General features: G+C 35.8%; 48 protein-coding genes, 1 pseudogene and 1 CRISPR repeat array (1 of these 50 only partly in view). Of the genes and pseudogenes, 17 read left to right on the top strand and 32 right to left on the bottom strand.

Annotation, left to right across the window (positions count from 1 at the left end; translation table 11 throughout):
• The 4 genes from ACP6PL_RS01200 to ACP6PL_RS01185 all read right to left on the bottom strand — a co-directional run.
• Positions 1–1,503: the 5' portion of a GUN4 domain-containing protein gene (locus ACP6PL_RS01200; RefSeq protein WP_426541683.1), read on the bottom strand. It extends 1,113 nt beyond the left edge of the window; only the first 1,503 of its 2,616 coding nucleotides appear in the window; its start codon is at positions 1,501–1,503; the stop codon falls past the left edge of the window.
• A 329-nt stretch (positions 1,504–1,832) separates the two neighbouring features.
• The gene (locus ACP6PL_RS01195; protein WP_426541681.1) at positions 1,833–3,584 is read right to left on the bottom strand and encodes a protein kinase domain-containing protein; all 1,752 of its coding nucleotides are present in this window, start codon (positions 3,582–3,584) and stop codon (positions 1,833–1,835) included.
• Between the two features lie 218 nt (positions 3,585–3,802).
• Positions 3,803–5,206: an ABC transporter substrate-binding protein gene (locus ACP6PL_RS01190; protein ID WP_426541679.1), complete on the bottom strand. Its 1,404-nt coding sequence runs from the start codon at positions 5,204–5,206 to the stop codon at positions 3,803–3,805.
• Positions 5,207–5,292: 86 nt separating this feature from the next.
• Complete coding sequence (locus ACP6PL_RS01185) at positions 5,293–6,693, bottom strand: protein kinase domain-containing protein (RefSeq protein ID WP_426541677.1); 1,401 nt, start codon at positions 6,691–6,693, stop codon at positions 5,293–5,295.
• Positions 6,694–7,146: 453 nt separating this feature from the next.
• Between ACP6PL_RS01185 and ACP6PL_RS01180 the strand changes: the two genes are divergently transcribed.
• The 4 genes from ACP6PL_RS01180 (at position 7,147) to ACP6PL_RS01165 (ending at position 12,881) form a co-directional block, all read left to right on the top strand.
• Positions 7,147–9,111, top strand: coding sequence for a long-chain fatty acid--CoA ligase (locus ACP6PL_RS01180; RefSeq protein WP_426541675.1), 1,965 nt, complete (start codon positions 7,147–7,149; stop codon positions 9,109–9,111).
• 121 nt (positions 9,112–9,232) lie between these two features.
• Positions 9,233–9,682, top strand: coding sequence for a YlqD family protein (locus ACP6PL_RS01175; protein ID WP_426541673.1), 450 nt, complete (start codon positions 9,233–9,235; stop codon positions 9,680–9,682).
• Between the two features lie 640 nt (positions 9,683–10,322).
• Complete coding sequence (locus ACP6PL_RS01170) at positions 10,323–11,630, top strand: dihydrolipoamide acetyltransferase family protein (protein ID WP_426541671.1); 1,308 nt, start codon at positions 10,323–10,325, stop codon at positions 11,628–11,630.
• Positions 11,631–11,885: 255 nt separating this feature from the next.
• Complete coding sequence (locus tag ACP6PL_RS01165) at positions 11,886–12,881, top strand: zinc-dependent alcohol dehydrogenase family protein (RefSeq protein ID WP_426541669.1); 996 nt, start codon at positions 11,886–11,888, stop codon at positions 12,879–12,881.
• A gap of 406 nt (positions 12,882–13,287) precedes the next feature.
• On the opposite strand, the gene ACP6PL_RS01160 is transcribed toward ACP6PL_RS01165, so the two are convergent.
• The 5 genes from ACP6PL_RS01160 to ACP6PL_RS01140 all read right to left on the bottom strand — a co-directional run bounded on the left by ACP6PL_RS01160 (position 13,288) and on the right by ACP6PL_RS01140 (position 21,109).
• A complete protein-coding gene (locus tag ACP6PL_RS01160) occupies positions 13,288–13,983 on the bottom strand; it encodes a hypothetical protein (protein WP_426541667.1) in 696 nt (231 codons plus the stop codon).
• 915 nt (positions 13,984–14,898) lie between these two features.
• Positions 14,899–17,796 (bottom strand): AAA-like domain-containing protein, encoded by a 2,898-nt coding sequence (locus tag ACP6PL_RS01155; RefSeq protein ID WP_426541665.1) that lies wholly within the window; start codon positions 17,794–17,796, stop codon positions 14,899–14,901.
• 456 nt (positions 17,797–18,252) lie between these two features.
• Positions 18,253–19,812 carry a Na+/H+ antiporter gene (locus ACP6PL_RS01150; protein ID WP_426541663.1) on the bottom strand — a complete coding sequence of 520 codons (1,560 nt, stop codon included), beginning with the start codon at positions 19,810–19,812 and terminating at the stop codon, positions 18,253–18,255.
• A gap of 474 nt (positions 19,813–20,286) precedes the next feature.
• A complete protein-coding gene (locus tag ACP6PL_RS01145; protein WP_293110594.1) occupies positions 20,287–20,412 on the bottom strand; it encodes a photosystem II protein Y in 126 nt (41 codons plus the stop codon).
• Positions 20,413–20,581: 169 nt separating this feature from the next.
• On the bottom strand, positions 20,582–21,109 hold the full coding sequence (locus tag ACP6PL_RS01140; RefSeq protein ID WP_426541661.1) for a gamma carbonic anhydrase family protein: 528 nt from the start codon (positions 21,107–21,109) through the stop codon (positions 20,582–20,584).
• Between the two features lie 325 nt (positions 21,110–21,434).
• On the opposite strand from ACP6PL_RS01140, the gene ACP6PL_RS01135 reads away from it, so the two are divergent.
• From ACP6PL_RS01135 to ACP6PL_RS01100, 8 genes are all read left to right on the top strand, one after another.
• On the top strand, positions 21,435–21,956 hold the full coding sequence (locus ACP6PL_RS01135) for a TIGR02652 family protein (RefSeq protein ID WP_426541659.1): 522 nt from the start codon (positions 21,435–21,437) through the stop codon (positions 21,954–21,956).
• A 202-nt stretch (positions 21,957–22,158) separates the two neighbouring features.
• Positions 22,159–22,593 (top strand): VOC family protein, encoded by a 435-nt coding sequence (locus ACP6PL_RS01130; RefSeq protein ID WP_426541657.1) that lies wholly within the window; start codon positions 22,159–22,161, stop codon positions 22,591–22,593.
• Positions 22,594–22,654: 61 nt separating this feature from the next.
• Positions 22,655–22,978, top strand: a complete 324-nt coding sequence (locus ACP6PL_RS01125; protein WP_426541655.1) for a PepSY domain-containing protein — start codon at positions 22,655–22,657, stop codon at positions 22,976–22,978.
• Positions 22,979–23,905: 927 nt separating this feature from the next.
• On the top strand, positions 23,906–24,748 hold the full coding sequence (gene map / locus ACP6PL_RS01120) for a type I methionyl aminopeptidase (RefSeq protein ID WP_426541653.1): 843 nt from the start codon (positions 23,906–23,908) through the stop codon (positions 24,746–24,748).
• Positions 24,749–24,890: 142 nt separating this feature from the next.
• Positions 24,891–25,190 (top strand): hypothetical protein, encoded by a 300-nt coding sequence (locus tag ACP6PL_RS01115; RefSeq protein WP_426541651.1) that lies wholly within the window; start codon positions 24,891–24,893, stop codon positions 25,188–25,190.
• Positions 25,191–25,471: 281 nt separating this feature from the next.
• Positions 25,472–25,717: an acetyltransferase gene (locus tag ACP6PL_RS01110; protein WP_426541649.1), complete on the top strand. Its 246-nt coding sequence runs from the start codon at positions 25,472–25,474 to the stop codon at positions 25,715–25,717.
• A gap of 465 nt (positions 25,718–26,182) precedes the next feature.
• Positions 26,183–26,875: a response regulator transcription factor gene (locus ACP6PL_RS01105; RefSeq protein WP_426541647.1), complete on the top strand. Its 693-nt coding sequence runs from the start codon at positions 26,183–26,185 to the stop codon at positions 26,873–26,875.
• A 234-nt stretch (positions 26,876–27,109) separates the two neighbouring features.
• Positions 27,110–27,517, top strand: a complete 408-nt coding sequence (locus ACP6PL_RS01100) for an SLOG cluster 4 domain-containing protein (RefSeq protein ID WP_426541645.1) — start codon at positions 27,110–27,112, stop codon at positions 27,515–27,517.
• A gap of 100 nt (positions 27,518–27,617) precedes the next feature.
• Positions 27,618–29,116: direct repeats of the CRISPR family, unit length 37 nt; unit sequence GTTTCAATCCCTAATAGGGATTATTAGTTGTTTAAAC.
• Between the two features lie 266 nt (positions 29,117–29,382).
• On the opposite strand, the gene cas2 is transcribed toward ACP6PL_RS01100, so the two are convergent.
• From cas2 to cas7d, 6 genes are all read right to left on the bottom strand, one after another.
• Positions 29,383–29,655 carry a CRISPR-associated endonuclease Cas2 gene (gene cas2, locus ACP6PL_RS01095; RefSeq protein ID WP_426541643.1) on the bottom strand — a complete coding sequence of 91 codons (273 nt, stop codon included), beginning with the start codon at positions 29,653–29,655 and terminating at the stop codon, positions 29,383–29,385.
• A 75-nt stretch (positions 29,656–29,730) separates the two neighbouring features.
• A complete protein-coding gene (gene cas1d, locus ACP6PL_RS01090) occupies positions 29,731–30,735 on the bottom strand; it encodes a type I-D CRISPR-associated endonuclease Cas1d (RefSeq protein WP_426541641.1) in 1,005 nt (334 codons plus the stop codon).
• A gap of 284 nt (positions 30,736–31,019) precedes the next feature.
• On the bottom strand, positions 31,020–31,613 hold the full coding sequence (gene cas4, locus ACP6PL_RS01085) for a CRISPR-associated protein Cas4 (protein ID WP_426541639.1): 594 nt from the start codon (positions 31,611–31,613) through the stop codon (positions 31,020–31,022).
• 308 nt (positions 31,614–31,921) lie between these two features.
• Positions 31,922–32,758 carry a CRISPR-associated endoribonuclease Cas6 gene (gene cas6, locus ACP6PL_RS01080; protein ID WP_426541637.1) on the bottom strand — a complete coding sequence of 279 codons (837 nt, stop codon included), beginning with the start codon at positions 32,756–32,758 and terminating at the stop codon, positions 31,922–31,924.
• A 219-nt stretch (positions 32,759–32,977) separates the two neighbouring features.
• Complete coding sequence (cas5d, locus tag ACP6PL_RS01075; protein WP_426541635.1) at positions 32,978–33,685, bottom strand: type I-D CRISPR-associated protein Cas5/Csc1; 708 nt, start codon at positions 33,683–33,685, stop codon at positions 32,978–32,980.
• Between the two features lie 185 nt (positions 33,686–33,870).
• Positions 33,871–34,902 carry a type I-D CRISPR-associated protein Cas7/Csc2 gene (gene cas7d / locus ACP6PL_RS01070; protein ID WP_426541633.1) on the bottom strand — a complete coding sequence of 344 codons (1,032 nt, stop codon included), beginning with the start codon at positions 34,900–34,902 and terminating at the stop codon, positions 33,871–33,873.
• A 117-nt stretch (positions 34,903–35,019) separates the two neighbouring features.
• Between cas7d and ACP6PL_RS01065 the strand changes: the two genes are divergently transcribed.
• Positions 35,020–35,172: a hypothetical protein gene (locus tag ACP6PL_RS01065; protein WP_426541631.1), complete on the top strand. Its 153-nt coding sequence runs from the start codon at positions 35,020–35,022 to the stop codon at positions 35,170–35,172.
• Positions 35,173–35,258: 86 nt separating this feature from the next.
• The gene (locus ACP6PL_RS01060; RefSeq protein WP_426541622.1) at positions 35,259–35,417 is read left to right on the top strand and encodes a hypothetical protein; all 159 of its coding nucleotides are present in this window, start codon (positions 35,259–35,261) and stop codon (positions 35,415–35,417) included.
• A 55-nt stretch (positions 35,418–35,472) separates the two neighbouring features.
• Here the strand turns inward: ACP6PL_RS01060 and ACP6PL_RS01055 are convergent, their stop codons facing one another.
• The 7 genes from ACP6PL_RS01055 to cas3 form a co-directional block, all read right to left on the bottom strand.
• Entirely contained in the window at positions 35,473–35,760 is a 288-nt protein-coding gene (locus ACP6PL_RS01055; protein WP_426541620.1) for a hypothetical protein, read from the bottom strand.
• A gap of 182 nt (positions 35,761–35,942) precedes the next feature.
• Positions 35,943–39,386, bottom strand: coding sequence for a type I-D CRISPR-associated protein Cas10d/Csc3 (gene cas10d / locus ACP6PL_RS01050; RefSeq protein WP_426541619.1), 3,444 nt, complete (start codon positions 39,384–39,386; stop codon positions 35,943–35,945).
• On the bottom strand, positions 39,379–39,813 hold the full coding sequence (gene hepT, locus ACP6PL_RS01045; RefSeq protein WP_426541617.1) for a type VII toxin-antitoxin system HepT family RNase toxin: 435 nt from the start codon (positions 39,811–39,813) through the stop codon (positions 39,379–39,381). The genes cas10d and hepT overlap by 8 nt, the downstream gene beginning before the upstream one ends.
• 5 nt (positions 39,814–39,818) lie before the next feature.
• Positions 39,819–40,265 (bottom strand): type VII toxin-antitoxin system MntA family adenylyltransferase antitoxin, encoded by a 447-nt coding sequence (gene mntA, locus ACP6PL_RS01040; protein ID WP_426541615.1) that lies wholly within the window; start codon positions 40,263–40,265, stop codon positions 39,819–39,821.
• A gap of 189 nt (positions 40,266–40,454) precedes the next feature.
• The gene (locus tag ACP6PL_RS01035) at positions 40,455–41,006 is read right to left on the bottom strand and encodes a Uma2 family endonuclease (RefSeq protein ID WP_426541613.1); all 552 of its coding nucleotides are present in this window, start codon (positions 41,004–41,006) and stop codon (positions 40,455–40,457) included.
• Positions 41,007–41,257: 251 nt separating this feature from the next.
• Positions 41,258–41,611 (bottom strand): hypothetical protein, encoded by a 354-nt coding sequence (locus tag ACP6PL_RS01030; RefSeq protein WP_426541611.1) that lies wholly within the window; start codon positions 41,609–41,611, stop codon positions 41,258–41,260.
• A 412-nt stretch (positions 41,612–42,023) separates the two neighbouring features.
• Entirely contained in the window at positions 42,024–44,210 is a 2,187-nt protein-coding gene (cas3, locus tag ACP6PL_RS01025) for a type I-D CRISPR-associated helicase Cas3' (RefSeq protein ID WP_426541609.1), read from the bottom strand.
• A gap of 222 nt (positions 44,211–44,432) precedes the next feature.
• Here cas3 and ACP6PL_RS01020 point away from each other — a divergent pair, with 222 nt between their 5' ends.
• Positions 44,433–45,287 (top strand): WCX domain-containing protein, encoded by an 855-nt coding sequence (locus tag ACP6PL_RS01020; protein WP_426541607.1) that lies wholly within the window; start codon positions 44,433–44,435, stop codon positions 45,285–45,287.
• Positions 45,288–45,543: 256 nt separating this feature from the next.
• Here the strand turns inward: ACP6PL_RS01020 and ACP6PL_RS01015 are convergent, their stop codons facing one another.
• From ACP6PL_RS01015 to ACP6PL_RS01000, 4 genes are all read right to left on the bottom strand, one after another.
• Positions 45,544–47,016 (bottom strand): SdrD B-like domain-containing protein, encoded by a 1,473-nt coding sequence (locus tag ACP6PL_RS01015; protein ID WP_426541605.1) that lies wholly within the window; start codon positions 47,014–47,016, stop codon positions 45,544–45,546.
• 40 nt (positions 47,017–47,056) lie between these two features.
• Entirely contained in the window at positions 47,057–47,206 is a 150-nt protein-coding gene (locus ACP6PL_RS01010; protein WP_426541603.1) for a hypothetical protein, read from the bottom strand.
• 205 nt (positions 47,207–47,411) lie between these two features.
• Complete coding sequence (locus ACP6PL_RS01005) at positions 47,412–49,340, bottom strand: protein kinase domain-containing protein (RefSeq protein WP_426541601.1); 1,929 nt, start codon at positions 49,338–49,340, stop codon at positions 47,412–47,414.
• A gap of 504 nt (positions 49,341–49,844) precedes the next feature.
• Complete coding sequence (locus ACP6PL_RS01000) at positions 49,845–50,300, bottom strand: GatB/YqeY domain-containing protein (RefSeq protein ID WP_426541599.1); 456 nt, start codon at positions 50,298–50,300, stop codon at positions 49,845–49,847.
• A 331-nt stretch (positions 50,301–50,631) separates the two neighbouring features.
• On the opposite strand from ACP6PL_RS01000, the gene ACP6PL_RS00995 reads away from it, so the two are divergent.
• Positions 50,632–51,624, top strand: coding sequence for a ribose-phosphate pyrophosphokinase (locus tag ACP6PL_RS00995; protein ID WP_426541749.1), 993 nt, complete (start codon positions 50,632–50,634; stop codon positions 51,622–51,624).
• Between the two features lie 971 nt (positions 51,625–52,595).
• Positions 52,596–54,377 (top strand): DUF262 domain-containing protein, encoded by a 1,782-nt coding sequence (locus ACP6PL_RS00990; RefSeq protein WP_426541597.1) that lies wholly within the window; start codon positions 52,596–52,598, stop codon positions 54,375–54,377.
• Positions 54,378–54,555: 178 nt separating this feature from the next.
• On the opposite strand, the gene ACP6PL_RS00985 is transcribed toward ACP6PL_RS00990, so the two are convergent.
• The 6 genes and pseudogenes from ACP6PL_RS00985 to ACP6PL_RS00960 form a co-directional block, all read right to left on the bottom strand.
• Entirely contained in the window at positions 54,556–55,182 is a 627-nt protein-coding gene (locus ACP6PL_RS00985; RefSeq protein ID WP_426541595.1) for a hypothetical protein, read from the bottom strand.
• A 170-nt stretch (positions 55,183–55,352) separates the two neighbouring features.
• Positions 55,353–55,718 (bottom strand): type II toxin-antitoxin system PemK/MazF family toxin, encoded by a 366-nt coding sequence (locus ACP6PL_RS00980; protein WP_426541593.1) that lies wholly within the window; start codon positions 55,716–55,718, stop codon positions 55,353–55,355.
• Entirely contained in the window at positions 55,697–55,942 is a 246-nt protein-coding gene (locus tag ACP6PL_RS00975) for a hypothetical protein (RefSeq protein ID WP_426541591.1), read from the bottom strand. The genes ACP6PL_RS00980 and ACP6PL_RS00975 overlap by 22 nt, the downstream gene beginning before the upstream one ends.
• Positions 55,943–56,307: 365 nt before the next feature.
• Positions 56,308–57,291 carry a caspase family protein gene (locus ACP6PL_RS00970; protein ID WP_426541747.1) on the bottom strand — a complete coding sequence of 328 codons (984 nt, stop codon included), beginning with the start codon at positions 57,289–57,291 and terminating at the stop codon, positions 56,308–56,310.
• Between the two features lie 102 nt (positions 57,292–57,393).
• Positions 57,394–57,573, bottom strand: a pseudogene (locus ACP6PL_RS00965) (HEAT repeat domain-containing protein); the annotation flags it as partial.
• A 15-nt stretch (positions 57,574–57,588) separates the two neighbouring features.
• On the bottom strand, positions 57,589–57,657 hold the full coding sequence (locus ACP6PL_RS00960) for a hypothetical protein (protein ID WP_426541745.1): 69 nt from the start codon (positions 57,655–57,657) through the stop codon (positions 57,589–57,591).
• Between the last annotated feature and the right edge of the window lie 14 nt (positions 57,658–57,671).

Here is a 57,671-nt window from a genome sequence, read left to right as displayed (position 1 = left end):
GTCAGCGCTACCACTAACAATAGTTTTCCCGTTGGGATTAATAGCCACCGACAAAACTGGTTCACTATTGTCAGAGAGAGTCATCTTGAGACTACCAGTTGGGACATCCCAGACTTTGATGGTTTTGTCATAGCTACCACTAACAATAGTCTGTCCATCTGGACTTACCGCAACAGAACGAATCCAGTCGTTATGACCAGTAAGAGTGTGAATTTCGGAAATATTTTTGGCGTAGGAGATAGTATTGCGGTTTGGTGCAGGTAAAAATTTTTCCTGGTTCTTGAGAAGTCTTTCTCTAATTTTTATTTTGGGATCGTTGGGGGTAGGTGGTAGTGGTGGTAGAGGTGGTAATGGTGGTAGGGGTGGTGGTAAAAGTTTTTCCTGGTCTTGATCGTTGAGGGTAGGTGGAGGTGATGGTGAAGATATTTCCTGCTCTTGAACGTTGACAGTAGGTGATGGTGAAGATGTTTCTTTTTGCCTAAGAATATTAGGAATAATAATAATACCAGCAAGAATAGCACCGCCAGCAATACCTAAGCCTATTTTGACCCAACTTGGAGAGGGAGTTGGTGAAGGTTGTGGGGTAAATGACGGTGAAGCAGAAGGAGGAATAGTTGGTTGTTGATTATTAACCTGATTTTTATGTATTAAAACTGTTTGTTGTTGTGATTGATTATTCACATAATTATTATCATTTAATTCCACCATTATTTCATCAATAGTTTGATAACGATGTCTCCAATAATCCGCAACCATTTTATCTAGAACTATACCCAATTTTTCACTCACATTAACTTGGTTTTTCCAGATAAGTTCACCAGTGGATGGGTCTTTAGCTAATCGACTTGCCTGCATTCCACTTAATGCTTCAATAGTCATCATTCCCACAGCATAAATATCGCTACACAATCTCGGTTGACCTGCTGCTTGTTCACCGGGCATATATCCAGGAGTTCCTACTGCTATTGTGTGGGTTGTATGACCTCCAGTTGTTATGGTTAACCCTTTAATTTCTTTGACTGCACCAAAGTCAATTAAAACTATTTTTTTATCAGATTTTCTCCGCATAATATTCTGAGGTTTTAAGTCACGATGAATTACATTTTGTTGATGTACATACTTTAAAACTTCTAAGATTTCAGTTAATAGTTGAATTGCTTGTTCTTCAGTGATTTTTTGCCCTAGATAAATCTCTTTTGTTAAATCGTTACCTTGAATAAATTCCTGAACTAGATAAAATTGCTCGCCCTCTTCAAAGTAGGCAAATAATCTGGGGATTTGATTGTGTTCTCCCAGACGTTGTAATGTTATGGCTTCTTTTTCAAATAAAGTTTTAGCAATTTGAAAAACTTGTGGTCTAGGGTCTGATGGAGCGAGTTGTTTAACAACACATTTAGGATGATTGGGAAGGTCTAGATCAGTAGCTAAATAAGTGGTGCCGAAACCACCTTTGCCTAGCTCTGATAAAATTTTATAGCGATGTCTAAGTGTTTTGCTAGTCATTGTTTTTTATTAAGTTATATCATATGCCCCCTCCGGGGGAGCTACGCTAACGGATAATCACTTATAATAAAGTTTTTGTTTGTAGTAGGGCTTCAGCCCTATCTACAGTTCGGGCTAAAGCCCTACTACGAACTGTAATTATAATAACTATTTAACCGAAAATAATATTATATCAATTTTATATTATTACGACTCAGCAGCCAGAAGTCAGGAGTAAGGGATTAATAAATAAGCTAGAATAGTCGTATGCAATACTAAAATTATTGCTATATATTCCCCTTGATTTGTATTTTAATTAAAATAATCAAACAGAGTAACTCTTAATTTTCTTATGTAGATGACTTAAACCCTTCTATGTTACATTCATCAAGTCTGTGTGAAAGAAAGCAAAAATATGAATGAGAATTCGACAAATACCAACGCCTTCTGATTAAATAGTTAAGCCTAATTATTCTACTAGCCCAAATCAAAAATAACAAAATACCAAAAAAGATAATAAATACTAAAATAACAAAAATTCCACGACCAATCAAAGCACCATACTTGTACTGCGCCTTTAAAATCAAAAACAAATTATTAATTAAACCACCGTAGATGTAATACAATTGTAAAACTAAATAACTATAAATGCTAAATAGACCGACTATACTAGAACAAAATGCCAGTCCACATAATACAGACCAAAATCGAATTTTTGAAGTTATTAATACTGGGAGATGTCCTCTAGAGGCTTTGTTTTTAAAGATTAAATTACAATATAATAACCATCCACCCAGAAGTCCCTTATTTCGCTTTAGTTTCCATCCAATTTTCTCGGAAAATTTTTGATAAGTTTCTTTTGTAAATTCTAAGGGATTATTTCCCGTATCCAAGTAAATTTGCTTTTGTATACTAAATCCAAATTTACCGTTACTGTATTGTTGCCAAAGTTGGTCAATAGTTTGCAAGTCAGTACAAGAAATTTGTTTCATATTCTGGGAATTTAATCCCCAACCAAATACTCCCAAAAATTTTACTAGCAATCTTATTTTCGCAGCTTTTTGCATAACTATATTTGTTTCCCAATTTGCCTGTTTCCACTTTTTTGCTGCTAATAAATCATGCAATTTAGTACAATCAATATTCTTAAATATTAAAGCTGTTGCTTGTTGTGATGTGGAAGACTGTGATTGATTATTTACATTATTATTAAACTGCTCAGATAATTCACTTGAAATCCTGCTAAAAAAGTTGTTAAATCTTAATCCCCAGATAGGTTGATTACCAATCTTTCCTAATTCAGTTATTAGCTCATCAATATTTTGATAACGATGCCTCCAATAATCAGCAACCATTTTATCTAAAATTCTACCCAATTTTTCACTCACATGAACTTGGTTTTTCCAGATAATTTCACCTGTAGATTTATTTTCTTGTAATTTACCAGCTTTGATTCTAGTTAATGCTTCAATAGCCATCATTCCCACAGCATAAATATCACTACAAAATTTTGGTTTACCTGCTGCTTGTTCAAGAGGCATATATCCAGGAGTTCCCACAGCTATAGTAATAGTTGTATGACCTTCGCTTGTTACGGTTAATCCTTTAATTTCTTTGACAGCCCCAAAATCGATTAAAACTATTTTGTCATCAGATTCTCTACGCATAATATTCTGAGGTTTTAAGTCACGATGAATTACGTTTTGCTGATGCACATATTTTAAAACTTCTAAAATTTCAACTAATAGTTTGACTACCTCATTTTCGCTAAACCTTTTGCCAGAATAAATCTCTTTTGTTAAGTCATAACCTTTAACAAACTCTTGCACCAAATAAAATTGTTTATCCTCTTCAAAGTAAGCTAGTAATTTGGGGATTTGATTATGTTCTCCCAGATGTTGTAATGTTCTTGCTTCCTTATCAAATAAAGTTTTAGCAATTTGAAACACTTTTGGTCGTGGGTCAGAAGGAGCCAGGTGTTTAACAACACATGGAGGATTATTAGGAAGATCTAGATCGGTAGCTAAATAAGTAGTGCCAAAACCACCTTTTCCTAACTCTGATAAAATTTTATAGCGATGTCTAAGTATCCTGTTAGTCATTGTTTTTTTGAGAAAGTTATATTAATTTATAACTCTACCTCATTAATCTAACATCTCTTATCTAAGTTCCTTAGAAGCTGTTTGTAAATTCATAAAAACCTCTCTCCAAACCTCTCTCCTGCGAGGAGAGAGGCTTTGAAACCCCCATTCCCTGGTAGGGAAGGGGGGTTAGGTTTTTAGGATTTATCGGTTCTATACAATACTTTTCAAACAACTTCTTAACGCTTAAGAGGTACAAAGTCATACCGAGACCCAATCTTCACAACTTCCACTAATTGAATATCACCATCATAGTCACCAGAATCTAAAAATTTTACTGCTCTCAATGCTCCAGGTGTAGAAAAGTTTGATGATAACTCCTCCCGAACACCTTCACGAGTTGGTTTAGCTTGATCGTCAATTGCTTTCCCAAGAGCTTGAACTGCATCATACGCAGTAATTGTTCGCCAATTCACACTTGAAGTTCCCCAAAGTTTTCGAGAGCGTTCGGGAAAATCTGAACCTGCTTCATTTACTTCAATATCCCATGCTATAGCTACAATCATTCCTAAAGCACTATCTCTACCTTTCTCAAGAGTCTTTGCAGAGTAAACTTCATCCCCACCTAATACTGGTAAATCCCCTTGATTAACCTGAAGTATTTCCAGAGCTCGATCTAAATAACCTGAACTGGGAGCTAGCATCAACACATTTGCTGAATCTTTTGCCCTATTCAGAACTTTAGTTGCTTTCTCACGCCAACCTTCAGGATTTTTTGACCATGTAGATAGATCGCAATCTGGGTTTTCTCTCAGAATAATATTCCTTCTCCCTATCTCAGAGATAAATTCTTGACTTAGGGATTTGCTGTACTTGCTATCTGAGTTATAAAATACCACTGCTTTTACTGAGTTAAACTCAGTCTGAGCATATTTTGCTAAAGCTTTTGCAGCTGCTTGATCGTTAGGTACAGTGCGAAAAAAATAAGGACTGTAATTTGTTAGCTCAACAGAGGTACTAAAAGATATCGATACAAGCTGGTAATCTTTGTAAATATTGGCTGTTGCTAGGGAAGTGTCACTTGTGTAATGACCAACTACTCCTAGAATTTCCTGTCTCTTGCCTAACTCTGTGGCAACTTCTTCCGCAATTTTCGTACCATTATTAGGGTTATCATCATCATCATCAACAATTGCTACTTTCAGCATTCCTTCACCACCCGATCTAGAAAAATTCCAATCATACTGAGCATGAGCAACTCCACGCAAAACTTCCAGAGAAGCATTCAAATTACTACTAATTGGCATAGATACAGCAATAACGTGGTAAGGTTTTTTACTTTTTTCAACTTCTAGGTTATTCAGAAAAATTCGTGCTTCTGGATCATTGGGTGTTGATTCCAAGTAATTAGTTAAAGTTCTAAATGCGCGATCGTAATTCCTATTGGCAATTGAATTAATTCCTCTTTCTCTTTCAGGTCTAACTTCCTCTGGATTTGCTAAGGATCGCTCTCCAAATGTAATACGCTCCGAAATACGGTCACCATTCAATTTAGGAGAATTTTCAGCACAAGAAATGACAATAAAGACTATGAAACTAAGGAATATTAGCTTTAGCAGTTTAACTCGTAATATACTGTTCATAAATATAAAAAATAAAAATTCAGCGAAACTCAACTAATATTAGTTCTTGAGAGGATTAAACTTATGCACATTCAAATTTCTTTAGATCATAATTCACACTGGGAAGCTCGAATTAGAATTAAGTCAAAATTTTCATCGTCGGTACTGAGGTGTCCCTTTGGAGCATCCATTGTAAACTTAAGGTCTTTATCCAAGAGGTAGCCATTGTCATCCTTATCTGTTCCTGTTTTCCATCCTACGGCGATCGCGAACCGTCGCCAAGCTTGAACATTGTCTCGAAAAACTTTCAGGTTGTCCCCATTTTCTTGAATTACCTGAAGCTGGGCAGTGTAGCCAAATCTGCCATTCGATCTTTGTGTCCAAATTTGATTAATTCGCTGCAAATCTGGGCAAGAAAATTGCTCTGCTTCTAAGGCAGATATGTAAGAGTAATCCCCATCCTGATCGCCAATTTGGTTAATTAATTGCCAATTCTGTCGATCTGCCTTACGCCATTGCCCTGCTTCTGCCAAAGCATCCAAACGATTGTACATTGCCTCCACATCTTTCCCATGCCCTGCTTCTATGACTCCTTTTGAGAAGATAGAAGCAACACCAACCAAAGCAAGACCAACCAAAGCAGCAATACCAGCAGCAATTCCCAAACGTTTATAAGAAAGTGGGCGTTTACCAATATTCCTTAATTCACCGATAACTTCATCAACAGTTTGATAACGATTTCTCCAATCATACAACACCATTTTATCCAGAACTGAACCCAAATTATTAGTTACATTAACTTGGTTTTTCCAAATAATTTCACCAGTGGATGGATTTTCACGAAACTGATTTACCCGCATTCCAGTTAATGCTTCAATACCTATCATTCCCACAGCATAAATATCACTACAAAATTTAGGTTTACCTGCTGCTTGTTCGCTGGGCATATATCCAGGAGTTCCCACTGCTATTGTTGTAATTGTATGACCTTCACTTGTCACTGTTAATCCTTTAATTTCTTTCACTGCCCCAAAATCTATTAAGACAATTTTTCCATCAGATTGTCTCCGCATAATATTCTGAAGCTTTAAGTCACGATGAATTACATTTTGCTGATGCACATATTTTAAAACTTCTAAGATTTCAGTCAATAGTTTAACGGTCTCATTTTCTGTAAATATTCTTTGAGAATAAATCTCTTTTGCTAAGTCATTTCCTTCAATAAATTCTTGTACTAAATAAAATTGCCCTCCCTCTTCAAAATAGTCAAAAAATCCAGGTATTTGATTATGTTTTCCCAAATTTTTTACGGCTTTTGCTTCTTTTTCAAATAAACTTTTAGCCACTTGAAAAACTTTCGGTCGTGGGTCTAATGGAGCTAGTTGTTTAACAACACATTGAGGATGATTAGAAAGCTCTATATCCCTAGCTAAATAAGTCGTTCCAAAACCACCCTTTCCTAACTCAGAGATAATTTGATAACGATCCTTAAGTATTCTGTTAGTCATTGTTTCTTTGAGAAAGTTAATTTTAATCTTTTACATCAGCTTCTATAGGCTAATTTCCTTTCGTTTAATAATATTAAAGATCGAGAATTTTGATAATACTGAAAGCCTTGACGTAAGCCCTATATAGGGGGCAGGTTCATCTCATCTGGTGGTTGAACCGTTAACTTAACGGGGAACCCGCCCCTACTATTGCAACATTTTAGGTGTGTCACAGCACTACTTATTTATCAAATGAATTAATATTTCCTAACTTCTGACTCCTAACTTCTGACTCCTAACTTCTAACTTTTGACTTCTGACTTCTGACTTCTGACTTCTAAAAGCCTCATACTTTGCCAAGATGGGAGAAAATCAATACCAGGGGTAAGTTAAAAAACTGTCCCTAAAATTAGTAAACTTGCCCAAAATTTTCGGATACTAGACTTATAACCAAATACTTTTAGGAAGTAGACAATGACCACATCTATAAAATCTCCCAACTCCTCCAACTCCTGGCAAATGAGCGATCGCGAACGTGCCAATCTCCAAACAGTCACTCTCTACGACTCTGTTCAATCTCTCTCGGAAATATGGCCATTGGCTGCCAAACACTTCGGCCAAATTACCGCCCTCCACGACCCCCACGTTACACCAGAAGTAAAATTTACCTACGAAGAACTTAACCAACAGATTCAAAAGTTTGCTGCTGGTTTACAAGCTTTGGGGGTTGTCTCCACAGAAAATGGCACATCTCTACCTCCTAGAGTGGCCTTATTTGCTGATAATAGCCCCCGGTGGATGATTGCTGACCAAGGTATTATTGCTGCGGGTGCTGCGGATGTAGTTAGAAGTGGAACTGCAGATATAGAAGAACTGGTTTACATTCTTCAAGATAGTGGTAGTGTTAGTTTGGTCGTAGAAAATTTGGCCTTGTTACAGAAATTGAGCGATCGCCTACAAGACTTACCCATACATCTAATTGTTCTCCTATCTGAGGAAGATCCAAACTCTGACAATCTACCTGTGGTCAAATTTTCCCAAGTAATTGCCACAGGAGAAGAAGCTCCCCTCAAACCAACAAACCAAAATCTGGAAACTCTAGCTACCTTACTCTACACTTCTGGCACCACTGGCAAGCCCAAGGGAGTAATGCTCACCCACGGTAACTTGCTATATCAAATCAATAATATTGGTGCAATTTTACAACCACAACCAGGAGAATGCACCTTGAATATCTTACCAACTTGGCATACTTTTGGTCGAACTGGAGAATATTTTTTCCTCTCTCAAGGTTGTACTGCAATTTATACTACTAAACGTCATCTGAAAAAAGATTTCCAAGAATACAAACCCCACTACGTCATAAGTGTGCCCAGGGTTTGGGAACTAATTTATGACGGAGTACAAAAACAACTACGGGAACAACCAGCAACTAAACAAAAATTAGCAAATTTTTTCTTCGGTATAAGTGAGCAATACACCACAGCTAGGCGCATTAGTCAAGGATTAGTTTTACAACTTGACAAACCTTCTGAGTCTGAAAAATTCCTAGCAACTTTAAAGAGTTGGGTATTATTGCCTCTTCATATTTTGGGAGAAAAAATTGTTTATCAAAAAATCCGTCAAGCTACAGGAGGTCGGTTAAAATTTGCCGTGAGTGGGGGGGGTTCCCTAGCAATGCACTTAGAAAATTTCTTTGAAGCAGTGGGTATAGGTTTATTGGTTGGATATGGTTTAACAGAAACTTCCCCAGTTTTGACCGCCCGACACCATTGGGAAAATTTGCGGGGGTCCGCTGGAAGACCTATTCCGGGAGCTGAGATTAAAATAGTTGACCCAGAAAGTGGCAAAACTTTATCTCCTGGAGAGAAAGGAATAGTTTTAGCGCGGGGTCCACAAATTATGGCGGGTTATTATCAAAATCCTGAAGCGACTAATAAAGCTATTGACTCAGAGGGTTGGTTTAATACTGGTGATATTGGTTGGATGACTCCTAGAAATGATTTAGTCTTAACGGGGCGGGCAAAAGATACAATTGTTTTGACTAATGGAGAAAATATTGAACCTCAGCCTATTGAAGATGCTTGTGCCCGTAGTCAATATATAGACCAAATTATGTTGGTGGGGCAAGACCAGAAATTTTTGGGTGCTTTAATTGTGCCTAATATTGAGGCTGTGGAAGAGTGGGCTGCTCAATCTGATCCTTCTAAACCTGATATTAATTGGGAAAGCCAGAAGGTTCAAGAGTTATTCCGTCAAGAGTTGAATCGAGAAGTAAAAAACCGCCCTGGATATCGGCCAGATGACCGTATAGGACCTTTTAGCTTGATTCTGGAGCCGTTGACTATCGAGAATGGCATGATGACTCAAACAATGAAGATTAAGCGTCCCATTGTTACGGAACATTACCACGATATGATTAACAGAATGTTTGATTGATTAATCACTGTTGTGGATTTTGGATTTTTTATCTCAACTAGATGCTCTGAAATCTTAAAGTCTACAATCAATTTTCTCGCGCGTATTTGTAAACACAAAAGAAACTAACAAGAACAATTTTATGGAGTATTCTCAAACACAATTACTTCTAAAGCGAGCGATTAATGTTAAAGTAGTCGTTACCCCACGCTGGAAAGAAGAAGCTCAACAACAATTACAAAGCCAAATTAATAATTTAGATAGTGAATTGCAACGACTGGAAATGCAAGGTCAACGAATGATTTCTGAAGTTCAGAAGCAAAGTGTACAACCTCCTGGTCCTCAAGTACAACAGCAGATTGATAATATTCAACTTCAGGTAAATCAAAAGAAAAATGAGCTTTTAGATCAGAAAAATCAAGCTCTACAACAACTACAACAAGTACAAACATTAGAATTGGAACAACAAGTTAGTCAAGGTCAAATTGAAAGTGTATTTACTGCGGATATTGGAGATAATTTGATCAAAAAAATGCAAGTAGAAATTTTACTCCGGGATGGGGTAATTGAGGAAGTAAGAGGTGAAGTTTAAAGAAAAAGGAGAAGTCTAGAAAAGTATTTTTTATTAGGGAGATATGGAGGATCGGGAAAAAGGAAAAATGGTATCCAGTAAATAATTAAATATTGGGAATTGATACTATATTAGTTCTGAAATTAATGAGATAAACCTACTTTTTTTTCTTTTCCCTTTGATCTATATTCCTCTTGCCTAAAATTGATTTATTACGTTCTAATTTCTTCTTTCATGGTAATCAACTAATAGCTAATCCCATTAATAAAGTTGCTCGCAATTCATGATTTATTTGGGCTTGTAAATCAATGCAAAAAAATCTATCTTTATTCAAGAATAAAGATAGCAGTTAGCAGGTAAATTTATTATCATCATCTGACTAACAAGGATATAGAGAAGTTCTGAATTGGGTTGAACAAGGCATTAGGTATTCGATACTAGGTTTAAGATTCACCCTTGGATTCAGAATTTAGACAAAAATTCTGTAAGGCTGGCGGATATTGGGGAGTGCTTTTCAGACCTCCACTAAACATAAGATTTTCTGCTCTTGTAAGAGCGCGGCAGGTATGAATTTACCACTAATTAATTCCGACTCCTGACTTCTGACTTACGCGTTCCTATCTAAACAATTTGTCCACAAAAAAAACGACGGAAAACTAACATGATTAACGATGTATTTATGCCTGCCCTTAGTTCTACTATGACCGAGGGTAAAATTGTTTCTTGGCAAAAATCCCCCGGTGATTGGGTCGAAAAAGGCGAAACAGTAGTAGTGGTAGAATCAGACAAAGCAGACATGGATGTGGAGTCCTTTTCCTCTGGATATTTGGCCACAATAGTTGTGGCAGCCGGAGATGTTGCTCTAGTAGGTTCTACCATTGCTTTGTTGGCCGAAACTGAAGCAGAAATTGAACAAGCTAAACAGCAAGGCGGGACTCCAGAGAAGAAAGAAACTGCTGCTGCTGCTGCTACTGCTTCTAGCTCTGCAACAGCAGTTGCTACAGCTCCTGCTTCTATCGCAACAGAAGTCCAAGACAATTCTAGTCGTCGTAATGGACGGGTTATTGCTTCTCCTCGTGCCAAAAAATTGGCCAAAAACTTGAAGGTGGATTTGAGTACCCTTAAAGGTAGTGGTCCTCATGGTCGTATTGTGGCAGAGGATGTAGAAATGGCGGCAGGTCGTACTCCTACTGCGGTAGCTGCACCAGTGAATATTGCTACCCCTATTGTTTCTACTCAACCATCTATTCCAGCACCTCCACCAATACCATCTGCACCTCCTACTCCAGTAACTCCTGGGCAAGTTGTGCCAATGAATACTCTGCAAAATGCAGTGGTGCGGAATATGATGACAAGTTTATCTGTACCTACTTTCCATGTTAGTTATAAGATCGCTACAGATAATTTGGATGGGTTGTACAAACAGATTAAGTCTAAGGGTGTGACAATGACTGCTATTTTGGCAAAAGCAGTGGCAATGACTTTACAACAACATCCTTTAGTGAATGCTGCTTATGTAGATCAAGGTATTCAGTATCCTTCTGGGATTAATATTGCTGTGGCGGTAGCAATGCCAGATGGTGGTTTGATTACACCAGTATTGCAAAATGCTGACAAGATGGATATTTATTCTTTGTCTCGCACTTGGAAAGGTTTAGTAGATAAAGCGCGGGCAAAACAATTGCAACCAGATGAATACAGCACTGGTACTTTTACTCTGTCTAATTTGGGAATGTTTGGGGTAGATACGTTTGATGCTATTTTACCACCTGGTCAGGGTTCGATTTTAGCTATTGGTGCATCTCAACCTCAAGTAGTGGCAACTGCTGATGGGATGATTGGAGTTAAGCGCCAAATGCAGGTGAATATTACTTGTGATCATCGAATTATTTATGGTGCTGATGCTGCTGCTTTCTTGCAAGATTTGGCGAAGTTGATTGAAACTAACCCGCAGTCTTTGACTATGTAGGTGAGCATCAGCGATGGGGGGATGCGGAGTGTGGGAGGTGTGGGGAGTGTGGAGAGTGTGGGTTGGAAGATCGACACAAGGAATAAAGAGAAGAAATAGCTAATTAATACATAAGAGATTGCTTCCTTCTACTACATTCCAGTCGCAATGACTTTAAAGCTAGTATTGATCCGGACATAAAATATAAAGCTTTCCTCCTTCCTCCTTTCTCCTTCCTTCTTCCTTCTTCCTTCTAAAATCAGGAGAAAACAAATTATGAAAGCAGTTTTAATGACATCAGCAGGGGCTCCAGAAGTTTTACAAGTACAGCAGGTTGCTGACCCTGTAATTGAAAATGACAGAGAAATATTGGTTAGTTTAAAAGCTGCTGGGGTAAATCCTATTGATACTAAATTACGTACTCGTGGTACATTTTACCCAGAGCAAATGCCAGCTATTTTAGGATGTGATGCAGCAGGGATCGTGACAGAAATTGGTAAAAATGTCAAAAAGTTTCAAGTGGGAGATGAAGTTTATTTTTGTAATAGTGGGATTGGATTAACTCCTGGAAATTATGCAGAATTAGCTGTTGTGGATGAAAGATTTGTAGCAAAAAAACCGAGTTCTTTAACCTTTGTTGAAGCTGCTGCTGCACCCTTGGTTTTAATTACTGCTTGGGAATCTTTGTATGACAGAGGCAAATTACAAGCTGGCAGAAAAGTGTTAATTCATGGTGGTGCAGGGGGTGTCGGTCATGTAGCTATACAGTTAGCAAAATTACAAGGTGCTGAGGTTGCTACTACTATTAGTTCAGAAGAAAAAGCAGATTTTGTTAAAAGTTTAGGTGGAGATTTAGCGATTTTTAAGAATACAGATTTTGTGCAAGCTGTGTTAGATTGGACGAATGGAGAAGGGGTAGATTTAGCTTTTGATACTATTGGCGGAAAGGTTTTTTATGACACTATTCCAGCAGTGAAAGTTTATGGTGATTTAGTGACAATTTTAGAACCAAATTATAGTTTGGGAAATTTAAAAGTTGCTAGGCAAAGAAATCTCAGAATAGCGTTAGAGTTAATGTTAACTCCGATGATGAAAGGATTAACGGAAGCTCAAGAGGATCAAGCTAAGATTTTGCAGCAATGTGGGCGGTTATTTGACCAAGGAAAACTAAAAATTAATGTCAATAAAACTTTTCCTTTAGATGATGCAATGGAAGCACACCGAATGTTAGAAGGAGGTTCGATGCTTGGTAAGATTGTTTTGACTATTTAATTTTTAATTTTGAAGAAGGAAGGAGGCAAAATCAATGTTTACTATAGGCTGCATATCATGTTTTTTCAATGTTTATAATAAAATAATCAAGTCCAGGCAATTAGTCAAAAAAAAATTTTCCTTTCCTCTCTTTCTCCTTCCCTTTTGTCTTTTCTCTACCGTAAGCATTCAACAGTCAGTTTTTAACTTTCAACTAGATTATAAGTTCCTATGCAAAATTAATTACACATCCTAAGTTTTGTCTTGAAAGTGGATGAGCTGCGCTAGCCTTCCTTAAGCGAACTTACAACATTATAACTATTAGCTATAGGCATGAAAAAAAAATGTAGGGATGTTCCATGAAACATTCCTACAAGGGTGTGAGAAAAGTTTGATTTACTTGCTGCAGATGTCTATTCAGCATGAATTAATATCTAGGAATAACTGAAGTTAGTAGGCAATATAGTTTATGCTTAAAAGCTTTTTTTTGTACATTTTTCTCTACAGTCGTCGGTTGTTTTATTACTTGTAATAATGAACTTAAAGCATAATCTTCAGATGAGTTTACTCGTCTATCAAAAAGAGCAATATTCATGGCTAAAGGTAGAGCAATAGCAGCTATATCTGGCTCTAATTCTTCAACTAATAAATCAATAGATTGAGGTATTCTAATTGCAGAACGAATTCCTTGCAATATCTCTTCATCTAATCCTAATTGTTGTAAATTAGGATATATTTCTTCCCATTTAACTTCCCGATCTGGTTCCCCTGCTTGAATAACATAAGCTATCAACCTTTGCAGCTTTCCTTGTTGCTTGGTTGTCATGTTTTGAATAGGTTCAGTTGTAGTTAATTCTGGGGAACTATTTTGATTTTCTTCTTGTTTTACACCATCAACAATTTTTTGCCAATCTTGATTTTCACAAGATTCTGGTTTTTCCACTGTTAAGGAAATACTTATTTTTTTGTCTAGACTAGCATCAAGTTCGGTTACTTCTGCTTTTACTCCCAAAAAACCTAGCCATTTGGCAATTGTATGAATTAATGTGAGACGGGTTGAGTGACAGTTTGCTAATAACCGAACCTGAGTCCGAACCATGGGACGAACGATTTGTGTCAGCATGATGATTAACGTGCTGTCTTAGTTATAAATTTACCTTTTTAGAGAATAACTAATTTTTCTAGAATGAATGGCAGTATTAGCTACAGATTTTTCTTCTCATTACAGTAGTAAAGGTATTACCATTTCTTGATAAAGTTGCGCTTAGTAAAAGATAATAGCTGTTAGTAAATTTCAGGTCTGGGTAAAACCTATTAAGTGCATTGTTAGAGATAAATAATATAGCTTCAACTATTGCGCAATAGTTTTTAGATTTTAGATAAAGTGATATAGTTTGATTGTGGTTGATAATTAATTCAACTATTGCGCAACAGTTTTTAGATTTTAGATAAAGTGCTAGCGTGACAATAGTGCTAGACGTTTCATCTCGGGCAGGGAAACGGCTAGTGCCGCTACGCGGAAGTCAAAATTCAAAATTTAAAATTCATGCATTATTGATTAGTAAGGCTTTTAGGATGCATGTAACTGGTCAGTTATTTCCGCCATTCTGCACTAGTAGTATTTCTCGATTAAGTTCCACTTAATAAAAGCATAAGTGAGGATTTTTCTAGTGTGGCAAAAAATTAATCAAAAGTGGCTAGTGCCGCTACGCATAAGTCAAAATGCACAATTTAAAATTCATGCATTATTGATTAGTAAGGCTTTTAAGATTTTGTAACTGGTCAGTTATACCAATTTGATAAATGTTTGCTAAAAATAACTAGGGTACTTTTTAGGAGTCAGGAGTCAGGAGTCAGGAGTCAGAATGAATAGCTGCGATGCTATTTATTAGTTGATAATTTATCTTTTTCGTCAAAGGAACATATCCTGTAAATTATTTTTATCCTGCTTACTATTCGTAACATTCTTTTTTTTAACTGGTATTATTTGCGCCATTTCGCACTAGTATCCCATCCTCATCATAAACTTTGATAAGTGTTAACTTTTCTCTGGCATTCTGGCAAAATGTTCTAATAATAGTCGATGAATAAAAATATAGCCGCCTCCTACTTTTTGTAAAAATATTAACTGGGTTGCATAGTCAAGGAAACGAGCATAATTCCAAGGGATATAACCATTAAAATACAAAATAACTCGTAAAATAAAATGTTTTACACAAGCTTCTCCCCCTCCCACAGCTAATCCGAAAAGCAGCCCATATTGACCCCAGACGATGAAGTACAAGTCTAAGAATTTAGCAGCTAAACTCATTAATATAGCTGCAATTAAACCAAAGATTAAAGAATTTTTAGTTGACAGTAAAATTCCTTGATTGGGAATTGTAACTTCTTCTATTCCCGGACCTGTCATACCCCGAACTATTCCTAGAATTATTCCTAAGCTTAATCCAAATATTGCTCCTCTAACCATAGTAATATAGAAATTATGCTTGAAAATAGCTCCTGATAATATCATAAATAATAAACCAGAAATTATTCCTCCAGTTATGCCAATAATTACTCGGTTGATAGTATATTTTCCTAACCATTTTAAATTAGTAACTGTTTGAATCGTTCTAAATCCAAAACAACGCCAAAAGTATACACAATGAAATGTTACAACCCAACCTATTTCAGACAAATCTAAAATTTGATAAAATACATTCCAAAATAAGAATAAAATTATTGTCAAAAGAATAATAATATAACCAATAATATAAATTTTATTTCGTAACCAATAAGGCTGCATTCGTTCAATTAAAAATACAGTTTCTGACTCTCTTACCATTTGCTTTGCTAACCAACTTAGCCATTTTTTTACTTTCTCTTGAGAATAGGGAATATTAACGGAACGACGCTTAAACATACGCTCAATATAAGCATTAAATAAATGTTCTCTTAGTTCAGTATTACTGCGATTAGGTAACTCTTCGATTGATATTCCTTGATAAGCTAAACTGATAATAGTTAAAATCAAAGGAGACCGGGAAAATTCTTGCAATTTAACATCATATTCTAATGCTTTTCTGACTGCTGCTAATTCTGAACCTGCATTTTTTAAATATTCTTGAATTTGCTCTAAACTTAAGGGCTGTAAATAAATAGCTGCTTGAAATTTTAACTGACTTGAAAGGGCTTCATAATCACTAATTCTGCTACAAACTACTATTTCTGTTTGCCCATATTGTTGACAAAAATCATTCAAACTATCTACACAATCTGCTCGTATCTCTCTATTAACTTCATCTAAACCATCAAGTAGCAAAAGTAGCCTTTGTTCTTCTATCCAAGCTTTACCAATTTGTTGAGAAACTTGATATTTAGTATTTAATTCCATAACTAACCAATCGGCGATCGCTTGTTTTTTTCCTTCCCAAGAAGACAAGTTAAAAACAACAGGTATTGGTTGAGTTAGATCGGCTTCAGTTCTATTAATTAAGTCTCGCGCTAATTCTAATAAGGTTGTAGTTTTTCCTGAACCAGGTTCACCTAAAATTAATAAAGTTCGACCTGCACCTAACTCATCAAATTTATCAATAATTCGAGTTCCGGGGGGTAATTCTTGTTGGGGATTTTCTAAGTCTTCCCAAACTAAATCCCAAGGACGATTTAGTGCATTTTTTCTTTCTTCTAATCCTAGTTCAATTAATACTTTGCCGTGTAAGGAAGTTTCTAAAACTCCTTTTACCCAATAATTTTTTACCTTGTTCAGCAGTATCTGACAGTTCCGATATTCCAGGCGATCCATTGATAAATTAGCATCGGATTTAAGATGATTTTTCTCATCTTTTCCTCTCCCCACTTCTGCCAAAACATTATTAGTCCAATTTTGACTAAAAATTGTTTCGTAGATTCGGTTATAAACTTTTAATTTGCCTCGCTGCTGTACAATTACTCCAGTTAATCTTAATTCTAATTGATCTGAATTTTGATGAACTGTGACTCCTTTCGTCTGCAAAATTTTTTGATATAGCAATAATAATCTATGGCTTCGCTCGCTTAATAAGAGACGGTCGCGAATCGTTCGTAAATGTTGTGGTTCATCCTGACTTTCCCAATTATTTATGATTAGAGTTTTTACTAAATCTTCTACCCATTCTTTTTCTTTGTCAGTAGGTATAAAAGACTCAGCTCTTAGGGTAAGTTGACACAGTTTTTGAGTCAGAAAAGGTTGCCCCCCAGTCCAATTTAATATTGCTTGTAATGTTGCTTGAGGATTAGTAGATTTTGTGCCTAATCCTGTTACTAAAGGTTGAGCTTCTCTGAAACGAAAACCAGTTAATTCAATTCCACGACCAATATTAAACGGACTCCGCAATTTATCTTGAATTAAATCGGAAGGAGTTGCTACACCAAAAAAAGAAAAAGTTAGGCGCTTATATTCTTGATTTTGTGCCCTTTTATCATAACAAGAGCGAATGACTGTAAAAAAATCATCTACTTGAAACTTTAAGCTGAGAATACTATCAATTTCATCGATAAAAATTACGATTTTTTGGGGGATTAACTTGAGGATAATTGATTGAATAAATTTACTAAAACGCTGGGCGTAAGATAAGTTATTATGCTCAAACCACCAAGTTGTTAAATCGAAGCGATCGTATAAATCTAAACTACTAACAATACTATCAATTACACTAGCGTACCACTGTTCAGGAGTAATATCTAAATTACCAATTGCACTTAAATCAATACCAGCACAAACAATTCCTTGCGTTTGTAAAATTTCCATAGTTTGGATTCTTAAACTAGACTTACCCATCTGTCTAGAATTAAGAACATAACAAAATTCTCCTGCTTTTAATCCACGATATAATTCTACATCTGCTTGACGTTTGATATAGGTGGCAGAGTCAACTGCTAAACATCCACCAACTTGATATTGATAATTTGTCATTTCAGTTGTAGCGCTACGCGCTAGGGAATAGGGAACAGGGAATAGGGAATAGTAGACTTTTAAAGGGTTTCAGGATTTATAAATTATCACAATTAGTCATAGATTATTTTTTACCTTTTAACTTTTAACTTGTGCGTAGCCCTATATATTCCTAATATCAATTTGAAAAAAGAATTCTATACTTATAGCAGTTTCGGAGTTAGTGAGGTACAGATTTTTAGGACTTTAGGCAACAAGCACTATTGCTACAGGCAACAGATAATTAATTAAAGTGTACCTCACCATCCTAAAAAGTGCTGTAAGTATAATTTTAATTATTAAGTTATTGACATGGGTGGAATAATTTTTTTGTAATTCTTAGCAATTTATTGTTAATTATTTATATTTTTAATTCTTTGTAGGGGTAGTTCGCAAACCGCCCCTACATTTTTTCTTACGTTTAATTAGCCTAAGTACTTATTTTTCCAACACCTCTGCTAAAAGTGGCGATACATTATTATTCAACTTACCTGCTCGAATAAACTCAGCATAAGTATCCGCCTCAATATCTACCAACTCTTCCCGCAATAATTCCATATCCAACGTCACTAATTGAGAATGTTCCGCCTGCATTTTATCAATTTTCTCCTGCAACTTCTTTAACTCCCCTTGCAAAATTTCTGCCTGATAACGATAATATTCTGGGTCAATTTCCTGTCGCCTTACCAACTCAGAAACATAATTAAGTACCCGGTTTAAAGCTACACGACGGGCGATCGCCTCCATATATTCCTGACGTAGGGGTTGATCGCCAATTAAACCTAATATTTCCAACATTGACTGAGTGGTTAAACCTTGCACTAACAATGTAAACAATACCACTCCAAACACAACCGCCGTAATTTCATCTCGTCCAGGCAAAACTACAGGTACGCTCAAAACCAGAGCAATAGAAACAGAACCTCGTAAACCTCCCCACCAAAGCAAAGTCTGTTCTCTTAAACCAATATTTGAGTTAGCGACTAAATTACTCAAAGCACTCAAAGCATAAACCGAAATTGCTCGTGCAATAACCACTGCCCCAATAGCAACCCCGATCAATACTATATTATCTGCCAAAATTGTATATTCAATTTGATCGCCTATTAACAAAAACACTATAGAGTTAACAAAAAATGCAACAAACTCCCAAAATTCACTAACTATTAACCTAGTCCTGGGGTTCATCCCAATGCGGGAACCAAAGTTACCTAAAATTAAACCAACTGTGACAACCCCAATAACTCCCGAACCTCCCAATTTTTCTGTAATTATATAAGTTCCATAAGCAGAAACCAAAGTTAAAGACTGTTCCACCAAAGGTAGATCGAAACGTTGGGTGAGGTAGGAAATGCCAAAACCAACCAACGAACCAATACCAATACCAATACCAACAAAACTTAAGAAAGTTAATAGAGAATCTGAAATAGAAAATTTTTCGACTGTTCCTAATGGAATTCCTACTAACAATGTAAAAGCAACAACTGCCACCCCATCATTAAATAAACTTTCTCCTTCCATCAAGGTGCGTAACCTTTTACTTGCTCCTAATTCTTTTAATAAAGCAACAACAGAAATGGGGTCTGTTGCTGATAAACTAGCTCCAACCAAAAAGGCGATCGCTAAGGGAATACCAGTGAAAAAATTTAAACCATAAGCAATACCAACCACCGAAATAATTACACCGACAATTGCAAAAAATCCTACAGGCACTAAGTCTCGTTTTAAGTCTCGCCAGTTTAAATTCCAAGCAGCTTCAAATAATAGGGGAGGCAGGAAAATTTCCAGGATTAATTCCGGGGATAAACTGACTAATCTTATATCAATAAATGCCAGAATTAATCCCACAATTACTAATAATAATGTAAAAGGAATTCGACGGAACCAACTAAAAACCCGCGAGAGAGTAGCCACACTCAGAGAAACAGAAAGAACTAAGAGAAATTGTTCTAAGTTTTGCTCAATAATTGTTTCAGTTACTGCAGTTTCTACTGCCATAAATATACTCCTAAATTCAAATAAAATTATCAGCATTTCCTGCGGAATGCGGAGCTAACAGCCGTCAACTATTAGCTATCAGCATCGATCGCTTTCTAATAGACATAGGCGTGATAATTAAAAATCAAATCCATCCCATACGCAGAAATCATTAATTCTTTCCCTCTACTCCCGTAGGGGCGATTTGCGAATCGCCCCTACTCCCTACTCCCTCTTTTCCAGAGAGGTCTAATATTCTGATGTTATTTAAAATCTTTATTTGTGGGTATTCAAACAGAGATGATACAGCATTTTTCAGGATAGTGAGGTACATTTAAAAATTATCTCTATTTCTTCTTCCCTACTCTCTGCTCACTACTTCCCCAGAACTTTGTACCTCCAAATTTTGGAAAACTGTTATATTAGCAATAAAATGCCGACTGTTTCTTCTAGTTAGATAACAGTCGGCACTTAAATAAATATATTATACTTACTTTAGGCTTCCTTATTTAAGAACTTTTGAAGTTGTTGGAGAGCCAGAACACCAATATTGAATACAGCCCAACCACCAGCAGCAAGTATCGGAAATAGAACGATTAACAAGCGAAAGTCAAAATCCATTTATTCTCCTCCCAAAGATTTAAAAATATTTTTCTCTATTCCTTAATAGTATCGCAATTTTAATTTTATGTTAAGCTTTCTCATATAACTTTTGACTTTTGACTTTTGACTTTTGACTTAACTAGGAAAAAGGTTAATTATTGATATTTCCTTAAATTAACTTTTGACTTTATTTTGTAAATCCAATATCAGTTCCTTTGCCAGCATGAACCAAAGCTAACTTTTCATAACGTTCAGCGTGTTCAAGCAAATCAGCAACCTCTTCCTCCGAAAGCTCCCTAACTTTTTTTGCAGGTATCCCAACCACCAGAGAGGAAGGCGCTACATCCTTTGTCACAATAGAGCCAGCTCCAATCATACTACCCGCCCCCACTCGTACACCATTCAAAATTACAGCCCCAATACCAATTAAACAACCTCTTTCTATATAGGCTGAGTGAATCACAGCTTGATGTCCAACCGTCACATGATCTTCTAACACAGTTTCCAACCCAGGGTCTCCATGCAGCACTGCACCATCCTGGACATTAGTATGGTCTCCGATAATAATTTTTTCTACATCTCCCCGGACTACAGTTCCATACCAAATACTAGCTCCTATGCCTACCTCTACTGTGCCCATAACTGTAGCGTTATCTGCGACAAAAGCAGCTTTCGATAAATCTGGAGGAGACCAAAAACAGGGCTGATTTGACATTACTTCGTTAATATTTATTGATGTTTGGCTAGTGGTAATTTTATCATCAGAAATTGCCTACTTCATAATTTAAGTTAAGAGTTTAATCTACTACTTAAGTAGCTCTTCTAATAGTTGCTATAGCAACAAATTTACCGGGCAGACATTAGTAAGTCCAGTTTGCGGAGCATGAAAGCACCGAAAACTAATTCATAGATTAATTTTGACTTTTAACTTTTGACTTTTGACTTGTGGCTAGCGCTATACTATCAGATTATTTTGTACAACCTTAATTACAATTTAAGTCATCATAGGTGTCCATTAACTATGAAAACTGATAACTGAAATGACCCAATTTTCTATTGACCCCCCTCTCCAATATCCAATCTTTGGTCCTGAGATTCAGTGTCCTCACTGTCACCAGACCATTCCAGCTCTCACCCTAACAGATACTTATTTATGTCCTCGTCATGGGGCATTTGAAGCTGATCCAAATACTGGTGAATTGTTTCATCTTCACTCTGGTCGCCAATGGCGCCTCTGGAATAATGAGTGGTATCGGCAACATACTCATCCCGACGGTATTAGGTTTGAAATTCATGAGGCTCTCGACCGACTTTATACTCAAGGATATCGGGCAACTCGTGTGATTATTGCTCAAAGATATCGGGAGTTAGTTAGTGCTTATTTGGAACGTAGTACCTCTTGGCGTGCTAATTCAGATTCTTGTCTAGGAAAACTTTATGGTTTACCTGTAGAATTTAGTCCTGACCCAAAGGATGAACCTTGCTGGGAAGTAATTAATTTTCAATTGGACAAAGAGGAAGGAGTACCTGTTAGGTATCCCTATTTTCGATTGTTTGAGTAATTTTACTAATGGATAATTGATAATTGATAATGGATAATTAATCCCCAAAGGTTTAAAGCCTCTCCTAATAATTAATAATTAAAAGTCTATGTAAGGAACTTGATACTAACGTCAGAAAGAATTATCTATTATCAGTTAATGAATTTTAAACCTTAAAGGTAGAAAATTAATTTTGCAAGTAAAGTTTATTTGATGAGAATAAATGCACCATGCTTCGATTCGGACTGCTAATATTCATCGAGCGATCGCTTTCTATGAAAAATTAGGTTTTATAGTTTGTGAACGCTTTACCACAGGCTATACTTTAGCCTGTTGGATGGAAGGATTAAATGGTAGAATTGAACTAATTCAAATTCCCGAACCTAAGCCTGCTCCTGATGCTTTCGGGGATGAAAATTATGTTGGATATTATCATTTATCATTTGATTTGACTGAAAGTGTTGCAGATTTACCCAGTTGGTTAAGTTCTTTAAAACAACAGTTTGATTCAGCAATTATAGAGCAGCCAGAAATGTTTCAACCATTAAAAATTTTGTTAGAACCTACTCAACAAATGATTGAAAATAATGTTTATGAAGTTGCGTTTATTGCGGATAGTGATGGTTTACCTCTAGAATTTATTAGGAAGTTAAATTAATAGGCATATACTAATCTCAATGCCCCTATCTTCCCTACTCCCTACTCCCTATTTAATAGAAATGATTAAACAAAAATTTCGTCAACTCCATAGAATAGTCGCGCCAATAGTTTTCTTACCATTATTTATGACTGTAATTACAGGAGTAGCTTACCGACTCGGCAGAAATTGGTTTGGATTATCCAGAGACCAGGCACATATTTTAATGGTAATTCACGAAGCAGAATATCTTGGCGATGAAATTAAACCTTTTTATGTGTTATTAAATGGTATCGGTTTAATGTGGATGTTAATAACAGGTATCGTTATGAGCGGTTTATTTCGTAAAAATAAACCTAAGCAAAATACAGACTCAAAAGTAATTTTAACGAAGTCAGAGAACTAATTTTCATTAATTGATAATGGATAATTAGGGTGTGCTGAAAAAGTCTTATGGGTGAGGGTAGGAGTCAGGAGACAGGAGACAGGAGACAGGAGACAGGAGGAGTAAGGAATTGAGAGGAGACAGTCGGAAGAATTCTCCCTTAATTTTGAGCGCGAATAGTCAACCCTTTCATCCTAACTTTATGCAGCTATTGCGTAGCAAAAACCTTGTAATGCATGAAAGACAATTATCGGCTAAAATCAATATCACTCCATACTTTTATATTTAATCAGCCAGCCCTAATTACCTGTTTAATAATTGATAATTTACCAATCTTAAACTAAGAGGTATTTCTAGTAAGAATTATTGAAATTGTAGTAGGGTGAAACGCCCAAAAATGTAGGTTGGGTAGAACAAAGTGAAACCCAAAAAATGATTGATTGTGGTGCATAGTAGCGCGTCTTTAAAATGTGGTTAAATTTTAGAAAATGAAAATATAGACCTCTCCCCCAACCCCTCTCCTACGAAGAGAGGGAGGAAAATATTCTCCCCCTTCCCTACCAAGGAAGGAGGTTGGGGGTTAAGTTTTACCCACAATTTTAGTTTAGATGCACTAATAGTCATGGTATAGGAAGTGTGGGAAAAAAAATGTATATTCTCATCATTACTATAGAACCCCTGAAAGGATATATTTAAAAATAGAGGAAAAGATAGAGAGATGGTAAATTAGTGGGGCATTTTTCTACCTTTTTCTCCTATTCCATTTCTCCATCTCCTGAATTCTGACTCCTGACTGCTGACTCCTTTGCAAAGATACTAAATGGCTTCTATAGGAGATGTCAATCTTACTATGGTATGCTAAAAATCTACTAACTAATTCTTAGTAGAAAAATTTTCTTAATATCTGAATTTTCAGACACCATAATATTTAACAACTTGTACCAAAAGATGAAAATTTTTAGTAATATACTGACAACTCCAGCAAAACCTAAACCACGCCCAGTTAAGAAAAAACAACGTCGCGGCATAGAAATCAAATCTGAACGAGAAATAGAAATAATGCGACAATCATGTAAAATTGTGGCAACGGTACTCAAGGAAATTTCTCAAATTGTTAAACCAGGAATGACTACTGCTGACCTAGATGCTTATGCTGAAAAACGCATTCTGGAAATGGGAGCCATACCAAGTTTTAAAGGTTATCATGGTTTTCCTGGTTCTATTTGTGCTTGTATAAATAACGAAGTTGTACATGGTATTCCTAATAAGAAAAAAGTTATTCGAGTCGGTGATGTTTTAAAAGTAGATACAGGTGCTTATTATCAAGAATTTCATGGTGACTCTTGTATTACGATAGGGGTAGTTGAAGTTGCTCCAGAAGCTGCTAAATTAATTCGGGTGGCAGAGGAAGCAATGTATAAAGGTATCGAACAAGTAAAAGCTGGTGCTTATCTACTAGATATTGCAGGGGCTATTCAAGACCATGTAGAGACAAATGGTTTTTATGTAGTTGAAGAATTTACTGGTCATGGTGTGGGGAGAAATTTACATGAAGAACCTGCAGTATTTAATTTTCGGACGAATAATTTGCCTAATGTTAAGCTCCGAGCGGGTATGACTTTAGCTATTGAACCTATTCTGAATGCTGGTTCAAGGTTTACCAAGATTTTATCTGATAGGTGGACTGCTGTTACTATTGATAATTCTCTTTCGGCTCAGTTTGAACATACAGTATTAGTCACAAATAATGGTTATGAAATCTTAACCGATCGCTCCCAAGTTAGCTGTTAGGAAGTATTTGTTCATTAATGGATAATGGATAATAAAAACTCTATCTAATTATCAATTATCCATTGGTAAATGTGATAGTTTTTTTCTATCAGCTAAACTCAAAGAGAGAATTGCTCAATTATGCGATGACTACGGCATTAAATTGATAGAAACAGAAGAATCCTATACAAGTCAATCAAGCTTTTTAGATAATGATGAGCTACCTAAATATGGTGAAAAACCCGACGGGTGGCAGCCTTCAGGAAAACGGATTAAGCGTGGTTTGTATCGTAGTGCCGATAATTGGTTAGTCAATGCCGATTGTAATGGTAGCGCAAATATTCTCAGAAAAGTAAAGGCAATGCTTAAATTAGATTTGAGCAAAGTCAATAGAGGCATCTTGACGATGCCCATCAGAGTTAGGCTTTGGGCTAATTCTGTGCAAGAATCTCCGTCGCTTTAGCGCGGAGAGCGTCAACTAGAGTTAATATAGAATGCACCTTTCTATCACATCTAAAAAGTTTCTAGAATTTCTTAAGATTTACTTAAGCTTTTCCAGCAATTATTTATGACACAATATTAGATAGAGTAGTCCTTGATACAATTTTTTGTGGTGTGGATTCTACTTTTAATAAGATAAAACTTTTTTGAAAAAATTTAAAGATTGGGCAGAGGTCTACTCTTCAAGTCTCATGAGATTGCAATCTAATTCCAGCCAAAAATTAGGCATGGGGAGGTAAAATCATGTTTTTAAAACATAAACAGACCGATGATTTAATCGAAATTATCCGAATTGAAGATGTCTATGATCCCTGTTTAAATCAAGTGATGGGCAAGTCTCATTCGGGTGAAGAAATGCAAGATCCAACAATTTATCTGAAAGCTGATTTAATGTTTCCTTCAGGGGAAAACTTACCCGTTTGCTGGTTAGATCCGAATTATCGGATCAAGAAAACCGGAGCAAAATCTACTCGAATGTCTATCTCATAGTCTTTGAGTCTCAAAATCAAGGAAAATTGAGCATTCTCCAAGTTTAATTAATTTCTATTAAATCGGACTTGTTTAACAAAGCAAGTCCGATTTTTTTAAGACTTTCCGCTCCTTAAGGATTTTACCACAGCAATATTAGGAACGGGTTGAAGTTACCGAATAATTAATTATTAAACAATTCAGGTTTAAAGCCTCCCCTTTTAAGGGGATAAAATCAAACAAAATCTCTGAGTGTCAATCCCCTCCCTTCTTTTAATAAAGGGTAATTGTTAATTGCTGAATACCAAAACCTAATGCTGATTTTATACCATAAAAATTTATTTTTATCAAGTGTTTTTAACCATACATTATTTTCGCTGCACTAATAATGAAAATTAGCTAAATTAAAAAAAAGCATCAAAGTAAGCCATAATCTATATTTATCAAATGATTCAAGTAGAAAATGAGCCACAGGAGAAATTAAAAATGCCAGGAAAAATATTATTAGTAGATGATGAACCAGGATTACGGGAAGCCGTACAAGCTTATTTAGAAGATAGCGGTTTCCATGTGGATGTTGCGAGTAATGCTAATGAAGGATGGGATATCCTACAATTACATTTACCTGACTTGGTAATTACAGATATTATGATGCCCCAAGTAGACGGTTATCAATTTCTGCAAAAATTACGAGAGGAACCAAGATTTAAAGCTTTACCTGTAGTATTTTTGACTGCTAAAGGAATGACTACAGATCGTATTCAGGGTTATCAAGCGGGTTGTGACGCTTATCTTTCTAAACCTTTTGATCCAGAAGAGTTAATAGCTATTGTAGAAAATTTGTTAGATCGTCGAGCATCAGTACAAACGACTAATGAAGGGGAAAATACTCCCGATATTGCTGCTTTAGCAAGTCAAATTGCCGAAATAAAAGCAATGTTGATGGGAAAGAATGCGATCGCTCAAACTCCCTCACCGATAAAAATAGATTTGACTCCTAGAGAACAGAGTGTTTTAGACTTGGTAGCTAGAGGGTTAATGAATAAAGAAATTGCTAGGGATCTAAATACCAGCGTTCGGAATGTGGAAAAGTATGTGAGTAGATTATTTACCAAAACTGGAACGAATAGTCGAACGGAATTAGTTCGTTATGCTTTGGAGCATGGGTTGACTAATTGATATAGCAGGGAATAGCAAAATGGTGGAATAGTAGGGGCGGGTTCCGTCATTAAATTAATGAGTTTTCACATTTGATTTGGATAAACCCGCCCTAATGCACAAAATTATTTGTTTCAGTCCACTGCTGTACTCCTAAATATCATCGTTGGGGGGCGGGTTTATCTGAATTTCGGCTGAAAATTTATAACTTTAAAGGGAAACCCGCCCCTACGAGACTAACTAATTAGCTATAAAATGAAAAAAATCATCATCGGTGTGATGGGTGCTGGGAGTGGCGCTACTTCAACGGACTTGAAAAATGCTTATAAACTTGGTCAATTAATTGCTCAAGAATCTTGGGTTTTATTGACAGGTGGGCGAAATATGGGGGTGATGGATGCTGCGAGTCGGGGTGCGAAGTCTGTTAATGGTTTGACTATTGGTATTTTGCCTGGGAATAATCTTGATGGTATTTCTGAGGCGGTTGATATTCCGATTGTTACTGCTTCGGAGGTTGCTTTAGCAATTAAGAATAATAAAAAGGTGATTTTGTTGGGTAGTAATTTGGAAAGTCAGGCTTTTTTTGTTGCTTTGTCTCCTGAGACAGTTTTTGTTGTGGATACTCCAGAAAGTGCTATTGAGAGGATAAAGAATTTAGTTTGAAAGTTAATAGTTTCAATCCTTGAAATATTTTGTAGATATTGTAGGGGCGATTCGCGAATCGCCCCCACAGCTTATGGTTGTCTCTCTACTTGTTGTTTCTGTTTCAATCCCTAATAGGGATTATTAGTTGTTTAAACTTGAAAATATTAATTCCTTGGCCTTGAAGATAGAAGTTTCAATCCCTAATAGGGATTATTAGTTGTTTAAACTAATGATTTTGTTAATTTCAGGTAATTAATCGTCAAGTTTCAATCCCTAATAGGGATTATTAGTTGTTTAAACCTGAGGTAAGATTATCAATTTCACAAGAGAAATTAGGTTTCAATCCCTAATAGGGATTATTAGTTGTTTAAACTGCCACCTTCTACAATAGGAGTCCCTATTGGATATGTTTCAATCCCTAATAGGGATTATTAGTTGTTTAAACGGTTCACAGAGTTTTACTCGGTATTATTTATCGGAGTTTCAATCCCTAATAGGGATTATTAGTTGTTTAAACTCCTGATATTGAAAGACTAGAGTCACTATCGCTGTGTTTCAATCCCTAATAGGGATTATTAGTTGTTTAAACTTTCTGAAGTGCCAAATAACTCTCAATCAATGGTTTAGTTTCAATCCCTAATAGGGATTATTAGTTGTTTAAACGCCACTTCACCAAATTGAGGCGAATCTGAGGTAAACGTTTCAATCCCTAATAGGGATTATTAGTTGTTTAAACGTGATTCCAAGTTTCGGTTTGGTCTATCTCTGGCGTTTCAATCCCTAATAGGGATTATTAGTTGTTTAAACTTCATCTTGGAAGATACCTAGTTTAATTTCGACGTTGTTTCAATCCCTAATAGGGATTATTAGTTGTTTAAACCTGATATTTGATGAAGCTCCATTAGTGCTGGAGCATCTGCTGTTTCAATCCCTAATAGGGATTATTAGTTGTTTAAACAGCTGCTTCTGCTGCTGCATGAGCAGTAAGGATATGTTTCAATCCCTAATAGGGATTATTAGTTGTTTAAACTCAATGAGTTGAGTCAGGATGTTGGAATCATCAATAGTGTTTCAATCCCTAATAGGGATTATTAGTTGTTTAAACTTGTACCGATCTAGGATTTGACGAAAAGGAATGGGAAGCCATGTTTCAATCCCTAATAGGGATTATTAGTTGTTTAAACTTGCCTCGCTTTCATTGAATAATTTGTCGGGGTTGTTTCAATCCCTAATAGGGATTATTAGTTGTTTAAACTGATTTTGGCGTGCCAGGCATACCGAAGCCTACGGTTTCAATCCCTAATAGGGATTATTAGTTGTTTAAACTTTGACCTAAGCAAAATAAGTACTTGTATCAGTAAGTCGTTTCAATCCCTAATAGGGATTATTAGTTGTTTAAACCAATCACCCTCTGTGCCCTTGGGATATAGATAAAGTTTCAATCCCTAATAGGGATTATTAGTTGTTTAAACGTGAAGAAAGCCGATGAGATTGGCTGTTTACCTAGTTTCAATCCCTAATAGGGATTATTAGTTGTTTAAACTTATAGGTGTTGGGAAACCCTCCCAGATTATGCTTACGTTTCAATCCCTAATAGGGATTATTAGTTGTTTAAACCGCAGGATTTTAGAACCCTTACCATATTTAGTTTTCAAGGTTCGATTGCGACCATCTACTAAACAATAACATAATCCCTGAAAAATTTGCAAGAGCCAAAAAGAGGTATGTTCCCAAAACCCCCACCAGGCCAACAACAGAGAAACTGCGACGATCGCCTCAAACCTTCCACACAAATCAAACCCTTCCCCAGACTTAATTTCAGCCATTATTTTTTTCCTCTCAATTTCTACAGCTACCGATCGTCGCACTGGTTCCTCTATTTTCTACACAAAAAACATAGTATCATCCCTTACCTCTGGCCCACCAATTCGTTCTACTTTCCCCTGACAACATTGGCACAAAAAATAAAAACGAATATTATCTTCCTGGGCTTTCAGTAATTTGGCCAAACGACCCCGCAATTTAGCATATTGAGTTTGAGTTAGATCGCACTCAAATATACTATACTGCATCCACTGTCCATAGGACTTTAAAATATTATGAATTTTCGTCCGTCGTTTATCATCAGAAACATCATAACAAACAACCACAAACATAAAAATTATCTCCTCAAAATAAATAATAAAACCCCAGCTCGGGCGATAGAAACTGGAGTCAAAAAATCCCAAAATCTAACGCATAATTAAAGGTGGATATTGTTCAGTTTCTCCCATCAAATATTTAGCCAATAACCGCGCCTGAACTTCAAAAGATTCTTGATAAGTATATTGACGCTTCATGGCTGGATGCTTAAACTTAAACTGCTTCCTTTTTTCATATAAAGTCAGAAATTTTTTCAACCCATCTTTCGTCAAAGAAACTGCTCCACTTATAGGTTCAGTTGTAAAATTTTCGGCAGTCAAAGTACCTTTATTTACAGCAGTAAAAACTACCATATCTACCACCAAAGGACGAAACTCTTCCATCAAATCTAAAGCTAAGGAAGGACGACCATAACGTTCATAATGTAAATACCCCAAATAAGGATCGAAACCAACAATATTAACGGCACTTTGTACATCATGGCGCAACAAAGCATAACCCAAACTCAATAAAGAATTAACTGGGTCTGTAGGAGGGCGACGTCGCCGTGCTTCAAAGGTAAAATCTGACCCTTTAATTAACTGATTAAAACAACCAAAATAAGCAGCACTCCCAGCACCTTCTAATCCGCGCAAGGAATCTATATTATTAGTAGAATTAATTGGGGCGATCGCTCCTTCTAATTTTTTCAAAGGTAGCTCGAAATCTAATTCGGAAGATTCTCGTTGCCTACGCAATAAAATATTGCGATAATTCTTCAATTTTCCCCGAACAAAACCTTTAACAACATGAACGGCTTGTTCAGATTTTCCCGCAGCTTTCCATTGAGCAGAACGAACAAAAATATTTTTAGTCATCTCTGGTTCTAGTCTGCCTAAATATTTGCCATTTTTTGTGAGAAATGACAAAGGAAGTTGTCGCGACAATAATTCCATTACCACTTGAGGAGAAACAGTTGCTCGACCTAAAATTACAACTCCATCTACTTTAATTAACGGAATATCTAAAAGTTTTTGTTTATCAGCTTTAACAACTAAACGTTCATCATTTTTGCCAATAAAAGCATCTTCGCAAGTTATGTAAGTAGTACCCATTTTTTTCAGTTATCAGTTATCAGTTAGTAGTTGTTAGTTATTAGTTATCAAAAAAACCTAACCCCCCAACCCCCTTTCCTGGGAGGGAAGGGGGAGTAATAAAACTAGAATTGACAATCTTATCAAAGCCCCTCGCCTACAAGGAGAGGGGTTGGGGAGAGGTCTTAATTTATGAAACTTATCCACAAAATCAAGCTATACATCCTACTACCAAAAATGTTAGGTTTTGTCCCTCAACCCGACCTAGATTTAAACTTTTGAATTCTCAATTCTGAATTCTCAATTTAAACCTCCTCTCGATACTTATTTACTCGTTCATTTGCTAAAGGTAAACATTGAGAAAAAAGACTACAACCACGACAACGAGGACTATAAATTGCCAGAGGTATAATTCCCGACTCCCACAACTTCAACACATCAGAAATAGTAGAGATCGCCTGATTTCTTAATTCTGTTGAAATTTCCACAAGTTGCCGTCGATGAGATTCAGCATAATAGATATAACCAGTATTAATAGTTTTACCAGTCATCTCTTCTAAACACAAAGCTTGAGCGCAAACTTGTAATTCATCATTATCCCATTTACCCTTTTTTCCTCGTTTATATTCCACAGGAAAAAACTCACCATTTTCAGCTTCGATTAAATCAGATTTGCCGATTAATTTATATTTTTCCGACTTTAACCAAACGGCGCGGACTTGCCAAACATCCTCTCGGTTTCCTTCACCCAAAGTATGGATTCGTTCATGGATATTTGTACCTTCAATTGTGTATTGATTATCGACAAATTCTCCAGCACAAAACATCCGCCAAAAACGATGTGAGCAATAATTATATTGATTCAAAGCAGCAATTGGAACATAATCATTATTTTGCATAAATAAACCTTGATTCTTGATAGTATAAAGACTTAATTACTAAAAAATTTATCTGTCATTGGGAGGCGGGATGGATAAAAAATAGCTTTATTATTTGCTCTGATTAATCCCGCCGAAGCAATCTTGATACAAACTGGGATTGCTTCGGAGGTATTAATGGCTTCATTTGTTAGATTAACTTTCAATTATTCCCCCTCACAATGACGCTTGAAAAAGCTGAGATTGCTTCGGGGGTATTAATGGGTTCATTTGTTAGATTAATTCTCAATTATTCCCCCTCGCAATGACATTTTCATGTTAGTTATTAATTAACCCCCCATATTATTTAACCTTCTCACTATTCCCATTCCCATCGGCGTTTTTCTACCCAAACCGCAATACATAGCAAAGTCAGCCAAAGCATTAATTTGTTTAATTTTCTCTGGTTCAATATCGCCAAAAATTCGATATTTTACCTCACCTACTACCCCAATAAATTTACTCCGAGAATCAGAAACAATCTCTGTATTAATATCCAAATAACTAGGATAAATAGACTCAAGTGGAATGTCAAAAAATTCCATCCCACTATATTTATCCCAACGATTCAACAGAGAATTAAACACACAATCTTTAGTTGGCATCGGTGTATCATAACTCCCTTGGCGAAAACAAGTAGGAGTAGCAAAATTTAAAGCAATAATTCTCTGAGAATCAGAAGCATTTTCATATAATTCTTGATAACAAAAAGAACCTGCCCAAGGTTGATGAAATTTCGACGTACCAAGAATACTAATAATGTTTAAATTTGCCGGACCTAAATGCCAAGGTTGGTCAGGATTAATATTCAACCAAAGTTGAGCTAATTCGCCGAATAAATTATCGTCTAAAAGAGAAATTCGCCACCAACAATTAGTATTTGCTGGAATAGAATTTTTATGTTGGTATTGGAAAGTATGACTTCGACCTTTTGACTGGAGTTTTTTAGTTTGTAAAGGACTAATAGTAAAAGGTTTATTACCAGTAGATTCATGGAGGTGATCGCCCAAACTTTTATCGACAGAACTAACTAAAGTTAAGAACAAAGCATGGAGATGTCTACCTGTTAGATATCCGGTAGGAATGGGAGATTGAGGTATTAGATTGAGGACGAGACTATAGGGCATTTGTGATAATGGATAATGAATAATGGATAATTACCTCTGGTTAAAACCGATATTAATTATCCATTGGTAAAGCGGAGATAATTTAGGTTGTTGAAAATTAATTTATCTATCCGTCGTAACCAACCAATAAAAGTGTGAAATTTATGACAATAATTCAATAATATTTCTTAAATTAGATGTTGGGTTTCATCCTTCAACCCAACCTACATTTTTAACGTGTTAAGTAAGACTAAAACGATATTCCATCTGAGCGGGAATATCTATATTATTAAATCTGTAACATTGCCCCTTGAGTTTGACATTTTTAATTAGACTTACAGGAGGCATATTTATCACATCATAATTAATAACTTGATGGGAAAAAATCACATCCAAAGGATTTAAAGGGAAAGGAAAAATAAATTCTTTTTCTGTAGTTGAAGCTTTTAAGTCTAGAGTTTCCTCTACTTTAACTTCTGCCTTACTCATCCACTTTCCCAAACGAATCCATCTCGCCAGTTTTAGTGGTTTTTCAGAAATAATAAAACACTCAAAAATGCTTTCTGGAGCTATTTCTTTATTTCTGCCAAAACTAGGAATATTTTTCTGAGTCTTTTGCATTTCAACATGATAGCGGTTATCGGCATATTTCCAAGTATTGAGAGTAGTAGAATGGGAAAGCGATCGCCCAGGAGTTACATAGATTTTCTGTTGATTTAGTGGAGTTAAATGTTCCTCATATTTTGGCATTTGTTGTGGACAAAAATAACTATAACTATGTTCTTCAGGAACGCGAGTTGAGTAGATGTCACTATCTATTAATCCCAGGGCATAACAGAGGGCATAATTATGAATTATAGGTTCAGTTTCATAGAGTCTACCTATTTCGCGAGTAGCAAAATATAGGTTGTCATGGAGTTCTATTTCTAGGCGATAAATTAAGGTCATTTTTCAGAAGGAAGAAGGAAGAAGGAAGAAGGAAGAAGGAAAAAGTATACTAATTTGGCGCATCTCATATTTACAAAAATACTTTTTTATATTCCCTGTTTCCTTTTCCCTAAAAGCGATAAATTTTTGGCTGTATTCAAAATTGAGATGCACCTTACCAATCTTTACTTCGATTTCTATAAATTTTATTTTTTACTAGAAGTTGTCTTAGCTTTACCCTTGTCTTCTGCCTTTCCTTTTATATGTACTTTTGCATATTCTTTAGCTTCATTATCTGCTTTTTCTAACATCTGTTTTAATCCTTCTTCATTACCAATAACTGACTTAACTTCCTGCAATAACTCAGCAAAATTTTCTCCCACAAAATCACTATGCACAATAAACTCCTCTACCATTAAATTTTCGATTGCTTTTTCAGCAGAATTAACCACATCATCCTCATCTAATGGGTCGCGAATATTCAACTTTTCCTCAGCTTGCAAAATGTCATAAATTGCCTGAGTCCAACGTAAATTACTTACAATTTCTCCATCGGCAAAAATTATTCCTATTAATTCATTTCTTACCCTTCCCGTCCGAGTGGTTTGCGCTCCATAATGACGGGTGCGGAGAATGTTATTAAACACATACAAAAAATTTGCTTCGGTGGGGTCTTTTAAAGTAACAATACTAGGGAAAAAAACCTGGGGTTTGATATGGTCTTGCTGATTAATTCGACTCGTAACTTCTCCCGGTTTAGAATTATTTTCTCCCTTAGAAGTCATAGTTCCATTTTCAAAAGGAGCATTCAGGGTAAAAGTTTCGTGAGATTCATCAAAAGCAGTAATAGAAAAAGCAGTATCTACGACAACTTTTGACTTTTCTGAACCAGAGTCACCTATGGCAAAACCATAAATAATACAGTCAGGATTATCCATTGCAAATTTAACGTTATATTCGCAATCTTCAGCCTTCATAAAACCATAATTCCGGAGTAATTCTCTACCTACTAAACGTTCGGGAGTAGATTGTTTTCTCTTAAACATACTCAGGCGACTAATAGGATTTTTGTTATTAATTCCTGCTCTTACTCTGGCTTTATTTAATTCTCCATCTGTTTGAAATAAAGGATAAGATTCGGTAATGCGAATTGTCAGGAAGTGAACGTATTTTCCCATTGGTTTGTAGGGGATTTTTTCGAGGAAAAATTTCGAGTCAACTGATTTGAGAAAAGTCATTATTTTTTGTCTCCTATTGAAAGTTTATTGAGAATGAAAAAATTGGAAATTAATGAGATTGCTTCGGGGGGATTAATACTAAACTTGACAGATTAACTGTTAATATTTTCCCTGGCAATGACAGTTATTGTAGGTTGGGTTGAGGAACCGAAACCCAACAATCAAAAATTTATCGTAGTTATAGTAGCTTGGGTTGAGTCAAGGAAAAATTTCGAGTCAACGGATTTAAGAAATGTCATTATTTTTGGTCTCCTATTAAAAGTTTATTGAGAATGAAAAAATTGGAAATTAATGAGATTGCTTCGGGGGGATTAATACTAAACTTGACAGATTAACTGTTAATATTTTCCCTGGCAATGACAGTTATTGTAGGTTGGGTTGAGGAACCGAAACCCAACAATCAAAAATTGATCGTAGTTATTCTAGGTTGGGTTGAGTCAAGGAAAAATTTTGAGTCAACGGATTTAAGAAATGTCATTATTTTTGGTCTCCTATTAAAAGTTTCTTGGCAATGAAAAAATTGGAAATTGATGAGATTGCTTCGGGGGCATTAATACTGAATTTGAGAGATTAAATGTTAATATTTCCCCCTCGAAATGACAGTTGTTCAATTGTTTCCCTATTTTCATATTCACAAGGTGAATATCTGACTAAATTTTCATCAGCTAAACAACCAGCAGTTTTTTCAAAAAAACCTGGAGGCCAACCTAACTCTTCAGGTGTTTTAGCAGACTTTTCTAATTTATTCTGTTGATAAACTAGAATTATTTCTAGTTCTCTATCTGCTAAATCTTTGGGAAGTTGTATTGTCAAATTTCCATCCCTATCTACGCGAGTTGTTAACTTAATAGTTTCCATGATTAATTTCCTCCTTTTGAGTTGATAAATTACTTATTACTTTGTAGAAACAAAACCTATATTATCGATGAGATTGCTTCGGGGGTATTAATACTGAATTTGACAAATTAATTGTGAATATTTTCCCCTCGCAATGACAGTTATAATAGGTCTAGTGTAGATGCCAAACCCAAGAATCAAAATTACTCACTTTCATCATCTACTTGGTTAGGATTTTCTTGATTTTCCCTGTCATTTTCTAGTCTATAAAGAAACTCGCAAGTGTCGCGAATTAAATTAATTTGTCTTCCGGAAAGACGGGCACGATCGCCTGCAAAAGTTTCATAAAAAACGTCTTTGACAAAATAACTAGCAAATTTCAAAATTGCCTTTCTTTCTTCCTCCCTTTTTTTGAATATCCAACGACCTTCGGCAGTAGAAGCATGAACCCTATCCATTAATTTAGAAACCTCAGCAGCTACGGCATTAACTAAAGTTTCATTCTGAAAACTTGGGTCAGCATTAAGAATTACATCTTTCGCAACATCAAGAGGTTTCAACACAGCGTTAGTCTTGGGATTATACTTTTTATTTGCCCGATAAAATTCCCGATATAATTCTGTCAGTTTTTGAGGATGATTCAAACTTGATTCTTTTTCCATAATTTCTAAATTTTCCTTTTCTTGGTTGTATTTAACATTCGGGTCAAAACAAGGATAAAAATAATAAGTATAAAGCTTAATTTTTTCAATCCTGGCAGTTTCCACTTTTTGATTTCTTACCCATTTATTTAAGTAGGAAAAAACATAAAGAGGACTGGTTTCAAAATCTTTAGCGAGTTCGGTTAATTTTCCCCAGTTGGCATCGTAACCACCTTTCCCTACTTTGGCATTTACATCTAAATGAATGGCATAAGCAGCAGTCAAAACATTTAGAGGAGCGGGATATTCCTTCCCGTTTTCTTCCCAACCTTCCAAAATATAGTCCAGTCGGAAGCGATCGCCCCTCACCAACGAGCGAAATGCTTGGGGTGCAGTATCCAGAAAGACGGTTTCTTCAAATTCGCTGCCGTCATTAAAAGGTGGGATAGGCGACTCAGAGACGACGGTTTTGATATCCAATATCATTGGAAAGGCAAATGCTAACCAACTTGGCATTACCCAAGACTCAGTATCGGTGTCGCCTTTACCGGGTGGCATCGCCATGAAATAAAATGTCAAAGGTTGATCTTCTGGGTAGGAAAGTTTAAAAGTGCGGTCTTTTTCTGGTTCGAGATTTTCATCTATTAGGAAAGTATCAACACTTTGATATTTTTCTCTAGTAAAGTTTGCTTGAAAGTCTCGGTTGATAAAATGATTTCTGATGCTAGTATCGAACCTAGTTTGAGCAATATCGCTATAAGCTTTTTGGAGGAATTTATTTGTTTCGGGGGTACAGTAATAGGTAGGGTAAAAATATAGATACCGATACTTACTATCCTCGAATTTTTTTCCCGTTGCTTGAGTTTGATTCATCAATATTTGACGCAACATCATTTCTATTCCGGCAATATTAGAAATATTCCGTTTAGCATTTGAACCTCCTAACATTTGTTTGTTTGTATAAACCTGGGGGGTGAACAAAACTGCAGATTCCATTTGTTCGGTAACTGAGTAGGGAGAATGGGAAATTGAACAGATTAATTTCCGCCCTCTTCCCGGTTTCTTTGCTAACTGATAATTTGACAATTCATCGAAAAATACTTCTGCGGATGTTTTGGTTATTTCTGTTTTTCCAGGTAACATGACGACTTGCTTCACCCATTCCCGCAAATCATCCCAACCATCGGCAAATTTATATTGTTCTAGTACGGGTTGAATGAGTTGGGAAATATGAGAAATAGTTTTCTGGCAAATTTCTTTTACATCCTCAACTCCGGGATTACTTTCTAAATATTTAGCTGCCAAAAAATACCAGTCATAAGGTACTCCTCCAGTATTACCTTTCAATTTTTGTTCTTTGAGACTTTCGTTAATATTTTGGATTTCCCGAATTTGGGGAATGTATGCCGATAATTCCCAGTATTCAGGAATTTGATGTACTAAATTTTTCGTTTCTAGGTTTGCTGGTAATTCTGGCAAATCTTTATTTTGCTTCCTTAGCTTATCTATATTATTAACAACTTCTCCCCAAATATTCCGAGTCATTACATCTCCAAATTCTGCAATCTGGTCAATTCTCAGGTCGTCGTCAAATTGAAAATTATAATCTGCCGATAAAATCTGCTGTTGCTGAAATTTGACTAGATTATCGCTGCGACTTTTAGCTACAGATTTTTTGCCTGGATGTAAAATTCTTAAAGTTGCTTCGAGGGCAACTTCTATTAAACTAACCGTGTCAAAAAATAGGTTGTAATATTCAGCATATTTCATGCCTTTACCATCTCTGCCAAATCCAGTTTGTCGGAGTCGGAGTTGCTTGGCACAAAGTTCTTTGATTTTACTAACAACCAGTTCCGGTAAATTTTCCTCTGAGATGGGTGGAGCATTTTTTTGTGTTAGATAAATAACTCCCGTGGGTAAATAAAGTAATGGCTGATAATATTTTTCTTCCTCAGTATTAAGATTTTGATAGGCTGCCATTACGGCATTATTAACTATATTAGTTAGTACGCCCCTATTTTCGGCGATGCTGTGGTAAGAAAGTTCTAACTTTCCATCACTAAGTTGATGAATAATATTATGGAGGCTAGAATTTTTTGCATCTTGGGGATGCTTAATAATAGATGATAATAAGTCCGCTAAAAGAGTTAGGTTAGATAGACAAATAAGAGAGCGATCGGGCAGTTTTGGATTTAAGCCACTTTCAGATAAATTCAAATTAGTATCGTTCCGTTTTTGAGTATTGTAGGCAATGAATAATAAGTCTTCTAAATATTCAACCCACCCCTCCGGTTTTTCGGGATTAATCAATTTATCTAAACCCAACAATGGCACCATTACCCGAAAAATTTCTTGATGTTCTGCGATGGAAAGTTTACGAATATCTTGGTCAGAATTTTTGTCTATATCTACATATTTTTCTGGCATTCCTGGAAATAGATTGTACTTAAATTTCTCAAAGTCATGGAGAAGAAAACCAGCGATTAAAATCCTGCGTTTGATTTCTTTATCCCGCGCCATTTCTCGTTTAACTGTGGTATCTAATTCCTCTAATCTTTGAGCAATTAAATTTGCTGGAAATAATCCATTTAATATGTGAGTATTTAAAGATTGGTCGGCAGCATTGTCACGTCTAACTTTTGTTTTGCCTTCTGCTTCTCGTCGAAAGTCGATTCTATCAAAAAATTTCCCTCCTTTCGCAGTAACGCCAATGGCAAACTTCAGCAGATTAGGTAATACATATTTTGCAAATTCTCTGATGACTAAATCATCTCGATTTTTATCAATTATTGCCTCTCGTAAAAGTTGGAGTGTGAGTAATTCTTTGTGAGTAGGTTCGATGTCGCGATTAGTCTGTTCAAAACTCAGACCTAACTCTTCATCTTCTAACCAATCATCATCAGAATCATCAATAGGTTCTGGATTAATATTTTCCTGAATTTCTGTCATCTCGAATAAGGATAGTTGTTCAAAATCATTACTAGATTTTTTATTTTTTCTAGCCATTTTGTTGTTCCCATGAATTTAGATAATTGACAATTTGCTGAATAAAAATAGGAAATTTATCCAAAACAATAGGAATAGCTGCAAATACTAAATGATGATTAATTTTTTGATATTGATGTACTAGACGATTTCTCATTCCCGCAGATTGTGCTAATTCTGCTGCTAACTCCTGAGTAATAATTCCTTGGTTTCCTACTTCTATAAATGATTCAAAATAACTTTCTGGAGTTTTCTGATATATTTGTACTAGCAAATAACTATTAATATCTGAAGCTACTTCCACAATTAATTGAATAAGTCTTTCGGCAATAAGTTGAAGGTCAAAATTATTCAGATATTCATCTAAGCTAACAGATTGAAAACTTTGGAGACGGTCAAGATATTTCATCAAAAGTTCAATTCTTTTATTAATTACTTCTCGTTCCATTATTATTAAACTCCCTTCTTTTGTAACCAGAGTTCAATACTGTTTCTCTGAGACTTACGAAACTTAGCTGTATCTGCATAAACTTTCCAAGCTTTCATTTGAAAATTGACAAAATCTCCAGAGTTTTTTTCATAAATAAGTTTGCCATCTCGTGCCACATGAAAACCTAATAGTGGAGAAGATTTATTAAGTTCTACCACATCAATAATATCGCTGTTGATTTGGAAAATATTTCCCAATCCTGTCGGAACTTCAAACCATGCAAAAGCATTATCTCCCATCATTTTTTTACGAATTTCTTCATCATATAGTGCAGCAAAATCCCAGTCACTTTTGGCATGAGTATCCCCTCTAGCGCGAGAGCCAAATAATACCAACATTTTTAGGTAAGGGATTTTTTCTGGTAGTTGGGAAGAGAGTTTTTTTAAATCGGAAAATGATTCTGTTTTCATAGAAATTTCATCACTTATTATTTTTAGGACTTACGGAGAAACCGGGTTTTTCAACGAAGCTTTGTTGTTTGAGAAATAATCAAGCAATAAACCCGGTTTCTTGGTTTGTTTGCGTAAGTCCTGATTTTGTCGTTTATTGTTTTTAGTCACCGTTCGGTTACTACTCATCAGCCTAATATGTAGCAGAATTTATGAGCGCATGGATCGCTTTAGAGTCATTGCTATTATCTCTTCTACTGTAAAATCTGAAATACCATCAAGAGTCGGGAGTATGTCAGCTCCAGCTAATACCAGTGGTAATTCCTGATTCTCCCATACCCAGACTCGCTGTCGCTGAATGTCAATTAACCAAGCAAGTTGAGTCCCGTTGCTCAAACAATGCAGAATTTTGTTCTGTAAGTCTAATGTGCTTTGATCTGGGGAACGAATTTCTATTAACCAATCTGGTGAACCTTGCAGTGGGCCATCTTCATCCTGGAGGCGATCGCTTTTAACAACTACAATGTCTGGTACGACGGATAAGGGGGGAATGATACACCGGAGTTCTTGAATAGCTTCGTATGCTTGGGTTTTATTGTTGATGGCATTTACAAGATTGCGCTGGAGGCGGGAGTGAAACAGAGTTGGCATGGGTTTTTGTTGAGCTTGTCCATGAATGAATTCCCAAGCAGGAGAAGTTTCTATATTAGGTTGTTGGAGAAAAGTTTCTAAGGAATTAATAAGACTAGAGGATAGTGTCATAATTAAGTTATCCGCAAAAACATATATTTACAGTCAAAATTTTGTAATAAAATTTTGATACAAACGAGTAGCATAATTAAGTTATCCGCAAAAACATATATTTACAGTGCAATTTCAGCAATTAACAATCTATAGTGTTCGTTGAATTAAGGGATTTTTTCTGGTAGTTGAGGAGAGAGCTTTTTTAAGTCGGAAAATGATTGTATTTTCATGGGAATTTTATTACTTTTAAATCGTTGAGTTTTTAACTTTTAGTCATAGTCATACTCCGAGTCACAAATTGACTTCCCATCTGGAGAATAAGGATTTGACAGACATTTTAATTCCTGATTCTCATCTCTTAAGTAATCAATTTCAGGAAAAATGTTTGTTGATAAATCATTGAACTTAGCTTCAAAAGAATTAAATTTTTGCATAATTTCTTCGTACTTCTTATTTATGTGATCGATGTCGGTTTGCTGCTCATACAGCAAACTGTCGTGTTCTGACAGTCGTTTGTCTTGGATCGTATTACGCTGTCTTTCTGCTTTTATGGCCTCAACTAGCTTCAGCAATCCAGTTAGTTGGCCAGTTATCAAATCCAAGTCTAAGTTTTGCTTATACATACTCCATATCCATTAGCTTTTATATTAGAGTAGCACAACTATATTATAACACCCTAATTTTTCATATATCTTCTCTAAAGTTTATTTATTAGCAATATGTAATTATCTAACAACTTTATTTTTGATTTTGAGGAAAATATAACAGAGATATTTTTAAATTAAAAAACAAAAAAGTAATTTTTAATAGATAGTAGAAAAATGCTAAAGCCAAATCAATTTTAATCAAAAAATAAAAAAAAATTATTAATATATGGTGTAAAATTTTATTCTTGCATTGTGCTATCTTGCTAAATGTGGGGTGAATCCCTATTAGGGATTGAAACAGATAATGACATATTGCAAATGCTGTCTTCACCCCGAACTTCGGTTGTCTCAACCCCAATCCCTATCAGGGATACCAACCTCAAACAACCTATATCTCACCCCCTTTACTCCTCATCCGATAAGCCAAAGTATCCACCAATAGCGCCGACTGCCCAAAAGCAATAGAATAAGGTGGAGTCTTATCGTGAATACTTCCAGAATCAGAAATCCCATAAATCTGAAAGTGCATCGGTAGTTGTAACCGCCTCCGCACCTCCTCCACCGGATGCTCCAACACATAACAAACCAACGCCCTCCGACGTAACCGTTTATTAATTTCCCCTATCCAATTATTTTCTGGTTGCCAAACCTCAACCCCTTGCAAAACCTGCACCTTCCCAGCAGAAGCAATAAACTCCAAACTTCCCCGATAAGTAAATTTCCAATCTAACCTTTCCTCCCGATAACTCCGCAACTTCATAAACGCCAAACAATACTCAAACCTCCCCTTAGCGATCGCTTCCCCAGTCTTTTCTACCGTCTCATCCAACAACTTTAAAAAATCTTTTTTAGTCATTGATTCAATTTCCAAATTACTCAAAATTCCCGGTAGTTCGTAAGTCTTAAACCTATCCAAATTATTACTTTCTGTTAGATCGTAAATTCCACATTGCAAGGAAGTTGCCCCCCGAAAACTACAAGCGTCTTCAACTATAGGATTTCCTGTTTTATTTCCTGATAATTCTTGCCATTCCTCTTGCCAATCTTTTATATTACCTGCCACCTTTCCTAAACTTGTTTGAAATACCAGTTGACAAGCATCCTTAAATGCTTTTTGACTCCCAGAATATTGCTGTTTAAGTCTTCCCAAATCCCAACCAATTTTCACAGACTGCACCGCTCCCCACTTCCGATAATAACCGTCAAAATTATTAATTTTTCGATAATTTTCCCGAATCATTTCATGGAAAAACGGGCGATTATAAACACCATCAAATGCTAAAGGCGGAGACTCAAGTTCAAACAATCTTTCCACTAAAAAATTAGGAATTAAAGCATAAGCAGTAAAATTATTAAACCTAATAAAATTCCCTTCTTTCTCATAACCATCATGTCGCCCCAACCGCCCCAAACGCTGAATAAAATTACCTGAATCTGCCGACTCAAACAGCAAAAAATTAATCTTAAAATCTACTCCAACATCAATAGTGCTAGTACCAATAACTAAGTCAGCAGCAAGAGATTTTTCCTTTGTTTCTCTCCCAGATAATCCCGTATTTTCTCCTACTTTCAAACTATCTTTTGCCAAGATTTCCTGATATAAAGGTGTCAAACGTTTCACCGCAGCAATCGAATTTAAAAGAATCGCTCCTTTAGTTCCCGGATTATTTTGAAAATACTTTCTGACTAATTTAATATTTTCTTTCAGCCAAATTTCTGAGGATTTAGACTTAGCTTCTAGAGAGATAAAATTTAGAGATATTTCCCGCGATACCTGTCTAAAATTTTGCGATTCTAATTTTTGTGCTTCCTCTTTATTCTCAGGAAATATATATTTATTTTCTGACAAAGGATTTATTTGCCGACACCGAAAATTTGCTTTTTCTAATCGCTCAATTAAACCAGCATTTGGAGTGGCTGAAAGAAACACAAACTTTTTCCGACGATTAGTATGTTTGATTAACAATAAAGTATTAATAACACCAGCAACTTGTGGCGCTGAAAATACATGAAATTCATCAAAAATAAACAAATCAAAATTCTTATCAATCCTTCCCCAAAGTTTGTCTGGATTATCTCCTTTAAATTTTTTATGAGAATTATTTTTAATGATATAAGCACCCCGATGTAGATAATGCAAAATATCTGGATTAGTCAGTAAAATATCAGAATTAAAAGCCCGACTTTCAATAGCAGCAGCTTTTTTTAATCCCTCATTTTCAGCATAAATTTCTAACTCTTGTCCGCTTAAACGTACAACACGAGGTTCGTATTCTGGCTGAAATAATTCTATATATTTTTGTATTTGATTTTGTTGGTCGCGGGCAAGTTCATTAGTAGGATAAAGACCTATTGCTAAAAAGTAGTTTTGCATTGTTTCTAGATAGACTGCCAGACTTTTTCCTTCCCCAGTCATGGCGTAATTAAAAATAATATCAATATTAGGATCGCGTAACGCTTTAAGAGTTTCTGCTTGATGCCAATATAGAGAAAAATTAGGAGGTAATTTTACTTCTTTCGGTGTCGATACTGTTTCCGAATAAACAGGTTGGAGAGTAATTTTATTGTTAGACATAATCCTTATTTTTTGAAATTTTGTGATTTTATAAATTACTTAATTCAATCAAAAATCAAATTAAGCAAAAATTTTTATTGCCATATACGCAATAAAACCATTTACCCAATCTTTAAGCGAATTATCCTTATTTATAATGTGTCCGTAATTTATTGATATTCCCATAATAATCGCTAAAAATAGAAATATGCAACATATGCACTTAAAAAGTGTCCGTATAAAATGAGTCGTAAAGGTAAGTCGATTACTCTGTCCATTTCCGAAAGAGACAAAACAGAATTGTTAACTCTGGCCCAAGAATGGGGTTATGAGTGGGGAGAACGAGGAAATATTTCTGGGTTAATAGAAGCGATCGCTCGTCGTCAACTCAAAATTGCTCCTAACAATGACTGGTCAGAATTACGCATAAAAACCCTAGTGAAAATAGTAGGAATTTTAACCGACGGAGGCAAAAGTGAAGAAGCTCAGGCGATCGCTAACTTATTATTAGAACGTAGCGAACTTTCAATACCTCTCCGTCAGGAAGTAGAAAAATTTTTAGATAACTTACCCCCTCCCTGGCGTTTAGAAATTGACAGTTATATCCGTCGTCAACAACCTTTTCAGTTGTCATATCAAGATGCAGCAAGTCGTCTATGGAATTTCACAGTTCGTTATGCAGAAATTAACCAACGCGAGGAACGAGAATATTTAGAATGTTGGTGTGAGGAAACCGAAGGCAACTTAGATATACCGGAACTAATGCACAACTGGAGTCTGCGTTTAGATCGTCTTCCCGAAACTGCCATTGTACCGATAGATAGGGAATGGTTGCTCAATTTAGATTATATTGAGGTAGAAATGCACTTATTGAGAGGATTAGCTTTTGCTTATCAATCTAAGTCCAATGATGTTATTCCTCCAGAATGGTTAGAGAGTGACAAACCAGTGCGACGAGTAGTGAGGCGAGTATCTAATACCTTTTGGTTTTTCCGAGAAGTGCGTCAGTATGGACCAGACTGTGTAGTGGTATCTCCAGAAAAATTGCGATCGCGCATCAAAGAAAAAATATTAGAAACACTGGAGCATTATAGTTGAAGTCAGAAGTTAGAAGTTAAATTCTTCCGATGACTAATATCATGTCCGAATAATCAGTGATAAAAAAGTTTTTATTTGTAGTAGGGTTTAAGCCCTATCTATAACTTAGGGCTAAAGCCCTACTACGAACTTTAATTATAACTATTCAAGGGGACATAATATAAGCTTCTGTAGGGTGCGTTCAAAAATATAACGCACCCTGTTTAGACCTTACAGTAATTTTCATTTCAAAAGCATTTTACTACCGAAAACTAAGTCATAGATTACTTTTGACTTTTGACTTTTGACTTGGGCATAGCACTATACCAAAGTTAATATTATCAACAGTTACCCCCTCCCCTAGAGTAATAGTATGAAACTCAGGATAACTAACACTACCAGGTAAAGCTTCCACACTAACTAGATCAAAACCAGGGATACCACCCAACTGATCCACACCAACAACCTTCAATGCTTTAACTGCCTCACTAAATCTAATCGAAGCTAAATCTAAACTCAGATTACCCCTAGCATTAACTCTTCCTAAAAATGTAAAGTTAATTCCATCAGCACTCACAAAAATATCAGCATTTTCATTAGCAGCAAAACGTCGATCTACAGTATGAATCAAGATATCATCACCAGGACCATCAATAATCATTTCATCATTAAATCCTACTGTCACTGAAGCGCCTCTTGGTAAAGTCAGAAAGTCTACTTCAGGATTTTTCACAATTATTGGACTTGGTGGAGGCGCTCCTAAAACAACATCTGGATTAACAACTTCAATATTGTATCGTTTTTTTGCTAACACTTCTGGCAGACCACCATTAATACCATAAGGTCCGGAAATCGGCCCAGTTTCACTATCAGAGAAATCTAAAATGACATCAGCATATCCATTACCTGGTTTAGTTTCCTTAGCAGGATAAGTCTGCTTAAACCCGGTGGGGTTAACTTCACGCACAATATAGGTATCTGCTTCCAGACGAGTAAATATGTATTCGCCATCAGAGTTGGTTGTCTGGGTTGGTTCATCATCGTCAAGGGTGCCATTTTGATTCAAATCTAGATAGATTTTAACATTGGCAACAGCAATTTCCAACCCACTATCGCGATCGCCATCACCATTAATGTCATTCCAGATCATCCCTTGAATTATACCGCCAGTGGGTTCTATTTCTACAATACCAGCTAGAGGCAAAAACCCACTTTCACAAACAGAAACAGGATTGTCAATAGAGTCATCTAGATCGGGGAATTGAGATGTATTATTGCAATTAGACCAAATACCATTGTTATTCAGATCATTCCAACTACCTTTTTCATTCCAGTTCATCGTCGCGTAATGTTCGTCAGCGTAGGAGTAACCGTTATCAGGTTCACCGGGTAGCCAATTTTCATAGGAAGTTGTTGTATCACTAACCCACTTAAAATTACCTTCAGTATTCTCATCAGTGAAACCGATCCAATAACGGTTGGTGTTGCCGAATGTTTGCAATACCCAATCTTGTTCAGCTTGGTTATTAATAGTTATTAGATTACCTCCTACTGCTAATGCTTCCGCCTGTGCTTCCGTCCATTTAGCAGGATTGGTTAAGCAATAATTGTGTCCATTAGCAGGGTTTGTAACTAATTCACCTGCGCTACATTGAAATGTTACAGCTTGTGCTGACATAGGATTGATTAGTAAACATATTACCCCTAAAAACACAGTTATGATTAAAGCTGTAAATTTGTTGATAAACATACCTGATTTTTTCTGGTTATAAGTCCTGTTCAAGTTAAAATTATACTAAGTTTCGTTCACTTATTTCTGCTAAATTTTTCGGAAATATTTGTTTAATATCAAATCCGGCTGAAAAGTCTTCCGCAGCAACGATAGGAAGCAAGCTCGCGCCACCCCTGATATAGAATCCGGTTATATAGTATATGTTCATAATTCTATCCACACTTCAATCTCCCCATCTCCCCATCCCCCCATCTCCCTATCCCCCAACTATATAACAAGTATTCAACCGGATCTTATATGAGATTGGTTCCTTCCACGAGTGTAAGTCTCACAGGACTTACCATAAAATTATCAGGATTTGATATAAGAGTAGAAAATTTTTGGCATGAATCATCTCAAATGAAGTTTATCTACTAGGGTTCAGGTGAAGTTTCTTCTGTAGTAGTTGGTAATGATGTTTCCGTTGCTTCTGGAGTAGCAGTTTGTTTATTTGCAGGTTTATTGAGTTTTTCCAGTGGGGTTGATGTGGGAAATTGTTTTAATATCTGCTTCTTGGAAGGTTTATTGAGTGGTATAGGTGCAGGTGAGTCTGTTGCTTCCGGTTCAGCAGTAGGTACAGGTGAGTCTGTTACTTCTGGTTCTGTAGTAGGTACAGGTGAGTCTGTTGCTTCCGGTTCTGCGGTAGGTACAGGTGAGTCTATTGCTTCTGGTTCAGCAGTAGGAGTAAATTTAGGTATGGGATTAATTAAATTAATATCTAGCTTGTAGTCGGTAGCAGGTAAACCAGGTAAAGGAGTAAGAATTATTTTGTAGTCACCATCTATGGGCAACTTTCCTTTCCAAATAGATACTTTCTCAGATACTCGATCTATTCCTGCACCATCTGCTCCCAATAAACTCATTAATACCCCTTCCCCTGTCACCAATAAATTCAAATTTTGCCCCTGACTGCCAGAAATTATATAGTTAATAGTTTCATTCCCTTTCAAATTACCCTCAATAGATATAGGTTCCCCAGGCAAGATATTGAGACGCTCCTCAAAGGCAACTAATTTTGGTGGAGTTTCAGAAATAGCAGGGGGTGTGGGTAATGGTGTCACTCTTATTTCTGGTGTTGGGGATGGTTGAGGAATAATTGGTGATGCTGGTACAGTAGGTGATGGTGATGATGTTGATGTAGTTGTTGGAGATGGGGATGATGGAGTAGGGGTAATACTTGGTAAAGTTGGTATCGGTATAGGATTAATTTCAGTTTTTTCCTCAAGTGGAGGCTGTTGTTGTCTGCGTTTGAGAATAAAATTAACTCCACCCCAAGAAGCTACCCCACATAATACAACTAATAGTGCCACTAATGCAGTCACACCCCACTTATGATTATCAAAAAAGCTATCATTATTATTAGTGTTAGGGTTTTGATTTGGAGTTGTACCTGCTGTCACTTCTTGGAAGGGAGAAAAGTTATTTTGTTCTTGGTTTATGGTAGGTAACTGCTGATATTTTACACCCGGTAATGTTGCCAAAGCTTGCCCTACTTCAGTAACAGACTGGTAGCGATCGCCTGGTTGACGACTTAACATTTTATTGAGAATCTCAGCTAACTCTGGACTAACTGCTACCCACCTTTGCCAATTCCAAGTTAATGTAGTTTTATCAATTAATTCTTGGGGTTCTTTTCCAGTCAATAGCACAACTATCGTAACTGCCAAAGCATATAGATCGCTATTTGCTGTTGCTCTTCCCAATTGAATTTGTTCCCAGGGAGCGTAGCCAAATTTTCCTACGTTTGTCAAAGGTACAGTTAAGTCGGGAGATTGAACTTTTGTAGCTATTTCCTTAACTACTCCAAAATCTATCAATACTGGCATTTGGTCACTTTCACGCCTAATGATATTGTCTGGAGATATATCTCGGTGAATGATGCCAAAATTGTGAATATGAGCTAATACGGGTAACATTTGTCCAAAAAAGGTTAGCACTTCTGCTTCTGAGAACAAACTATTTGTCACCTGACGCTCTTGTAATATAGTCCGATAGGTTTTGCCCTCGACGTAATCTTGTAATAAGAAGAGGCGTTGATTTTCTTCAAAGGTAGCTCTAAACTTAGGAATTTGGGGATGTTGAATTTGGTAAAGAATTGCTGCTTCACGAGAAAATAGTTCTTGAGATTTCGCTACTGTATTAGCATTTGTCTGTTGGGGAATAAATTCTTTGAGGGCGCAACGTTCATTAAAACGACCTGTATCTTCTGCTAAATAGGTACGAGAAAATCCACCTTGACCTAAAATACTAATCACGCGGTAGCGGTTTTGCAGAATTGTGCCAATGGCAATAGGTAGTTGCATAATAATAATAGGTTTGATTAAATATATTAATTATTAGATGGTTAATATTTTTTGTACTAGCTTTGTTACCTAATTATGAGGTATTACTGTTATTATAGAAGCGATCGCTCTTCTCCCATATTGGTTCTATTTTGTAATTAATTATATTATTATTAACCTTTCTATTTCAGGCATCAAGTGGCATTTTTTAGTTGCATCTTGGCTAACAATCTTAATAGATTGTAATGCTATTATTAATTGATATTTTTGATTGCTGGTGACTATTGATACTAAAGTCTGAGTTTTGGGAAAGGAGCAGCTACTCAAAAGTATACTCCCAACCCATATTTTTCAGAAACTGTTTGTTAAATGAAAGTTAAATCCTTGTGTAGTTTGGGTTAAGCCAAAATATATCTTTTTGCTCATTCTAGGTAGAAGTTGTCCGTCATAACCCAAGGAAATTAATCATTCTAGCTGTCTTAATCTTTGTTTAATAAACAGTTTCTTAGCTTTCTGTTTAACTAATTAATTTAGCTTAGTCTTAACCATTTCTTGAACTTTTTTACCATCGGCCTTACCTTTCAACTGCTGCATTGCCGGGCCCATAACTTTACCCATATCTTTAGCAGAACTAGCCCCCACCTGGACAATAATCTCATCTATTACCTGAGCAATCTCATCATCAGATAACTGTTTTGGCAAATATTCCTCAATAATGGCCAATTCTGCTGCTTCTTGATCTGCTAGTTCCTGACGACCTACTTGAGTATATTGTTCGATAGAATCCCGGCGTTGTTTAGCCAATCTCGCTAATATATCCATTTCTTGAGCTTCTGTCAGAGAGTCTTTACCAGCCGCCCTAGCATTGACTTCCTCCTCTAGAATAACTTTTTTGATGCTACGAACTGTCTCCAGACGTACCTTGTCCTTGGCCTTCATCGCGGCTTTAATCTCCTCTGTAATTTTGTCCTTTAAACTCATAATTCCAATCCTAATAACAATTACTCTAAAATATCGCACTCTTATTCATCAATTCTTTCCCTCCTGGGACGGGTTAAGGGTGGGTATTCTACTGCCTAATCCCCACTCCCTCTTTTTTATTAGAAAAATAGTATCTCCTTAAGAGATTTTACGTTTTTCAAAGAGTTCTTGCATTTTATTACTAAATATTCGATAATAATCAGATTAATTTGGGCAAAAATCCTTGATATATTGGTGATGAAATAATCTTTCTGTCGATAAAAATACGGAAGAATATTTTTGGTTTGAGATGATAAGATCACGATGAATAAAGGTGCTACGAGGGCTTGCCGTGATCCGTGCTACTTTACCAATTCAGGCTCCTTTGCCTGCTATTGCTAACGATCATAATCGACTAAGACTTTTTTCAGGATCTGCTAACGTTCCTCTATCTACGGAAGTAGCTAGATACCTAGGCTTAGACCTAGGTCCAATGGTACGTAAACGCTTTGCTGATGGAGAATTATATGTTCAAATTCAGGAATCAATTCGGGGCTGTGATGTTTATCTAATTCAGCCTAGTTGTCGTCCAGTTAACGACAACCTGATGGAATTGTTAATCATGATAGATGCTTGTCGTCGTGCTTCTGCCAGACAAATTACTGCGGTAATTCCTTACTATGGTTATGCCAGGGCAGATCGTAAAACTGCTGGAAGAGAATCAATTACTGCGAAATTAGTGGCCAACTTAATTACTCAGGCGGGTGCTAGTCGAATCTTGGCAATGGATTTACATTCAGCTCAGATTCAGGGTTATTTTGATATTCCTTTCGATCATGTTTACGGTTTACCAGTAATTTTAGATTACTTAACAAGTAAGAATTTATCTGATATTGTTGTTGTTTCTCCCGATGTGGGTGGGGTGGCAAGAGCCAGAGCTTTTGCTAAAAAGCTAAATGATGCCCCTTTAGCAATTATTGATAAACGTCGCCAAGCTCACAATGTGGCAGAAGTTTTGAATGTAATTGGGGATGTCAAGGACAAAACTGCTGTTCTGGTAGATGACATGATTGATACAGGTGGGACTATTTGTGAAGGTGGGCGACTGTTGCGTGAACATGGGGCACGACAAGTTTATGCTTGTGCTACTCATGCTGTATTTTCCCCACCAGCTATTGAGCGTCTTTCCCATGGGATATTTGAAGAGGTAATTGTTACTAATACTATTCCGTTCAGTGAGGAACATATTTTTCCTCAGTTAACAGTCCTTTCGGTGGCGAATTTATTGGGAGAAACTATTTGGCGCATTCACGAAGATACTTCAGTTAGCAGTATGTTTCGCTAGAATTAACTATTCTTACACACTGCATATTTCTTCCCTCTCCATATTTTAGGAGGGAAGAATGATGAGTATAAAATCTTCAGGAAGATTTAATAGAGATAAAATTTTTGTGAGGTTTATTAGTTGACAGTAGGGTTTGCTTTGGCAACTCTACTGTTATTTTCACATTTACCGAGTAATTAATAATATCATGTCCGGTAGCATCTATAGAGAAGTTCAATAATGGATAATGGATAATTGATAATTGATAATTACCTCTCCCTAAAAGGAAGAGGGTTGAATAAAAGGAAAATTTTTTTTTGTTTCTCCTTGCTCATAAGAGGCTTTATACCTTTATTTTTCGGTAAGGAAGAAGGAAGAAGAAATAAGAAAAAGAAAAACCTGAAATAAGGTAAATATTTACCCAACTTTTACAAAAACTATACCAGCGGACATGATATAATTCATAACTTATTAATCTTTACTGAACTATTTAATTAATAATTATTAATTAAATAGTTTAGGTTGATTAGCCTCCCTTTGGATAGGGAAAAAAAATAATATTTCCTGATATCTAATTCCCGTACGGTTTTAACCAGAGGTAATTATTAATTATCCATTAATGAACTTCTTTAACTATACTAATCCTCAATTATTTGTGATAAAAACTGTAGGGATTTGGAAACCACATCCAATCTTTGCTTGGGTTTGGAGACCAAACTCCTACGATAAAATATTACTGAAAAATAAAGGTATAAAACCTTCTATTTCAAGATAAAAAAAGTGCTAGTGCAGGATAGCGGAAATAACTAACCAGTTACAAAATCCTAAAAGCCTTACTAACCAATACTTTTGACTTTTAACTTCCACATAGCGGCACTAGGATATTTCCTTATATCCCACATTCCGTTACGGTTTTCATTGAGGTAATTATCAATTATCCATTATCCATTAATGAATCCCTATTCCCTTCTTCAATTGAGGTAATTAATTACATGGCAACTATCGAATCTCAAGATATGACTTTAGAAAAGTTATTTGATGAATTTTATGTTATTCCTGATTATCAGCGCGAGTATGTTTGGGAAGAAAAAGAGGTAAATGAATTTATTCAAGACATCTATGAAGAATTTTCTGAACAAATTCAAAACACTTATTCTGAGTATTTTATTGGCAGTATAATTGTTTGTAGTCTTGGGGAAAAATTTTATGAAGTAATTGATGGGCAGCAACGCATGACTACTGCTTATTTAGTCCTCTGTGCAATTCGGGATTATCTATTAACTATTAATCCTAATGAACGTATTGAAGCATTAAAAAATAAGATTGCTGCTTTATATACCGATAACTGGGGTAATGACCAGTTTAGACATAGGGTAGAACTACAATATGAGGAAAGTCGAGGAATACTAGAAAATATTGCTCTACAAGTAGATTTAGAGCTTTTTTGCCCTACTCGCTCTGTTAAAAATATTCAGAATGCTTATGTTCAAATTAGAGATTTTCTTTGTGATAAATTTGAAGTAGATGAACTTGCTATTTCTAAGCTGAAAAAGTTTTACGCATATTTTCTCAAAAATGTTAAGTTAATTCGAGTAAAAACAGCTAGTGTTTCCCATGCTTTGAAAATATATTCAACTCTAAATCATCGAGGTTTACCCCTAGATGATATGGATTTACTTAAAAATCTGATTTTTGCTAAAGCTAAACAAACAAACTATGATAAAATCAAAGTAAAATGGAAAAAAATGATAGATTTGCTCTATAATTCCCAAGAAAAACCAATGCGTTTTTTGCGTTATTTTATCTTGGCAAAATATGCAGAAGATGGAAATTATATTGCTGAAAAAGAAGTCTATAATTGGTTCCTAAAAAATGAATCTTTGTGCGGATATAAAACTGAACCAATTCGGTTTGTGAATAATTTACTTGCCTCAGCTCAAGCTTATGTAGAATTTTTAGCAGGTAATAATCTTGATGGAACTGTCAATCGTTATTTGGTAAATATTAGAAATCTTAGTGTAAATGTTAGGCAGCATTTAATCTTACTTTTGGCTGTAAATAAGTTGCCTCAAGATTGTTTTATCGATCTCTGTAGAGAGGTGGAAAATTTATTATTTTTGGCAATGTTGACTAGCGAGCGCAATCAAAAAGCATTTGATGGAATGATTCTGAAGTGGGCAAGTGAGTTACGTCAAATTACATCACAAGAAGATTTTAATCAGTTTATTGCTAACCAAATTATTCCTAGTAAACAGCGAGTAGCAGACAAATTTGAAAAGTCATTCTATAAACTGAATAAGTCATCATTCCAGCCATATCAAATTAAATATATTTTGGCAAAACTTACACAATATATAGATGAAAATGCCTGGGGTAGTGCAGCAGGAATTGATGATTTAAGAAATTATATTCTCAAATTAGAATTAGAACAAATTTTGCCAGAAACTCCTACAAAAGAAGTAATTATAGAATTTGATAAACCTACTGAAATAGGAAATTATAGTAAACGTTTGGGAAATCTGACTTTATTAGAAAGTTCGATTAAATCTGCTATTGCTAATGCTAGTTTTGCTGATAAAAAGTTAGGCTATACAAAGTCAAGATTTTTGTTGACTAGAACTATTGCTGAAGAAATTTATGTTGGGGAAAATACAAGTATAGATTTAGCAGTAAAAGATTTAAAGACATTTGAAAAATGGGATTCTCAGGCAATAGAAACTCGCCAAGAAATACTGACTCAATTAGCTAAAAAAGTTTGGGATGTTCCTGAGTAATTTCAGTTATTAGTTAAGGGAATAGGCAATAGGGAGTAAAAACACAAGTTAAGCTAAATTTTTTAATTCAGATTCCTTATTTCAAAGATAAGAACTTAATTGTCAATTGGTAATGGCTTATGACTAAATTTTTACTAATTATCTACTTTTCTACTCTATTCTCATCAAAACCGAATTACTACTCCCTACTCCCTACTCCCTCTAATACCACAAAAGAATCTAAAAAAGCTTTAGCTTCTGGAAAGTCTAAATTTCCATCTTCAGCAATTACTTGTAAACTATATAATATTGGTCCGTTAGGGTCGATATATATTCTTGCCAATGTTTTTAAATCTGGTCTTTCTCGTGACTGTAAGATAATTTCTCTACCTGGAAATCCTTTGTAGTTAATTCTCTTTTCACTAATTACTCTAGAATTAGTATTTTGTGCCGCTCCGTCTCGCGCTCCATCTAATCCTTTTTCCACATTATATTCGCTAGCTTCGACTGGATATTTAACGTGAGAAATATAAAAAATTCGTTTTTCTTCTGGATATTTGTAGAATGCAAATAAGGTACTTAATTTTCCTAAAGGAGTATTGACAGATAAATTTTGCTCCTGTGGTTTTGCGGGAAAATAAATTGTATAACTGCCGTCTTTAGCCTTGTAGTTATACCAGTTATTGGCAAGATAAATAATATTAGTTTGAGTAAATTCTGATGAAGATTTTGATGATGAATCTAGAATATCTGCTGCATCTAAATTTGATGCTAAAGGGAGAATTGTAAGTATACTAGAAATTCCAATAATTAAGGATAATCTCATTATCTTAAGCTTAAATATTTTACAGCATTATTGATAAGATTATAATTGATGGAACGAGCGATCGCTAATAATGTGTTAAAATCCAGATAAGTCTATTTAACCAATTTAATAATGACTACTAAATTAATCAACCAAATCTGACAACTTATATAAAGATAAAAATTTTTAAATTAGTTTATTAAGCCTAAACTTATTTTAATTGCTCTATCTACTTGTTTCATAGTTTCTGTTGTTAAACTGCCAATACATCTGATTAGTCTTTGTTTATCAATAGAGCGAATTTGATTGAGTAAGACTACTGAATCAAGGTTTAAACCTCCTTCTTTTGCTACAATTAATACCTCTGTTGGATATAATTTTTCATCAAATTTTGATGTAATTGCAGCAACTATAGTTATCTGACTATAGGTATTTGAAGTATCATTTTGCAAAATTAATGCCGGACGAGTTTTTTTGATTTCTGAACCGACACTAGGATCAAAGTTTACTAAATATATTTCTCCCCTTTTAGGGTTTATTGATTGATATTTTGCCATGCTTCTTCTTCTAATTCATACCATTCTTCTGCTAATTTTAGATCGCGTTCTGCTCTTTCTATAGCTCCAATGCGTAGTTCTTCTGTGAGATTTTCTGATAAATTTTGCTTGATGTAAAAATTTAAAGCTTTATTAATTAATTTATTCAAATTTTCTTGAGGCATTGTTTGCTCAATTAATTGCATTGTTGCTTCTGGTATGGTGATGTTAAGTTGTCTGTCCATAGGTTGCAAAAAAATGGAATAACTATACATTATGATATAGATTTTTTAGCACATATTTAGAATAGCATTAATCAGGAGCGATCGCTTTGTTAATTGATAATGGATAATCAATAATGGATAATGAAAAATATCTCTAATTATCAATTATCCTTTGGTAAGTAAGTCTAGGTGTTTTTTTGATTATTATAACTTTGACAGAGACTTTTGGAGATAATTTGTTGGGTTTTGTTCCTAAAGCAAACCTAAATTGGTAGAACCTAACCCCCCAGCCCCCTTCCCTGCAAGGGAAGGGGGAGAATAGCCCCTCTCCTTGCAGGAGAGGGGTTGGGGAGAGGTATTCATTAGCGATCGCCTAACCCAACCTACTAATGTCGCTTTGAACCAATATCTCCATAAATTGTAACTCCTGTACTGCCAGAAAGATCGATTTTATCTCCTGTATCCATATCGCCTCGGACACTATAAACATCACGCCCCGCTTGAATTTTCCCTTGTGCTTCTTGTTTAACTTCCTCCCATCCCCCTTCCGGTAAACCTTTACCCCCACGCAATAACGCTACGGAAAAATCTTCTGTTTGGGAAAAGTCGAATATGGGGGTTTGTTTTTTGCCTTGTTGTTGAGCGCTTTGGGGAACGGTTTTGCTCACATAATTCATTAAATTGGAAACCGTGACAATTTTATCTCCTGGTTTATTGCCTCCTCCTTGTAATGCTTCCAGAAAATGGTATGTGTAGATACTCATTGTTCCATCGGAGCGTATCCATGATGACTCGTCTCCTGTGGAGGAGGTGAATACTGCTCGCCCTGTTCCTTTTTTTAAGTCTGCTATTAAGTTTTTCGGGAGGGCGGTTTGACTGAAGTTTTCGGGTAATTCTAGTTCGTCTGTTTCTTTGGCAGTTGCCATTCCTTGGGCGTGACAACTATCTATAATTACTAATAGTTTTTGAGCGGATATTTGCTGGAGGGTGTTGTTAAATTCTGTTGCTGGTAATGCTGTTTTTTGTAGTTTTACAGGACTGGTGTCGTGGGGGATTAAATAATAGTTTTGGGTTGATTTATCTAGCCAACCATGACCAGAATAATAGACTAATATTGTGGCTTCTGGGTCGTTTTTTGCTTGTTGTTGGAGCCAGTTTAAGTTGTCTAAAATGTTTTGTTTTGTTGCTTGTTCATTGCAGAGGAAGCGGAGATAATTTTCATCGTCAATGTAACCACATAAGTCAGGGTTTGTGAGGAATGATTTGATTGTTTGAACGTCTTTGACTGTGGTGGGGAGTGACCAGTTGGAGTATTTGCATTCGCCGATTCCTATTAGTAGGGCGTAGTTGTGAGAAAGTGTGTTAGACATAGGTATTTTGGGGGTTGGTTTGTAGTATTTGAGGCGTTGTTGGATGGTTTGAATGGTGTCGATAGTTTCAGATAGCATTTGTTTGACAAAACTATCCTTTTGTAATTTTTTTGTCAACTCAACAATTGTGTTTTCTGAACCTATTTTACCTAAAGCTTTTGCTGCACCACCATTACGCACATAATACTCTGAGTCTTCTAACAGTGGAATTAATCCTGGAATCGCAGTTTTGGAGCCTATTTTACCCAGAGCTGATGCTGCACTTCCACGCACATTAGAGTCTGAGTCTTTTAGGAGTCAAATTAATGGCGCAACAGCAGTTTCTGAGCCTATTTTACCCAGAGCTGATGCTGCACTTCCACGCACATTAGAGTCTGAGT

The organism is Dapis purpurea BLCC-M126, assembly GCF_050015975.1.
In the GTDB taxonomy this organism is placed as follows: Bacteria; Cyanobacteriota; Cyanobacteriia; order Cyanobacteriales; family Microcoleaceae; genus Trichodesmium.
The sequence above is the reverse complement of the archived record's forward strand: the minus strand, read 5'-3'. Positions and strand labels throughout refer to the sequence as shown.

Excerpts from the sequence above, each read along its gene's own strand:
- ACP6PL_RS01110 (WP_426541649.1), top strand. The coding sequence starts at position 25,472 with ATGTTTTTAAAACATAAACAGACCGATGATTTAATCGAAATTATCCGA.
- cas5d (WP_426541635.1), bottom strand. The coding sequence starts at position 33,685 with ATGACCTTAATTTATCGCCTAGAAATAGAACTCCATGACAACCTATAT.
- ACP6PL_RS01030 (WP_426541611.1), bottom strand. The coding sequence starts at position 41,611 with ATGTATAAGCAAAACTTAGACTTGGATTTGATAACTGGCCAACTAACT.
- ACP6PL_RS01125 (WP_426541655.1), top strand. The coding sequence starts at position 22,655 with ATGATTAAACAAAAATTTCGTCAACTCCATAGAATAGTCGCGCCAATA.
- cas7d (WP_426541633.1), bottom strand. The coding sequence starts at position 34,902 with ATGACTTTTCTCAAATCAGTTGACTCGAAATTTTTCCTCGAAAAAATC.
- ACP6PL_RS00970 (WP_426541747.1), bottom strand. The coding sequence starts at position 57,291 with ATGTCTAACACACTTTCTCACAACTACGCCCTACTAATAGGAATCGGC.
- ACP6PL_RS01135 (WP_426541659.1), top strand. The coding sequence starts at position 21,435 with ATGACCCAATTTTCTATTGACCCCCCTCTCCAATATCCAATCTTTGGT.
- ACP6PL_RS01140 (WP_426541661.1), bottom strand. The coding sequence starts at position 21,109 with ATGTCAAATCAGCCCTGTTTTTGGTCTCCTCCAGATTTATCGAAAGCT.
- cas6 (WP_426541637.1), bottom strand. The coding sequence starts at position 32,758 with ATGCCCTATAGTCTCGTCCTCAATCTAATACCTCAATCTCCCATTCCT.
- ACP6PL_RS01145 (WP_293110594.1), bottom strand. The coding sequence starts at position 20,412 with ATGGATTTTGACTTTCGCTTGTTAATCGTTCTATTTCCGATACTTGCT.
- ACP6PL_RS00975 (WP_426541591.1), bottom strand. The coding sequence starts at position 55,942 with ATGGACAGACAACTTAACATCACCATACCAGAAGCAACAATGCAATTA.
- ACP6PL_RS01195 (WP_426541681.1), bottom strand. The coding sequence starts at position 3,584 with ATGACTAACAGGATACTTAGACATCGCTATAAAATTTTATCAGAGTTA.
- ACP6PL_RS00990 (WP_426541597.1), top strand. The coding sequence starts at position 52,596 with ATGGCAACTATCGAATCTCAAGATATGACTTTAGAAAAGTTATTTGAT.
- ACP6PL_RS00985 (WP_426541595.1), bottom strand. The coding sequence starts at position 55,182 with ATGAGATTATCCTTAATTATTGGAATTTCTAGTATACTTACAATTCTC.
- ACP6PL_RS01185 (WP_426541677.1), bottom strand. The coding sequence starts at position 6,693 with ATGACTAACAGAATACTTAAGGATCGTTATCAAATTATCTCTGAGTTA.
- cas3 (WP_426541609.1), bottom strand. The coding sequence starts at position 44,210 with ATGTCTAACAATAAAATTACTCTCCAACCTGTTTATTCGGAAACAGTA.
- map (WP_426541653.1), top strand. The coding sequence starts at position 23,906 with ATGAAAATTTTTAGTAATATACTGACAACTCCAGCAAAACCTAAACCA.
- ACP6PL_RS01155 (WP_426541665.1), bottom strand. The coding sequence starts at position 17,796 with ATGACAAATTATCAATATCAAGTTGGTGGATGTTTAGCAGTTGACTCT.
- ACP6PL_RS01010 (WP_426541603.1), bottom strand. The coding sequence starts at position 47,206 with ATGAACATATACTATATAACCGGATTCTATATCAGGGGTGGCGCGAGC.
- ACP6PL_RS01130 (WP_426541657.1), top strand. The coding sequence starts at position 22,159 with ATGCACCATGCTTCGATTCGGACTGCTAATATTCATCGAGCGATCGCT.
- ACP6PL_RS00980 (WP_426541593.1), bottom strand. The coding sequence starts at position 55,718 with ATGGCAAAATATCAATCAATAAACCCTAAAAGGGGAGAAATATATTTA.
- ACP6PL_RS01105 (WP_426541647.1), top strand. The coding sequence starts at position 26,183 with ATGCCAGGAAAAATATTATTAGTAGATGATGAACCAGGATTACGGGAA.
- cas2 (WP_426541643.1), bottom strand. The coding sequence starts at position 29,655 with ATGTTTGTGGTTGTTTGTTATGATGTTTCTGATGATAAACGACGGACG.
- ACP6PL_RS01190 (WP_426541679.1), bottom strand. The coding sequence starts at position 5,206 with ATGAACAGTATATTACGAGTTAAACTGCTAAAGCTAATATTCCTTAGT.
- ACP6PL_RS01165 (WP_426541669.1), top strand. The coding sequence starts at position 11,886 with ATGAAAGCAGTTTTAATGACATCAGCAGGGGCTCCAGAAGTTTTACAA.
- mntA (WP_426541615.1), bottom strand. The coding sequence starts at position 40,265 with ATGAAAACAGAATCATTTTCCGATTTAAAAAAACTCTCTTCCCAACTA.
- ACP6PL_RS01005 (WP_426541601.1), bottom strand. The coding sequence starts at position 49,340 with ATGCAACTACCTATTGCCATTGGCACAATTCTGCAAAACCGCTACCGC.
- ACP6PL_RS01055 (WP_426541620.1), bottom strand. The coding sequence starts at position 35,760 with ATGGAAACTATTAAGTTAACAACTCGCGTAGATAGGGATGGAAATTTG.
- ACP6PL_RS01020 (WP_426541607.1), top strand. The coding sequence starts at position 44,433 with ATGAGTCGTAAAGGTAAGTCGATTACTCTGTCCATTTCCGAAAGAGAC.
- cas10d (WP_426541619.1), bottom strand. The coding sequence starts at position 39,386 with ATGGCTAGAAAAAATAAAAAATCTAGTAATGATTTTGAACAACTATCC.
- ACP6PL_RS01035 (WP_426541613.1), bottom strand. The coding sequence starts at position 41,006 with ATGACACTATCCTCTAGTCTTATTAATTCCTTAGAAACTTTTCTCCAA.
- ACP6PL_RS01170 (WP_426541671.1), top strand. The coding sequence starts at position 10,323 with ATGATTAACGATGTATTTATGCCTGCCCTTAGTTCTACTATGACCGAG.
- cas4 (WP_426541639.1), bottom strand. The coding sequence starts at position 31,613 with ATGCAAAATAATGATTATGTTCCAATTGCTGCTTTGAATCAATATAAT.
- ACP6PL_RS01160 (WP_426541667.1), bottom strand. The coding sequence starts at position 13,983 with ATGCTGACACAAATCGTTCGTCCCATGGTTCGGACTCAGGTTCGGTTA.
- ACP6PL_RS01065 (WP_426541631.1), top strand. The coding sequence starts at position 35,020 with ATGACAGTTATTGTAGGTTGGGTTGAGGAACCGAAACCCAACAATCAA.
- ACP6PL_RS01150 (WP_426541663.1), bottom strand. The coding sequence starts at position 19,812 with ATGGCAGTAGAAACTGCAGTAACTGAAACAATTATTGAGCAAAACTTA.
- hepT (WP_426541617.1), bottom strand. The coding sequence starts at position 39,813 with ATGGAACGAGAAGTAATTAATAAAAGAATTGAACTTTTGATGAAATAT.
- cas1d (WP_426541641.1), bottom strand. The coding sequence starts at position 30,735 with ATGGGTACTACTTACATAACTTGCGAAGATGCTTTTATTGGCAAAAAT.
- ACP6PL_RS01180 (WP_426541675.1), top strand. The coding sequence starts at position 7,147 with ATGACCACATCTATAAAATCTCCCAACTCCTCCAACTCCTGGCAAATG.
- ACP6PL_RS01100 (WP_426541645.1), top strand. The coding sequence starts at position 27,110 with ATGAAAAAAATCATCATCGGTGTGATGGGTGCTGGGAGTGGCGCTACT.
- ACP6PL_RS01000 (WP_426541599.1), bottom strand. The coding sequence starts at position 50,300 with ATGAGTTTAAAGGACAAAATTACAGAGGAGATTAAAGCCGCGATGAAG.
- ACP6PL_RS01060 (WP_426541622.1), top strand. The coding sequence starts at position 35,259 with ATGACAGTTATTGTAGGTTGGGTTGAGGAACCGAAACCCAACAATCAA.
- ACP6PL_RS01175 (WP_426541673.1), top strand. The coding sequence starts at position 9,233 with ATGGAGTATTCTCAAACACAATTACTTCTAAAGCGAGCGATTAATGTT.
- ACP6PL_RS01015 (WP_426541605.1), bottom strand. The coding sequence starts at position 47,016 with ATGTTTATCAACAAATTTACAGCTTTAATCATAACTGTGTTTTTAGGG.